The sequence below is a fragment of the Shimia aestuarii genome (genome assembly GCF_900114635.1).
Classification (GTDB): domain Bacteria; phylum Pseudomonadota; class Alphaproteobacteria; order Rhodobacterales; family Rhodobacteraceae; genus Shimia; species Shimia aestuarii.
This window is the reverse complement of sequence record NZ_FOTQ01000005.1, coordinates 1-53,871: the sequence shown is the minus strand read 5'-3', so window position 1 is coordinate 53,871 and position 53,871 is coordinate 1. Positions and strand designations below refer to the sequence as shown.

Below are 53,871 nucleotides of genomic sequence, written 5' to 3'. Positions count from 1 at the left end.
CACGACGGATGGGTGTTCCGGCGGGATGTCGTCGGCATGGACCACGGTCGCGCGCCTGTTTCCGGAATTTGCCGAAGCGCATGAAAACCAGCCCCCTTGGGAAGAGTGCTGTGTGATCCATGACCGCGCCTATCATCTCGGGGGGGTGTCGAGTGCACCTGAGGACAGCTATTTCGCTCGGCTGGCAGCGGATGAGGCGCTTGAAACCTGTGTTGCCGCGACAGCTAACAGGCGCGGCGACGATCTGAAGACGCTTTATGACCTGTCAGATGCGCAGGTCACCACCGCCTATGAGCTCATCGGCAAGGCCATGTTCGATGCAGTACGAGTTGGTGGCGCGCCCTGTTCGGGACTGTCATGGCGCTGGGGCTATGGGTGGCCGCAATGTTGGTGACTGCTCAGGCGCGGCCGTTGCGGTGAAACCAGCTTTCCAGCTTGGGGCGCAACCAGCCCCAGACGCCGGGGGCGCCACCGTTGATGGGTACGCCGACGCGATGGTCGAGTTGTTCGAGCGTCACGTTGTAATCAATCCAGGAACCACCGCCCAGTTCAAGATTGGTGATCGGTGTGGGCATCCGGTCAATCGCCTTGGCAAAGCGCGACTCTGGCGTTTCTTCTGCTTCAAATTCAACCCACAAGGATTTGAATTCATGCTGCAAATCATCCGGTAGGAGCCCAAAAAGACGCTCTGCCGCCGCCTCTTCTGCGGCGGCCTTGGCGGCATGGTCCACGTCGCCGTGGATCGGCGCATCGCCAGCGTCGATTTCGACGATGTCATGCAGCAGGAGCATCTTGAGCACGCGCGCGATGTCGACCGGCTCGGCGGAATGTTCGACCAGAACAAGTGCATAGAGCATGACGTGCCATGAATGCTCGGCCGAGTTTTCAAATCGCGAGTCATCCAGAAGGCGCGAGGCACGCAGCACGGCCTTGAGGTGGTCGGCTTCTTTCAGAAAGGCGATTTGGGCGTCGAGGCGGGCGCTCATTCAGCTGACCCGGCAGCTTCACGGGCTTCCTTGACCTTGCCGACAAGAAAGGCGCGGGCCTTTTCTTCGGCGAGACGGACTCGTACCTCGGTCAGGAAGGCCTCTTCCAATGATTGCGACGCGGCGGCCAGAACGGCGCCAACCTGAACGAACAGGCGGTCATCGCCCGTTATGCGCTGAGCTTTCAGCGTGTCCTCGGCGAGCTTGGCCGCCAGCGTCTCGATCGTGCCCATCAGCGCGTCGTTTCAGTCAGGCGGCGCTTTACGTAATTGGTCACGTTGCCCACCATCGCATCCATGTATTCCTCGGTTTCGAAGAAATGGCCTGCCCCTTCGATCTCGGTATGGGTGATGGTGATTCCCTTTTGCTCATGCAGCTTGTTCACAAGGGCATGCGTGTCTGCCGGGGGGGCGACACGGTCATTGGTGCCGTTAATCATCAGGCCCGAGCTGGGGCAGGGCGCAAGGAAAGAGAAGTCATACATGTTCGCAGGCGGTGCGACAGAAATGAACCCGGTGATTTCGGGGCGGCGCATCAGAAGCTGCATCCCGATCCACGCGCCGAATGAGAAGCCGGCAACCCAGCAATGCTTGGAGTTGTTGTTCATCGACTGCAGGTAATCGAGCGCCGACGCCGCATCGGAAAGCTCACCCACGCCCTGATCATACTCACCCTGGCTCCGGCCGACGCCTCGGAAGTTGAAGCGCAGCACGGTGAAGCCCATGTTGTAGAAGGCATAATGCAGGTTGTAGACCACCTTGTTATTCATCGTTCCGCCAAATTGGGGATGTGGATGAAGCACGATGGCGATCGGTGCGTCTTTTTCTTTTTGCGGGTGGTAGCGGCCTTCGAGGCGGCCTTCGGGTCCGGGAAAAATCACCTCTGGCATGGTGTGCTTCTTGTCTCCTGCAAAAGGTGCGATGCAATTCTTGACGAATTTGCTAAGCTACCTTAGAACGGTTCTAATCATTGATCCGGCGTTGCCACCGGCAAGGGCTTAAGGGACTTAAGCACCTGAGCGGCTGACGTCAATCTATTCGCTGGGGGTGCAGGATGAAACTGTCGACGAAAGGGCGCTATGCGGTCGTGGCTTTGGCCGATATTGCCTTGCAGCCACCAGAGGGGCTGGTGAGCCTGTCCGAGATCTCGAAACGTCAGGATATTTCGCTACCCTACCTCGAACAGCTTTTTGTCAAGCTACGCCGCGCCGGGCTGGTGGAATCGGTGCGCGGGCCGGGGGGCGGGTACCGGCTTGCCAAAAGCGCGTCCGACATTCGCGTGGTCGAAATTCTGACGGCGGTGGACGAAACCGTATCGGCGCTGCATACCGGGGCCGGCGCGAGCGGGGGCCTAAGCGGATCGCGCGCGCAATCAATGGCCAACCGGCTTTGGGAGGGTCTCTCGGCGCATGTCTACGTGTTTTTGCACCAGACGCGCCTTTCGGACGTAGTGAAAAACGACCTGGCCCCCTGTCCGGCAGTGCCAACCCTGTTTTCGGTGGTGGATGACGACACCTGATGCGCGTGTATCTCGATCATAATGCCACGGCGCCGCTGCGGCCCGAGGCGAAGGCCGCGATGATCGCCGCGATGGAGATTGTCGGCAATCCGTCGAGCGTGCATGCCGAAGGGCGGGCCGCCAAGGGGCTGATGGAGAAGGCACGGGCCGAGATTGCAGCGGCGTTCGGTGCGGATGGCGCGGATGTCGTCTTTACTTCGGGCGCGACCGAGGCCGCAGCGCTGGCCCTGCAGGGACGGGATTTGCACGCGGGCGATATTGAACATGACGCGGTGTCTGCTTGGGTCACGTCTGATTTGCCGGTTGATGGCAATGGGCAGGTTTCTGTGAAAGACCCGGCGAAGACGGCGCTGCAACTGGCCAATTCCGAGACCGGGATTGTTCAGACGCTCCCAGATGGGCTGTTGCTCAGCGACATGACGCAGGGCTTTGGCAAGCTGCCCGTGGCCTTCAACTGGTCCGGGGCGACCATGGCACTGGTTTCTGCGCACAAGCTTGGCGGGCCCAAGGGCATCGGCGCGCTGGTTGTCAAGCGGGGCACGGATATCCCCGCACAGCTTTTGGGCGGGGGGCAGGAAATGGGCCGCCGCGCGGGCACGGAAAACCTCATTGGCATGGCCGGATTTGCGGCAGCGGCCACGGCTGCGGCAAAAGATTTGGCCGATGGGGTGTGGGAACGGGTTGCCAATTTGCGCGATTTGCTTGAAGAGGCCCTTGCTGCAGAGGCAAAAGATACCATTTTTGTCGGGAAAGGCGAGAAACGCCTTCCCAACACCACCTGTATCGCCACACCCGGCTGGAAGGGCGAGACACAGGTTATGCAGATGGACCTTGCCGGTTTTGCGATTTCCGCAGGATCGGCCTGTTCATCGGGCAAAGTGCGCGCCAGCCGCGTGCTCAAGGCGATGGGCTATGACGATGCCACCGCCGCGAGCGCAATCCGGGTCTCTTTGGGGCCGGACACAACGGAACAGGACGTTTTGGGTTTTGCCGAAAGCTGGCTCACCCGGATGAGGAAACATCGCGACCGGACCCTCAAAGGGGCGGCGTGAACGCGAACGAACAGGAGAACACGATGGCCAGTCTGGACCAGACAGACGTCAAGGAAGGTGTCGATCAGGAAACCGTGGATGCCGTTCGCGAAGTCGGCGGCAAGTACAAGTACGGTTGGGAAACCGAGATCGAGATGGAATATGCCCCCAAGGGGCTGACCGAAGATATCGTGCGCCTGATTTCGGACAAGAACGATGAACCGGAATGGATGACCGAGTGGCGGCTCGAGGCCTATGCCCGCTGGCTGACCAAGGAAGAACCCGACTGGGCGATGCTGGATTACCCGGAAGTGAATTTCCAGGATCAGTATTATTATGCCCGCCCGAAAAGCATGGAAGAAAAACCCAAGTCGCTGGACGAGGTCGATCCCAAGCTGCTGGCAACCTATGAAAAGCTGGGCATCCCTCTGAAAGAACAGATGATCCTTGCCGGGGTCGAAGGCGCTGACGCGGCCCCAGCCGAGGGGCGCAAAGTGGCCGTGGACGCTGTTTTTGACTCGGTTTCGGTAGGCACCACCTTCCAAAAAGAGTTGAAAGAGGCGGGCGTGATTTTCTGCTCGATTTCCGAGGCGATCAGGGAGCATCCCGAGCTGGTCAAGAAATACCTAGGCTCGGTTGTGCCTGTGTCAGACAACTTCTACGCCACGCTGAACAGCGCCGTCTTCTCGGATGGTTCGTTTGTTTACGTGCCGCCGGGGGTGCGTTGCCCGATGGAATTGAGCACCTATTTCCGTATCAACGCGGAAAACACCGGTCAGTTCGAACGCACCCTGATCATTGCCGACAAGGGCAGCTATGTGTCCTACCTCGAAGGCTGTACTGCGCCGCAGCGTGACACCTCGCAGCTTCATGCCGCAGTGGTCGAGATCATCGTCGAGGAAGACGCCGAGGTGAAATATTCGACGGTTCAGAACTGGTATCCCGGCGACGAGAACGGCAAGGGCGGTATTTACAACTTTGTGACCAAGCGCGCCGATTGCCGGGGTGACCGCTCCAAGGTGATGTGGACGCAGGTGGAAACCGGGTCTGCGGTGACGTGGAAATACCCGTCCTGCATTCTGCGCGGCGATGACAGCCAGGGGGAGTTCTACTCGATCGCGATCACTAACAACCACCAGCAAGCCGATACCGGAACCAAGATGATCCATCTGGGCAAGAACACCAAGTCGCGGATCGTCTCAAAGGGCATCAGCGCGGGCGTTGCCCAGAACACCTATCGCGGTCTTGTGTCCATGCATCCCAAGGCGAAGAATTCGCGCAACTATACCCAGTGCGACAGCTTGCTGATCGGGGATAAATGCGGGGCGCATACGGTGCCTTACATCGAGGTCAAGAACAACTCGTCCCGCGTGGAACACGAGGCGACGACATCCAAGGTGGATGACGACCAGATGTTCTATTGCCGCCAGCGCGGCATGGACGAGGAAGAGGCCGTGGCGCTGATCGTGAACGGCTTTGCCAAGGAAGTTCTACAGGCGTTGCCGATGGAATTTGCCATGGAAGCACAACAGCTTGTGGCGATTTCTCTCGAAGGGTCGGTGGGCTGATATGGGCCGTGGTCTCGAAGCCTGGATCCCGATTGGCATGCCCGCCCTGGGCGGGCTGGCTGGCGTTATCTGGGTCAACGCGTTCAAGATGGACTTCATCAACCCCGTACTCGGGATTGGCGGCGGGATCGTGCTTGGCTGGATTGCCGGGCGGATCATTCTCAAGCTGATGCAAAGGCGGCGGTGATGGAAACGATCCAGCTTCTCATGCAGAAATCTGCCGGTGTCGGGGCGGGGATCGCCATTGGCACCGCCGTCGGTCTTTTGGTGCGTCGTCACCGCAAGGGCAACGACGAGGGGCTGATTGGCGGCTCGATTTTCGTGACCTCGGCGGTTTTCGGGATGGTTGCGATGGGCGTGATGATGCTGATCACCTATTTCGGAGGGTTCTGAGCCATGATCGTGACGACAACTCCGGGCATCGAAGGCCGCCGGATCACCAACTATCACGGCATTGTCGTGGGCGAAGCGATCATGGGTGCGAATGTGGTGCGCGATATCTTCGCCTCGATCACCGACATAGTAGGGGGGCGATCCGGCGCTTATGAAACCAAGTTGCAGGACGCGCGGGAAACTGCGCTCTCCGAGTTGGAAAGCCGCGCGGCGCAGAAGGGTGCCAATGCGGTTGTGGGTTTCGATTTGGATTACGAAGTGGTGGGTGACACGATGCTGATGGTTTCGGCCAGCGGCACGGCTGTCACCGTGGAATAACAGGCGGCGCGCGAACCGCCGGTCGAATGACGAAGGAAAAGAACATGTTGGAAATCAAGGGCCTGAAGGTCAAACTTGAAGAAGAAGACAAGCAGATCCTGAAAGGGGTCGACCTCACCGTGGAAGCCGGCAAGGTGCATGCCATCATGGGGCCGAACGGGTCGGGCAAATCGACCCTGTCTTATGTCCTTTCGGGGCGTGATGGCTATGAAGTGACCGGCGGCAGCGCCTCGCTTGAGGGCGAAGACCTGCTGGAGCTGGAAGCGGAAGAGCGTGCCGCACTGGGGCTGTTCCTGGCGTTCCAATATCCGGTGGAAATCCCCGGCGTGGGCAACATGACCTTCCTGCGCACCGCCGTGAACGCACAGCGCAAAGCGCGCGGACAGGAGGAAATGTCGGCGGCCGAGTTCCTCAAGGTGGTCCGCGCTAAGGCCAAGACGCTCAAGATCGATGCCGATATGCTCAAGCGCCCCGTGAACGTCGGCTTCTCGGGCGGCGAGAAAAAGCGCAACGAAATCCTGCAGATGGCGATGCTGGAACCCAAGATGTGCATCCTTGACGAGACCGACTCGGGTCTTGACGTGGACGCGATGAAGCTCGTTTCCGAGGGCGTCAACGCCCTGCGCGACGCGGGGCGTGGTTTCCTCGTGATCACCCACTATCAGCGTCTGCTCGATCACATCAAACCGGACGTCGTGCACATCATGGCAGATGGCCGTATCGTAAAAACGGGTGGGCCGGAGTTGGCGCTTGAAGTGGAACAGAACGGTTATGCCGACATTCTGGCCGAGGTGGCGTAATGGCGCTAGATGATCGCAAGACAAGCGCAACCGAAACCCGGCTGGCAGCGATGGTCATGCCGGACGTGGGATGCACCAAGGACGCCCGGGAGGCGGCTCTGGCGCGCGTGCGCGCGATGGGCCTGCCGCAGCGCCGGGACGAATACTGGAAATTCACTCGGCCTGACACGCTGATCCAGCCCGAAGCGCCCGAAGCGGCGTTGTTCGACGCAGGCGAAGAGCCCATGTTTTCCGACGTCGAGCGGTTGAAGATCGTCTTTGTCGACGGTGTGTTCAGCCCGGAAAAATCCGATGACCTTGCGCTGGAAGGGGTCCAGATCGACCGGCTGGAAGACGTCTGCTGCAAGGATGATCACTGGGCCGAAGACCTTTATGGCGCGCTGGAAGCGGACGGCCATGATCCGGTGCATCGCCCCCTGGCCGCGCTCAATACGGCTTATGCAGGCGACGGAGTCACCATTCGCGTGACCGGCAAGCCAAGCAAGCCGATCAGCCTGATTTACACCCATGAGGACGTGACGTCGGACGTGTTCCTACATCATGTTGTAAGGGTGGAAAGCGGTGCCGAGGCGACGATCCTCGAAAACGGCCCGGCGGCTGCACGGTTCAACAAGTGCATGGAGATCGACATTGCCGATGGCGGCACGCTGCATCACATACGTGCACAGGGGCGCGACCATGAACGTCGTGCGGTCACGCATCTCTTTGCCCGCCTTGGCACGGAGTCGGTTTTCAAAAGCTTTACACTGACCGTGAATGGCGTCCTGACCCGAAATGAAGCAGTTGTGACCCTGACCGGAGACGACGCGGTGGCCCATGTGGCCGGTGCGGCGCTTGGGGATGGGGACTTCCATCATGATGACACGGTCTTTGTCACCCATGACGCACTCAATTGTGAAAGCCGTCAGGTCTTTAAGAAGGTGCTGCGCAACGGGGCAACTGGTGTGTTCCAGGGCAAGATCCTTGTCAAACCCGGCGCGCAGAAAACCGATGGCTACCAGATCAGCCAGTCGCTCTTGCTGGATGATGACAGCCAGTTTCTCGCCAAGCCCGAGTTGGAAATCTATGCCGATGACGTGGCCTGTTCGCATGGCTCCACGTCGGGCGCCATTGACGAGGATGCGCTTTTTTACCTGCGGGCGCGGGGCGTTCCGCGTGACATCGCCACCGACCTTCTCACGCTGGCTTTCCTTGCCGAAGCCGTGGAAGAGATCGAAAGCGAAGAACTTCGCGACGAAATCATCGGTCGGCTCGAAGGCTGGCTGGAGCGTCGGCGCGGCTGATGTCTCTGACGCGTGACATGGTGGCGACCTATCGGGGGCCGCATCGCGTCGTGGCGCGGCTGCTGTCCATGGGGCAGCGTGAGGATCGTGCGCTGGCCATCCTCATGGCGGGTTGCGGGATCGTGTTCGTCGCGCAATGGCCACGCCTTGCGCGCGAGGCGCATCTTACGGGACAGGAATTGAACGCGCTTCTGGGCGGAACGCTTCTGGCGTGGCTTTTCATCGCGCCTTTGCTGCTCTATTTCATCGCCTTTCTGTCCCATATCTTTCTGCGCGCAGTCGGGCGCAAGCAAACCTCATACGGTGCCCGTCTGGCGCTCTTCTGGGCCTTGCTTGCAGCAGCGCCACTGATCCTGTTGCACGGCCTTGTGGCGGGGTTCATCGGTCCGGGAATCGGACTGAGCGTAGTTGGGCTGATCTGGTTGCTGGTGTTCCTGTGGTTCTGGATCTCGGGTCTGTTGCAGGCCGGAAAGGGTGCGGTATGAGCGCGTTTTTGCGTCAGCTTTTCATGCTCACCATCTATAATCCGCCACAGGCGGGGCAGGTGTTGGTGGCGCAGCAGGTCGATCGCGCGGCGGGCTGGCTGATCCTTGCGCTGGCGGTGATCCTCAATACGCTGGCCTATTTCCTTTCCATCACGCTGTTTCCGGTTCCGGCCGAGATCGCCCTGCCTCTGCTGACCTCACCTGTGTTGGTCTGCATGGTGCTGGGCTCGGTCACGGTGATCTTTGTCTTTGCCTTTTACTGGGTCGGACGCGCGATGGGCGGTCAGGCGCGGTTCGAAGACATCCTGCTCATGATGGGCTGGCTGCAATACATGCGGCTGGCAGTGCAGCTTGGAGCCCTGGTGCTGATGATCTTCCTGCCCGGTCTGGCCCAGATTTTTGTCATGGCCACGGGTCTTTATGGCGCGTGGATCGTGCTCAACTTTCTCAAGGTCGCACATGGTTTCGACACGATGGGCAAGGCCGTGATGATGCTGGTTTTCACGCTGGTCGGGATGACGGTGGGGCTGTCGCTCTTTCTCTCCCTGATCGGCGTCACTGCAATGGGATTCTCTTGATATGTATGACGTCGCCAAGATCCGTTCGGATTTTCCGATCCTGTCGCGCGAGGTGAACGGCAAGCCGCTGGTCTATCTCGATAACGGTGCATCGGCGCAGAAGCCGCAGGTGGTGATCGACGCAGTGACGCGGGCCTATTCGCATGAATATGCCAATGTGCACAGGGGGTTGCATTACCTTTCCAATCTCGCCACCGACCAATACGAGGCAGTGCGGGGCAAAATTGCGCGGTTCCTGGGCGCTGCAAGCGAAGACGAGATCGTCCTGAACTCGGGCACCACCGAGGGCATCAATATGGTGGCTTATGGCTGGGCCATGCCGCGCATGCAGGCGGGAGACGAGATTGTCCTTTCGGTGATGGAACATCACGCCAATATCGTGCCCTGGCATTTCCTGCGGGAACGGCAGGGCGTGGTGATCAAATGGGTGGACGTGGACGCCACCGGGGCGCTCGATCCGCAGGCCGTGCTGGATGCGATCACCCCCAAAACCAAACTTGTCGCGGTGACGCAGTGTTCCAACGTTCTGGGCACGATGGTTGACGTGAAGGCGATCACCCAAGGTGCCCATGCCAAGGGCGTTCCGGTGCTTGTGGATGGCTCGCAGGGGTCGGTGCATGCGCCGGTCAACGTGTCAGATATTGGTTGCGATTTCTACGCGATCACCGGGCACAAGCTTTATGGTCCCTCCGGCTCTGGCGCGATCTATGTCAAGTCCGAGCGCATGGCCGAGATGCGCCCGTTCCTCGGGGGTGGCGACATGATCAAGGAGGTTTCGAAGGAAGGCGTGATCTACAACGATCCGCCAATGAAGTTCGAGGCTGGCACGCCCGGCATTGTTCAGACCATCGGCTTTGGCGTGGCGCTGGATTACCTGATGGAACTGGGCATGGAAAACGTTGCCGCGCATGAAGCGGGATTGCGTGACTATGCGATGCAGAAATTCGCCGGGCTGAACTGGATGCAGGTTCAGGGTACGACACCCGACAAGGCGGCGATCTTCAGCTTCACTCTGGACGGGGCCGCGCATGCCCATGATATCTCGACGATTCTCGACAAGAAGGGCGTTGCCGTGCGGGCAGGGCACCATTGTGCAGGGCCGCTGATGGATCATCTCGGTGTCACGGCCACCTGTCGGGCGTCCTTTGGCCTTTATAACACCACCCAAGAGGTCGACGCGTTGATTGACGCGCTGGAACTGGCGCACGAGTTGTTCGCCTGATCGCGCATTTTTCCGATTGCGGCGGATTGCAGGGCTGGCTATACCCCGCTTCAGGCACCTGTAGCTCAGCTGGATAGAGCGCTGCCCTCCGAAGGCAGAGGCCAGAGGTTCGAATCCTCTCAGGTGCGCCACGACTTTATATAAATCAATGACTTACAGAATGAGGGTACACTTCGGGGTACACTCTCACAGCGGGTGTCGGTCATTTCTTGGCGCTCCTATGCGCCATCACACGTCAAACACCAACAAATACGAATGACGCTTTCGGGCGTGATGCTGCGTGTCCCACCGTGATGCTGGACTGCCGTTGCCGACCAGAATGAAGGTGTCACGCAGGTGTAGGTCCAGCACATAGCCATGCATCACCACACTGACCATCATGTCGTGCTGACGGCCATTGTGGACCATATCCTGACATTTGACCCACACTTGCCTTCCCGCGACGCGCGCGGCCTCTGACATGCCGTCAATATAAAGACGCTTCACATCATCCATGCCGCTGACCGTGTGAAGCTGATATTGGTCGCTGGTCGTGGCGGTTTTCCCGTTTGGTTTGTACGGTGGGTCCAGCACGACAATATCAAATTCCCCGTCAGCGTAGGGCAAGTCGGTGAAGTCATACGCGCGCCCCTCGGGCGCTGTGATCAGGTCCGATCCGGTGACGGTTACACCAGCGGGTGCTTTGTGCCAGAACGCACCTTTACCCCACGTCACGTCGGCTATGGTGGTGCCTGACGGCGCGTAGAGCCTGCACACCTCACGGATCAGGTTGGCATTGGTTCCGCGCACCACGGACTCGACCGGGGCGGTACGGACACGCTCACGCTTTCGGTACGCGGCCATACGGCAGCGGGTGCTGCAATATCGCGCGGTCTTGCGCTGGGGTGTGAAAGCGGTTTTGCAGGTCTGACATCGGATCATAGCGTAACGAATATCACGTGTGTGAGCGTTACGCTATCAAGTCGCCTTCCTGCGGGTGCCATAGCCAGCTTCCAGCGCGCGGGCAAAGGTTCCCTGTCCGCTGGCCATGGACTTGCTGAAATCGTTCTTCACGGCTTCCAGCGCCTGTCCGATGATCACGTGGCGTTCACCCTCGCGATCCTCAACCTGCACCTGCGCGCCCGTGTAATTGTGGATCACAACCGGGCTGGCACCGACACCCAGATCGCCGTTGCCATCACGACGCAAAGGCACGATGGCCTCGGGTCCGGCTTCACCCATCAGCCCCGCACCGCCCGACATGGGAAACAAGGTCGGACCGGACACGACACCGCCTTTGCCGAACCTCTGAACGCCTGCCAACCCTTGAATAATGGATTGCACAGTGTTGGTGGGGTTGCCGGGTACACCGCCAAAGGCTGACATCAGCGAATTCACGATGATCGCGCGCACCATGATCTTGGCCAGATCGTTGAGGACCGAGCGCGCAAAGTCTTTGAAAGCCAACTCGCCCGTCACCAGACCGTCCACAAAATCATCCAAGGCGCTGGACGCCACACCACCGAGGGCCACATCCAGCGACTGCCCGAACTGATCGGCCTGTTTCTGTGCGCGTTCCAGCGCGTCGATCACGCGCTGGACGTCATCGACGACATCACCGCCAGTGGCACCGCCACCGCCTGTGCTGGTGCCTGTGTCTGGGGCTGGTGGTCGGATAGTCTGGGGAAGATCGTATCGCCAGTCGCCGTATCCGCCGAAAGCATCCAGACCCATTGCCTTTTCAGCCTCGGATGCCGCCCGGATCAGACCTGCATATTCGTATGCGATCCCGAGGCGCTTGGAGAGTTCGTCGGTGATTGCTTTTTCACCTTTCCAGATTTCATCCAAGCGCCCCGCAATTGATCCGTAGATTCCGAAAAAGCCGTTCAGCAACCCTTCGCGGGCTTCGAGCAGATCGTTGACGGCGCGGGCTTCCTCTTCGGCATTGAACTGCGCGGCAAGGTCCGCTTCGGCCTGTCGGATGGTGCGTAAAATCTCAATCCGCTCCGAGTTAAGTCGCAGCGTGTTCGTAGTGGTGCGTTCCTGCGCTTCGTTGATCCGCAGGCGCTCTTGTTCTGCGGCGATGATTTCGCGCAGGTTCTGGACTTCCCTGCTGTCGCCGGACCGCAGGCGTTCTGTCTCGCGCACAAGGTCCGCCGTGGCCTTCTCGGCGGCTTCCAGCTTTTTGCGCAACTCGTCGGCTTCCTCAGAAGACTTGCCCAATTTCCCGGCGAACGCGGCGAGAAGACCTGTCGCGACCGTGAAGCCGATCCCCCACGGCCCCGCCATGAAGCTGGCCATCTGGTTGGCCTGTTGACCGAAGGCGAGAAGGGCATTCTGGCCACCGCCTACTTGAACGAGGAAATCACCGAACTGAACCCCGGCCTGCTGAGCAAAGCGACCGTTGTTGCGCAGTGAGCGATTTGTGTTTGCCGCGACCGTTTGGAACTTCTTGCCCGCCGCCTGCGCGCGATCAAATTGCTGGGCGAGGTCCGCGACTTCCTTCTCTGCTTTTTGCAGATCGCGCAGCATCTTCGCGGCGTCGACGGAAAGCACCATTTCGTGACGCGTTTGAACTTGATTAACCATAGAAATTCCTCCTGTTCGGGCCGCGCGACGGGCTTCGGCCAAGCGGGGCAAAGGTCAGGATCGGCATGGCGATGTTCCCACCTTTCTCGCGCTGATGTTCCGGGTTCGCGCCGATAGTGAGCCGGATGGATGCCCGCTCGGTGTATTTGAATTGCCGCAGCGCTTTCCAGACCGTGTAAAACGGCTCGTGGATGCGTTCGATCTTGCCGCTGTAGGGTCTGACGTTAATGATCTGAACGATGTCGATCCGGTCGGCGTAGCGATCCAGTTCGCTGGGTTGGACTTCGGTATCGCCGTTGATCAGGACAACAAACCCGCCGATGTATTGCCCTGTCTCGCGGAAATACCGAGCCTGCTCGGTCAGCATGAGATACGCGGCCTGTACCGCTTCGATGATCGCCTGAACGCCCGGACCTTGGACGTAGGTGATATTGCCGCCCAAACGGACATTTGTCACCTTTCGGTTGGGCGATCCGTCCACGAGCGTCACCACCGGATCACCCGGCTGGAACACCTCACCCTGTGCTTGGTAATACTGGACGCCCTGCGCCGCCGTCTGCATGTGAAAGGTCCGCATGGAGCGCACCAGATCAGGCACAATTTGCGCTTTGAGTGCCGATCTGGCGCGCTTCCTCCCGAGGTCGATGGGTGGGTGTTTCAGCGGCTTGAACGGGTCGATCTTTCGGACGCCCCTGAAGGGTTTGTATGGCAGGTCATCTTTTAGGAGCGGGATCATTGCAGGACGCGCTCCCCAAATGACAGGATGCGCCGCAAGAGTTCTTCTCCATCGCCCATCTGGACGCCTTCGATGTGATGTGCCAGCGCCGTCGGATCGGGGAAGGGATCGGACCGCACGAGCCGCCACACGTCCCGGCATAGGGCCGTCACGTGACGCGCGAATGCTTCGTCATCCTCAGCGCACCAGCACAGGCGCAGGGCTATGCCAATCTCATCCTGCAGCACTGTCCGAATCAACCAATTCGAGAATGGTGAGCCTGCGCTGGTTCAGATCACGCATGGTCTCGCTGACGTCAGCGCGGGGGTTCTTCTGCATCGCCGCGCCGTCGAGTAGCGCCTGTCTGATCAGGTCGAGTAGCAGACTGTTGACGGTTTCCAGATCGGGATTCATGTCAGCGCTCCTTTCAACAGTTTGGCCAACGCCGTCGGACCATTTGTCTCGGCGTAGACCTTTGCCGCGCCGATGTATTGCCCAGCATCGGCAGGGGTGGCCTTGCGGCCTTCAGGCGCGACCCAGACCGTTGCCTGCGGGGGCAGGTTCAGGTCAACGAGATACGCGCCGATGGCGGCGTTCAAAGCGCCGGGGTGGGTCAGTGTGGCGCGGTGTGCGCCGTTGATGCTGACGCGGGCCGTGATGGGGCTGTCGTGGTCGATTGAGATGATCATTTACCAATCCACCGATGTGAGCGTGGCCACGGTATCAGGACGCCCGAAACCCCACGATGCAGGTTGCACGAACCGCAGCGCGACTTCCCATGTCTGGAAGAGTGACCGGACTGGGGTGCCGCTGTCGTTCGCGGGATCGCCGCTCATGGTCAACACCGCTTGGTTCGACATGTCGATTTCGGGAATGTCGATCCCCATAAACAACGAGTCCGCATCCATCGCGATGACCTGATCAGCGGGGGCATTGTCGGCAATGACCAGCGGGACGCCAGCAAGGGTGCCACGTTCCAGTTCAGCCTGATACGGACGGATGCCCGTTCCGGGTGCCGTGGTCAATGACAGGGACGCCACGCGCAGCGGGTTGATGATGAACACGGGGCGACGGGCGCGGATGCCGATGAGGTGCCCGAGTAGCCATTTGAGGTCTACTTGGACGCTATCAACATCATTGCCCGCACTCACCTGCGACGCGGCTCCATTCAGGATACCAGCGGGACGGACGCCTGCGACGGGGACGTTGGCGTCGAGAAAAAATCCGTCGAGCGCTCGGGCGCTGTCGTCAATGATACCTTGCTGAACAACGTCCACGATCTGGGGACGCGATACGCGCCGAATTTCTTCCGACAAGGTGGCGATGACGCCCAACGAATAACGGGTGAGCGTGACCGATCCGAACATGCCCGCCTTGACCGGGATTTCCGTCCCTTCCTCTTTCCACGCGGCGGGAAGGGTGTCGCGCAGGCGGCGGGGATACGACATCGCGTTGTGGCCACGGAAATTCATTTCCCGCGCGCCAGCCCCGAGAAGCTGGGGGATAACCGCGCTCGGTGCGCGGTCCACAAAGTCCGGTCCCAGTCCTGTGGTGGTGAGTTCCTGCGCCCATCCTGCGACGTTGGTATAGGCCGGATCAGTTGCGGCTTTCTGCGCGTAACGACGCACCAGTCGCCATTCGTCCCCCGGTCGAACCTGCTTGATAAAGTCAGCGGGGTCGGTGCCATCCAGACGCCGGACAATCTCAGCAGAGACCGCCAGAGCGATGGTTCCCAGCGCCGTGGGAGCCTTCACCGCTGGCTTGGCCTGCGCGGGTGCCTTCAGGCTGGCTTCGAGCCGCTGGGGACGATCCAACATGCGCCGCACGGTCGCCAATTCGGCCTCAACGGCAGGCAAGCGCGCCGCCGCCGCTTCGGCGTTTTTCAGTTCCTCATGGGCAAGGTCCAGCGCGCGTTCGGCGCGCATTCGGTCGCGCTCTGTTGCAACCTTCTGTCGCAAAATCGGGTTTTCGATTTCGCCGATCACGGCGGTGGAATCTTTGGGCATTGTTCAGTCTCCTGTGATCACGGCGCGCAGGGCGCTCCGAATGCGGTTTTGTCCGGTGATGGACTTTTCTTCGGCCACGGAGCGCCAGACGCGCCGGGTAAAGGATGCGGCTTCTCGCTTGGCATCCACGACCGAACATCCGGCGGCGAGAAGCTTGGCTTTTGCCAGTGTGTAATCGGCGCGGATCGCGGCGCGCAGTTTGTGATCATTTCGCATGTCGGGTCTCCGTTGCTCGTTTGGCCATGGCGCTCAGATCATCCAGTGTGAATTCATCGGCCTGTTTTTCGAGCGCTGCCTCGGCATCGGCCTGCGCGTGTTCCAGCGTCTTTTCCAAGGTTGCAACGCGGTCGCGAAGAGGCTTCACGTGTTTGACGATCAATTGACCCATCGCTTGCGCGATGACCTGCATTTGCGCTTGGGTCAGGACGGGTTCGGCCTCTTTCCGGCGATAGGGGTTGCGGTACTCACTCATGCACGGGCCTTTCGAGATGCGTTCGCTGCGGCCATGTATTTTTGGCGCAGGTCTTTGATGTCGGGATGTTGTGGATCGAAGTCACACGCGGGCAATGCGCCCAGCAATTCGCCGTGAAGCGCCGTTGCGTCCAGATCGGCCTCGGCATCCGTCAGGCGCTTCTCGGCGCGATCTGCGGCGTCTCGGGCGCGATCTGCGGCGCGTTCCAGCTTTTCGATCAGAACAGGATTGGTGCAACCCAACGCCAGACACCGCTTTGCCGCCCCGATGACGGGCGACGGGTGGAAAGCGCCGGGTTGCTTGAAGCGCAGGATATGGACTGCGGCCTCAAATTCTTCGGCAAGGGAGAGGGTATCTTCGACGGCCTGCTCTGCGGCTTTCAAGCGGTCGGTGAATATGGATGTGATTTTTTGTCTGGTCTCGGTCGCGCCTTCGCGGCCTGCTTGTTCGGCCTTGCTTGCCGCTGCGAGTTCTCGCCGGACATATCCAGTGGATTTGATCAGCTTGCGGGCCAATGTCGGCGCGGTGCGGACGGTCAGTGTCATATCTCGGTCCCATGGTTCGGGTGGTTTGACGAGACCGAGCGGATCAGCAGAGGGAACTTCTTCGCACCCGGCCCGTCCTGCGCAGGGTGCATGATGTAGGTGATTCGATCAAGACTTAGTGGTTAGCTATAATATCTACCGCTATATCTTGTATGACATCCGGGTCGATCCCGATCATCGCGGCGACGGGCGGGCCGCTGGTTTGGAGCCAATGTACCGCCGCGCGATCACCACCACGCGCGGCCTTTATTTGCGCCGCCAGTGCTGCGCTCCACAGGCGGGCGCAAGCTTTGGCGTCAATGTGATTCATACGCTTCCTTCCATCTTTCAAAAATGTCCTTGGAAGATCGCGCGGTGGTGAAGGCGATGGTGGTTTCCAGACACGTGATCTGATGTGTGTAGAAATCCAGCCGCTCGTAGACCGTCGGTGCGCCGACATGGCGCGCGATCATCCTTCGCGCATGTTGGATCGCCGCTGCTGCGCGTTCTTCTGCGATGAGTCTGGATAATTCTGTTTCCATCAGATTCAGTCCAAGCAATCCGCGTCGGGGCGCGCGGGGAATGGGGTGCTATATTACCCCACGCAAGCAAGAGACCGTCAAGTCATTTTGCCCGTTCGTTTTTGAGATTCACTCCCCCGTGCGGTTCCGCACCCCAAAGCTTCGGTTACGACCCACCCGCCCCCCGTCGAGCCGATCCCGCTCTGACCTCGGTCTGGTGCTTGGCTGGTGTCGGGGTGGTGCCGGGGTGGTGCTGGTTGTCGAGATGGATATGGGGAGCCGGGGCTAGGGACTTACACTATACCCCTCTTCGGTCCGCCCTCGTGGTTGTGTCGGGGATAGCGGGTCGCGCTATAGCCAGTGTTGATCAGGGGTTGGGTTATAGAGGTTTTTCCAGTCGAGAGTAGAACACAACACCCTTTTCCTAATAGACCATATTGTAAAATTTACTGTCGGTAGAACAGACCTTGTTCTACTTATATAGTACTAAATTGTATAGGTATTAGTAATGCTAAGTCATTGATTTATATGGATACTGAATCCACAGAGAGTCTTTAGTGTGTTCTACTTTTCTGTTCTACTAACTTATAGGTTTTTCGCTATAGGGAGTAGAACAGCCTGTTCTACCATTCTGTTCTACTCCCCTGATTTGCTATAGGCTTTGGCGTACAAACACAAGCTGGCCCTTGTACGGTTCGCGGGTGTATTGCCTGTCCGCATAAACCCAACCGAGATTGCGAAGTTCTGCACCAACTTCTTTCTCGACTTTGGAATTGCGCTTCCCGTGTTCCAGCAACCCCAAGGCGTGACAACACATCTTTACCGTCACCTCAAATTTGTCCGACAAGAACAGGGACAATTCGTGCTTCCATTCATCAATCGGGACGCGTTGTTGCTGGATCGTCCGCGCGTAGGCTTCCACCTCCGGCATCAGGTGCCACCGTTCCTTGGCCACGTATGCCGCATAGGCTTCGGCCCAAATCTGGTCGCGATCCCGTTTTAACCCTGCGACATCCATCGAATTGATGGACCGCGCGATCCACAGGCGGCGCTCACCTTCCGCGTCCTTCAGGTAATCGCCCCGGTTGGTCGATCCACAGAACACCGCGCGCCGTGGTCGGGTGACTTCGTTGCGTCCGTAACTGGGGCGGAATTGTTCGACCCGGCGTGTGAGGAATCGTCGCATGTCTTCGACTTCCGACTTCAACACGTTGGTCAATTCGGACATTTCGATGATCCACTTGCCCGCCATGTATTCGCTGGCATCCTTGTGGTGGAAATCTGGCAGGGCATCCCCGAACCAGTCCTCAGTCGGGCAGAGCGCCCGGAACAAGCTGGATTTACCCTTGCCTTGCGCCCCTTCCAGCACGAGCGCGTGATCGACCTGACATCCGGGGTCCATCGCCCGCGCGACGGCACTGATCAACCACTTGCGCGCGATCTGTGTGAGATAGGTCATCATCGCGTCGTCGGTGCTTTTGTCGACACCAGCATAGGTGAACAGCCAATTGTCGATTCGAGATACGCCGTCCCAGTGCAAAGCGCGCAGATAATCCTGCACTGGCTCAAATGTGTTCTTGCGGCATACAATATCAACGGCGTCGATCACATTGCCCTTGGCGATCCGGGGGAAGACGTACCGCTGGAACCAGTGGAAGGTCGAGATGTAATCGTGATCTTCCAAGAAGCGCGGCACCTTTTTGTTATTGTCCCCCGGCATCGGATGCAGGACCACCGGACGCTCGTTGAAGGCGTCATAGGCAAAGCACTCGTTCCAGATCGCCTCGTTGCGGATGTAGGCGGCGACATTGGCCGAATTCGCAACCGGGAGACCCTTGTCATCCAGCACCAAATCGACCCATTCGCCCTCGGGGATTGAAACAACACCCGGCGGCATCGTCGCCTTCTCTGGCATCCCGGCGGCAAAGGCACCGTTCAGGGTGCGTGTGAATGCGGCCTCTGGTGTGTCCAACGAGCGCAGCGCCGCGTTCCGGTCGCCATTGTGTTCGTGATGCAAAAACAGGTCGAAAGCGTCCCCGTGCTGACACCCTTTGCCCGCCATGCCGACACCTGCCATGGACGCGCCGAAATAGGTCCATCGACCGTCCTCTGAGGTGTAGAGGGCAAAGCTGCCCGACTCGCTGTGTGGTGCCTTCCAGCGCCCCATGCGGCCCTGTTCGTAACCATAGCGTTCCAGAACATCTTCTAGCCTGTGTTGGGCGTTCCAGTCATCAATCGGCAAGGTCTCGCCCGCTGCCCGTCGACGTTCCAACTCGGCCCGCTTTTGCTCATGGATCGCATCGGCCTTACGGCGCGCTTCTGCGGCTTCGGCCCGGTTCGCCTCGCGCCGGACAATGACCGGATGATCGTCGGTCAGCACGACGGCGTGACCATTGGTGATCTGGTGCTGATAAAAAGCGCCACGGTTGGGCAGGTAAATGAGTTGTGCGGTACGTCGCAGGGCGCGATCTGCTTTGATGCCGTGGTCTTCATCCAAGATGTCGTAGACCGCATCAATCGTGTCGCCGTAATCCGCGCCGATGATCGGGTGCGCCAGATAGACGAACGCCCGCGACTTCGGCTTCTCCATCGTGGCGCTACTGGATGTGAATTGCACCAGATACGCGCCGGGGAAGATCGACAGGATCGCATCACGCGCTCTTTCCAATGAGGGTGGGTCCACATCGAAGTCGAAGGGGATCATCCAGAAGACGCCGTGGGTGTTCTGGTGGTGGTGGGTCCGTGCGTCCTTCGAGTGGATCGAACTCGGGATCACCCAGCGGGCCGATGCTTTGTCCACACTAGGTGGATTGACCACCATATCCACGATCTGCGCCCCGGTGATCGTGTCGTAGGCGAGACCCTTCATCGGGGAATTGTTCGGGGTTCCGTTGCTCAACAGATCGGCGCGGCTATCGTACTGCCCGAGACCCGAACACATTGGCATGTTCCAAGCATTGCATGATGCGTCGATTGTGGGTAGGTTCATTTCAGTCATACCTTTTCATTCGTGGTTGGATGAAAACAAAAGAACCCGCCGAGTAGTCAGGCTCGGCGGGTTTTCCTTTTGGCGCGCAATTCCTTTACGTGGACCTGCACCGACACGTCAGGCAGGCGCTTGCGCCGCTTGGTCAATGAGCCAGTGTTCACACCATAGGCACGGCACAGTTCGCGCTGTGACGGCCACGTGCGCCCGAAAGCTTTGACAGGTTTGGAGACAGGCAAGGATCACACTCCATGTCTTTTGTTGTGTGATTCCTTGCCCTCAATCTCACATGGACGCGGGCTTGAGTCTAGCACAGGTCGATGTACCAGTGGCCTTTGTCTATGAACTCGTATTCCACACTCCCATATTTCGCGCGCCACACGTCGGGCCGTGTGGTTTGGAACATGTGTGACATGTAGAACAGGTTTGGCCCCCAATATCGCGCGATGGTGTCGCCACGATCCCGAAGTGCAACAAACAGGTTCGGATCAATGTAGTCGCCCGTGATGATGCACATGTGGCTTGCCCACGGGTCGTCTTCGGGAGAGACAAGGCAATATCCTTCACCCACATGAACAGTGCGTGACTCAAGCGGAAGGATTAGTTCGTTCGGGCCGTTGCAGTTTACGAACATCACGCCGGACGACATGTCGTCCGTACCGATCAGGTATACTTCCCCGTCCTTTTCGGTGTCGATGTGATTGATTGGAAGGTGCCAGCCGGGAAGGGCAGTGAGTCCATGGCTTCGGATGATGTCAGGGATATTCATTCCACACCCCCGATCACGGTCAGCGCGGCCTGCAACGCTTCGAAGAATTCGCCACGTTCTAGGCGTCGCCAGATCACCACAAGATTGCGAAACATAGCAGTGGTCAGGGAAGAACCGCGCCATTCTTCCAGCAACTTCACTTCTGCCACGGGTCCATTCGGCAGGCGTGTCACCTTATCACCAGTGTATTGCACCGGGATAATGGTCTCGTACTTGCGCGCCTTGGTCCGGTTGATGACGGCCCGCGCGTGAAGCGTGGCCCGCTCGGTCTGATCTTCGCGCAAAAGGCCCGCGATCACCGCGATGTCCCAAAGATACGCGGATGTGAGAGTCAGACCGTTTCGGGCCTCAAAGCGCCCCGATACTCGGGCCGCTTCGGCAAGGATGTATTCCGGCAAACCATGTTTCATGGTGACGGGGGCATAGAGCCAGCCATTGTGTTCAATCATACCGCACCCCCTTCGCTTTGGCGGCAAGCGCCTCTTCCAGATTGTCGTAGGTTCCAAGCGCCCAAGACGCTGTTCCGGTATCCACATCCAACAGGACGAACTCCCGATAGTCGTCCAAAACATACAGCCCGAGTCCGGCATCCAACACCATGGGGGACCAACTCCCGTCATTGTTGCGTTCCCAAGCAACAATGGACTGAGTCATCAGCCCCCCATCACTATATACATGAATGGCTTTGAAGGGGCGGGTCGCGGGGATCGTCGGTTTTGGACTCAACAACGTCCGCAACACTTCTGCGGCAAGTGGTCCCTCACCATATAACGACTTCACCTCTGCGACGATTTTCCGTTGTTCTGCACATCGGCAGCAGAAACCATCCATCACCCGAGGTTGCAGCGTTTCGTCGCACACCTTGCAGTATTTTATCTCGCTCATGACTTCACCTCTTCGTCCTGAACGATTTCGCCAAGTTCCGGGTGGACTTCGGGATAGTACCGGACCGACTTGCCAAACTTCTTGAACGGCGGGCCTTTTCCTTCCTTGCGCCACTTCTTCAGCGCCCGGTCCGTGACGCCCAGTTCCCGTGCTTTTTCAAGCGTCGTCAGCATACGCATTGTTTCACTCCTATCGTGATTGATAGGGAATTGTATCGCTTCGTGGGGAACGATTCGTCAATAGTTACAATGGGTTAGCTATAGGACTTAATCCTATAGGTTAATGGTGGATTGCAAGAATTCTTCCCATTTACAAAGCAGTAGCAGGCGGCGCTCCGACAAAGTTGACCTCGCGTAAGCTGCCCGCGCGGCCCGACTGGAATGCGCCAAAGTCGCGTCGATGATGTCTTCCCCAACGTGATGTTCGTCGCGCAAATAGTCCGTCAAAACCGAGCGCCAGCCGTGCACAGTCGTGTCGGGCGCGATGGATTTCTGAAGCTTCAGGATCGCCATGTCGGACAAGGGTCCGCCGCTGCGCGACGGGAACACGACATCGCCCCCCATGCTGGCCCAGTGATCAACGATGGCGCGGGCGACCGGGGTCAGGGGGTAGTGATGCGCCACATCTGATTTCATGGCCTCGGGCGGGGCAATGATCACGCCGTCCTTGATCCACTCGGGGCGCAATTGCCGGATCGTCCCGGCCCGCGCGCCTGTCAGGATCGTTACGGCGAGAATTGCGGATGCCGTGGTGTTCTTGGCGAGAATATCCTGAAACACACGGGGCGCGTCGGCACGATCCACGGCGGCATGATGATCTTTGGATCGCTTCGGCCAAGGCAATGCGGATCGCAACGCCGGGGCAGGGTTGGGGACAGTGATGCCCAGTGCATCGGCCTGCTTGAAGACGATACTGATCCGACCGACGACCTTGCGCGCCGTCTCGGTCTTGGTGCGCACCAGAGGCGCAAGGTGGTCCATCAGGACAGGTGTCGTCAGTTCGCTGATGGGGCGGTGCCAGAGCGCGCCCATGTGGCTCTCTAGGCTGGTGAGCCATTGATCTTTCTTGCTGCCCTTCATACGGGCGCTGCGGGCCGCGTAGGCCGCATGGGCCAGATAGCTGAACAGGTGGGTCTCGTCGGACTTGCCGCGTATCTGTGCAGGTGTCTCGCCGTCAAACAGGCGTTGTCGTATTCGCACCCAACGATCACGGGCAAGGGGCAAGGGTGTTTCGCGCAGGGGACCGAGACCGAACTTGTGGGTCTTGCCTTCGATCTTCGTTCGTCCGATCCATGAGCGAGACCCAGCGGGGGAGACCTTCAGATACAGGCCACGGACGCCGTGAACACCTGAGTCGGCATGAAGCCCAGCGGGCAGGGTGGTGAGGTTTCGATTCGTTAAAGCCATGTAGACGGGGTACACCTCGGGGTACACCCAACGCAAGGGCATAACGGTGCATGGTGGTGCGTGGTAGGGGCTAACAGATTGAATTGTCAGGCATAAAATCCCCACTATGCACCGTGGCGCACCGCGTTCAAACGCTTCTCAGGTGCGCCATTTTCCCTCATTTGAAGCAAGAGCGTTGTGGCTGGCCATTGGTCCGGTCCTTGGCCTATGGTCGCCTCAGATCCAAGGACCCGCCCATGCTGAATTTCTACAAACGTATCTGGCTCCATACCGGTAAGGCGCAAATTCTGCTAATCGTTCTGTCGTTGGCCGTCGCCGCGCTTGCCGCTGCGCCCCTTCGTTTTCAAAAAGACATCATCAACAGCCTTGGCCCCGATCTCGACGTCGAGACCCTGACGCTGCTGTGCCTGGGTTATCTCGGCGTCATCGTGATTTCGAACATCTTCAAGTTCCTGTTGAACTATCGCAGCTCGATTCTGGGCGAGGCGACAATTCGCATGATCCGCCAGCGCATCTATGGCGCGCGTCATCAGGAAGTGGTGCCTGAACAGCTTGACGACATGGGCACGCTGACAACGATCATAGCCGCCGAATCCGAAGAGGTGGGTCGGTTTGCCGGAACCGCGATTGCAAATCCGCTGCTTCAGGTCGGCACGCTTGTTTCGGTCATCAGCTACATTGCCAGTACGCAGCCCTATCTGGGCCTGTTTCTTGTGGCAATTGTCGTGCCGCAGGCGGTGATCGTCCTATTGCTGCAGGAAAAAGTGAATCGCAGGGTCAAGGAACGCACGTTGATCCTTCGGGGGGCCACATCGGCAATTTCGGAAGAGGATATTGCGCAGATCAAAGAAGCACAGCAGGCAGTAATGGATGATTTTGACAAAATCTATTCGACCCGGCGAGGAATTTTCCGTCTCAAGCTGTCGATGAAGTTCGCCATGAACCTGCTGAACGGCATTGGTTTGGTGGGTATTCTGATGATCGGGGGATTGCTGATGATGGAAGGGCGCAGCGATATCGGGACGGTTGTCGCCTCGATCGCGGCGCTTGAACGGATCAGCGATCCATGGCGCCAACTGCTCAACTTCTACAAGGAGCTGAGCGCTGTGCGGGTCAAGTTCGACCTGATCCTTGGCGCCCAAGCCGTGTCAGACAAATGAAAAGGCGCCCTGTGGGCGCCCTGACAGAGAGTATTTCGGTGATAGGGTGGTCGCTTAGCGACCCCAGGTGCGGACCGGGCCGCAATCCATATGCACGAAGTTCGATCCGGAATACCGTCCGACGCCACCGGCACGACAGGCGCTGGCCGCCTTGGCCACTTGGTTCACCGAACGCGAACCGAGACGCAGGTCGGCGGCCTGGCCCTTCATGTGCAATGAATTCTTGGCAACACCGCGCGAGCGCGAGCGCAGCATGGCGTTGGTGGCCGGGCTGCGGTAGCCCGAAAGCAGCATGTAGGGTTCGTTGACATCGAGAAGGTTGTGCGCGGCGGCCATGATGTCGATGGTACGGATATCCATGGTCTTGACGTCATTGGTGCGCCAGTCCCGCATGAAAGCGTTGATTTCCTTGACCGCGTCCTTGATGTAGTTGCCTTCCACCCAATAAATCGTATCGAGCCGTTCCCCCGTGCGGCCGGAATACATCCGGATGCGTCGGATGTCGCCGCCGCCACGCAGGAAACCTGCTGCATTCGAGAAGGTGGGGGCTGCTGCCACTGTTGTGGCGGCAAAGGCGGCCAACAGGCCACGTCTGGTCATGCTCAAAGAGCTATGTTGAGTCATAGTATAAGCGCCTGTCCCGTCGCTACCTGCCACCGCGATGTTACGCGGCAATGTCTTCATCCCCAGATGTGCGCGTTTTATGGCATATTCCGATTCGTGCACCAAGCGTTCATTTCCGCGCACTTGGGCATATCAACAGAATTCGGCAAAAATTTGCTTAATAGGCGAAGGATGTGGTTCCGGTGCCGCGCCCAGATTGCAACACTTGGCGTGGGCTTTTTGTTCTGGCGATCTTGTGATTGGACTGGGGGAAAAGTAGTTTCAAAGATGTTTGCACAAATTATGTTCCCGCACGAGGAAAACTCCATGTTTCACGCGCTTCGGCCCCGTTTTACATTTTTGGTCGCCGGTCTGTTTCTCAGCCTGTCAGTATTTACTGCAGAGCCCGCTCAGGCGTTCACGGCCTTTAAGCAGGCGATCGCCGAAGCTGCCTCACGCGATGCGGATGTGGCCACGTTTTACCGCGGAAACAAATATGCGCCGGTCTGGACTGGACCGGGTGAGTTGGACCAGGCGCGGCGCAAGGCGCTGATCGCGGCGCTGGTGCGGGTCGAGGATCATGGGCTGCCAGCCGCGCGTTATGATGTGGACAGGCTCGTGGCACAGATGGCCAATGCCCGGACAGCGCGTGATCTGGGGCTTGTCGAAGTGGCGCTGACGCGGGCGTTTCTGAAATATGGGCGGGATGTCTCCTCGGGCATGCTGGTGCCGTCGCAGATTGACGATGGGATCGTGCGCGAGGTCGAACGGCGCGACCGTGTTGACATGATCAAAGGATTTGCCGCCAGCGCCGAACCCAAACGTTTCCTTAAGGAGCTTGCCCCGATTTCGCCGGAATACCTGCGGCTGCAAAAAGAACGCCTGCGTCTGGAGCGGCTGATGGCTCAGGGTGGCTGGGGGCCGAAAGTGCCGTCGAGCAAGCTTGAACCGGGTGACAATGGGCCGAAAGTGATTGCCCTGCGCAATCGTCTGATCGCGATGGGGTTCATGGAACGCAGCGCAACGGCAACCTATGACCGTGCGCTGGAAAAGGCGGTGCAGGCCTTCCAGATCGCACACGGTCTTGAGGTTGATGGCGTCGCGGGGCAGGGCACCATCGACGAGATCAACAAATCCCCGGATGCGCGTTTGAAATCCGTGCTGGTGGCCATGGAGCGGGAACGCTGGATTGGCCGCGCCAACCAGGGGCGTGAGATCATCGTCAACCTGACCGACTTCACAGCCAAGGTATACGATGATGGCAAGCTGACGTTCCGCACCCGTTCGGTGGTGGGCAAGAACCAGTCGGATCGTCGCAGCCCCGAGTTTTCGGACACGATGGAGCACATGATCATCAATCCGACATGGAACGTCCCGCGCTCGATCGCGACCAAGGAATACCTGCCGATGATGCAGCGTAATCCGAACGCGGCAGGGCATTTGCGGCTGATCGACTCGCGCGGGCGCACGGTGAACCGGGACAATATTGACTTCAGCCAGTACAATACCCGCAACTTCCCGTTCGACATGAAGCAGGCACCTGGCAACCGGAATGCGCTTGGTCTGGTCAAGTTCATGTTCCCGAACAAGCACAACATCTACCTGCACGACACGCCGGCCAAGAACCTCTTCGCGCGCGAAGTTCGTGCCTACAGCCATGGCTGCATCCGCCTGCACCAGCCGTTCGAGTTCGCCTACACGCTTCTTTCCAAGCAGGTCGAGAACCCAAAGGAATATTTCCATCAGCGACTCAAGACCAACCGGGAAACACAGGTCGACCTCGAAACGCAAATCCCCGTGCATATCATCTATCGCACCGCCTATACCGAGCCCAAGGGACCGGTTCAGTATCGCCGCGACGTCTATGGGCGTGACGCCAAGATCTGGGCGGCACTGGCCAATGAAGGGGTGGTGTTGCGCGGCCATCAAGGCTAAACACGCCCCGGAATGATGACCGGGGGACGCATGGCATACACGGTTCGCGACATCGCATCCGCCTTGGATGCCGAAGCGTTTGGGCAGACGGATATCGTTGTAGAGCGTGTGTCGGAACCGGCTATGGCAGGTCCGGACGATCTAGCACTTCTGACCAATCCGAAATTTGTTGAAGGTCTTGCCAAGGGGCGGGCGCGCGTAGCGCTTCTCTGGCCCGGTGCGGACTGGCAGGCGCTGGGTCTTGAAGCGGCCATTGTTGCGCCGCGTGGGCGGTTTGCCATGGGTGCGCTGACGGCCATGATGGACGCCGGCCAGGATTTTCCGGCAGGTATCCATCCGAGCGCGGTGATTGACCCCACAGCCATTATTGGCGCGGAGGTGACCGTATGCCCCTTTGCAGTGATCGGTCCGCGCGCGCGCATCGGTGCCAAGAGCGTGATCGGCCCGCATTGCCATATCGGCGCGGACGCCGTGATCGGACCGGATGCCTATCTGCGGGATCATGTCTCGGTCGGGGCGCGGGTCACGATCGGAGCGCGGTTTCGTGCGCAACCGGGCGCGCGGATCGGCGCGGATGGCATGTCCTTCGTGACGCCGGAAGAATCCGGTGTCGAGAAAGTGCGCGAGACGCTGGGGGACCAGGGAGAGGTCAAAAGTCAGAGCTGGGCGCGTATTCATTCGCTGGGCGCCGTGACCATTGGCGACGACGTCGAAATCGGCGCCAACACATGTATCGACTATGGCACAGTTCGGGATACGCGGATCGGCAACGGCACCAAGATCGATAACCTAGTGCATATTGCGCATAACGTGGTGGTCGGGAATGACTGCCTGTTTGCCGGACAGGTCGGGATTGCCGGGTCGACCACCGTGGGCAACAACGTGGTCCTTGGCGGACAGGTCGGCATCACCGACAATACCCGGATCGGCGACAACGTGATCGCGGGGGGCGCGTCCAAGATCATGACCAAGGTTCCCACGGGGCAGGTCGTGCTGGGATACCCTGCGGTCAAGATGGACACGCATCTGGATATGTACAAAGGATTGCGCAGATTGCCGCGGTTGGCCAAACAGGTGGCCGCGCTTCAAAAAGCTGTTTCAAAAAGCGGGTCCAATGACTAAATCAAGCCGCAGATCGGGCAAAAGGAACACGTCATGAGCGTCAAGGACAAGGTTATCGAAATCATCGCGGAACAGGCCGTGCTGGAACCTTCGGACGTGAAACTGGACAACACGCTGGAAGATCTCGGGATCGACAGCCTTGGTCTTGTGGAAAGCATTTTTGCCATCGAAGAAGCGTTCGACATCTCGGTACCGTTCAATGCAAATGAACCCACGGAAAGCGATTTTGATATTTCTTCCGTGGCCAGCATCATTGCCGGGATCGAAAAACTGATTGCCGAGCAATCGTGAACGGGAATATCGCATGAAACGGGTCGTCATCACCGGGGCGGGTACAATCAACGCGCTGGGGCAAAACGTGACCGAAACGCTTGCAGCCATGCGCGAAGGCCGCTGTGGCATTGGTGAACTCGAGATGCGCGACGTCGACCGGCTCGCCGTCAAGATCGGGGCTCAGGTCAAGGGGTTCGAAGGGGAACATATCTTCAACCGTCAACAAATGGCGCTGTTTGATCGCTTTACCCAATTCACCCTTGTGGCCGCGCGCGAAGCCATGGCGCAGTCGGGCCTGAGTTTTTCCGGTGAATTGTCCGCCAAGTCCGGTGTCGTGCTTGGCAACTCGGGCGGTGGCATGCAGACGCTCGACGAGAATTACCGCACAGTCTACGAGGACGGCAAGAACCGGGTGCATCCCTTTGTTGTTCCGAAACTTATGAACAACGCCGCCGCAAGCCATGTCAGCATGGAGTTCAATCTCAAGGGGCCCAGCTTTACCGTGGCCTCCGCCTGCGCAAGCTCCAATCACGCCATGGCCCAGGCGTTTCAGATGGTCAGGTCTGGCACGGCTCCGGTCATGATCACCGGCGGGGCCGAATCGATGCTGTGCTTTGGCGGGGTCAAAGCGTGGGAAGGTCTGCGCGTGATGTCCAAGGACGCTTGCCGCCCGTTTTCGGCCAATCGCAACGGTATGGTTCAGGGCGAGGGCGCCGGGGTGTTTGTGTTCGAAGAGATGGAACACGCCCGCAAACGCGGCGCCGAAATCCTTGCCGAAGTGATCGGCTTCGCGATGAGTTCGGATGCGGCGGATATCGTGATGCCCTCAAAGCAAGGCGCGGCGCGGGCCATTTCCGGCGCGTTGCAGGATGCTGGGGTGAACCGGGACGAGGTCGGATATATCAACGCTCATGGCACCGGGACAGCCGCCAATGACAAGACCGAATGTAGCGCCGTGGCCGATGTGTTCGGACCGCATGCAGATCGTTTGATGATCTCGTCGACCAAGTCCATGCACGGACATCTGATCGGCGGCACAGGGGCTGTCGAGCTTCTGGCCTGTATCATGGCGGTGCGGGACGGGGTGATTGCGCCCACAATTGGCTACGAGGAACCCGATCCTGAATGCGCTCTGGACGTCGTGCCGAACGAGGCCCGCGACGCGGATGTGGATGTTGCGCTCTCCAATGCCTTTGCCTTTGGCGGCCTGAACGCGGTGTTGGCGCTGCGCCGGATCTGAGGCTATTGGAATGTTTCAAATGAAAAGGCCGCCCGGTCCGGGGCGGCCTTTGTGCTTTTGGCATTTGCCTTGGGCAAGTTATTCCTGCACCGGGTTCGCGCTGTCATAGGTCTTGGTGAAGCCGTTCAGCGACATGTTCACGGTCACGACCTGCGCTGGCGCGGCGGCTGGGACGATGGCAATCTTGGCAACACTTCCCGACTTGAATGCATCGACATCTTCCTGTGTCAGGCCGATGCGGGCAAAACAGCCGACCGGGTTGCAGAATGCATAAGGGTAGCGTTTGGCATTTTCGCCATCGACCGCCACGGTGAGCTGCCCCGTCAGCAGGGTTTCAAGCGGCACAACAAAGGTGCCCCCACCAATCGCTTCACCAGCGGGTGTCTTGAGCTTGTAAAGCGTCACCTCGGCCACGGCATTGCCGGCGTTGTCCTTGAGCAACTGATACATGCGGCAGGGGCGGGGTTCCGGGCCGGATTTCGCGCATTGCAGCGACCAGTCGCCGATCTGCTCCACAGTGATGTCTTCGGCATCCGACGGTGCCGGCGCGGCTTCGACTTTCTGTCCCATGGCAAGCGAGCCATCGGACAACGAGCCGACGCCCTGAGCCAGAACGGGGGCAGCCAGAAGAGAGATTGCGGCGGCACCGAGAAGAAGTTTGAGCTTGGGCATGAGGATTCCCGTGTGGTTGATTGAATCTGTCTTCGCTTAGCACGCCCGGATGCGAATGTCAGGGTAAAGCCTGGGGTATTGTATGGCGTTCTGGCGGTTTTCCGCGCGCAGGTGCCAGCCATTACGAGCCAATGAAAAAGGGGCCCGAGGGCCCCTTTTCCGGTATTTTCACTCCCCGTCGGACTGGCCGACTTATTCATTGACGAATAGCTACGCAGAATCACGGAGAGCGTCAACCGGAAAACTGTGTTCCTTCCTGATTTTCCACGAAAAAACGGCCATGCCCTTGGCACGGCCCAGTCTGACAGGGAGGAAGTCATTCCAGAACATGGAAGACATGGTCCCGGAATGCAGAACAGGCTGGCAGAGAATGGTTAAGAATGTATTTTGAATGCGTGACGATGCAATTGACGTGAGGACTGGTGGCGATGGACGGAAAGATCTTCGTTGGGGGTGGCGGCGAAAACTATGCTGAAAAACAGGGACTTACGCTCAAGTATGCCAACCGGCACGGTTTGATTGCGGGCGCCACGGGCACCGGTAAGACCGTGACACTGCAGATACTGGCAGAAGGTTTTTCTGCGGCTGGGGTGCCGGTGTTCCTGTCCGATGTGAAGGGCGATCTCTCGGGGCTGGCCGCGGCCGGTCGGGAAGATTTCAAGCTGCATACCGCCTTTCAGGAACGCGCCGTCAAGATCGGCTTTGACGACTATGTGTATGAGGCATTCCCGGTCACCTTCTGGGATCTTTTCGGGGAACAGGGGCATCCGGTGCGCACCACGGTGGCCGAGATGGGACCGCTTCTTCTTGCGCGGTTGATGGAACTCACAGAGGCGCAGGAAGGTATTCTGAACATTGCGTTCCGTCTTGCCGATGAACAGGGGCTGCCGCTTCTCGACCTCAAGGATTTGCAGGCCCTGCTGGTCTGGGTTGGTGAGAACCGGGCAGAGCTGGCGCTTCGCTATGGAAATGTGTCGGTCAACTCGATCGGCGCCATCCAGCGCCGTCTTCTGGTTCTGGAAAACCAGGGTGGCGCCAAGCTTTTTGGCGAACCGGCGCTGGACCTTGGCGACATCATGCGGACCGACCTTGATGGACGGGGTCGGATCAACATCCTGGCGGCGGACAAGCTGATGGGGTCGCCTCGGCTCTATGCGACCTTCCTGTTATGGCTTTTGTCAGAGCTCTTCGAAGAACTGCCTGAGGTCGGTGACCCCGACAAACCCAAGCTTGTCTTCTTCTTTGACGAGGCGCACCTGCTGTTTGAAGATGCACCCAAGGCGCTGGTCGACAAGGTTGAACAGGTGGCACGGCTCATCCGCTCCAAGGGGGTGGGCGTGTATTTCGTCACCCAGAACCCGGACGACATTCCCGAAGATATTCTCGGTCAGCTCGGCAACCGGGTGCAGCATGCGCTGCGCGCGTTCACGGCGCGGGACCGGCAGGCGCTGCGTGCGGCTGCCGAGACCTATCGGGACAACCCGTGTTTCGAAACCGAGGAAGCGATCCGCGAGGTCGGTGTCGGGGAGGCAGTCACGTCGATGCTGATGAAGAAAGGCGTGCCCGGCATTGTGGAACGGACCCTTGTCCGCCCGCCCTCATCGCAGCTGGGCCCGCTTGACGTGAACACGCGAAAACAGGCGATCGACTGCTCGCCGGTGTCGGGCAAATACGAAAAGCTGGTGGATCGCAGATCCGCCTACGAAATCCTGCGCGAACGAGCCGACAAGGCGGCAGCGGAAGCCGAGAAGGCAGAGGCGCGGGAAGAGGAGATGGACGCGGCCCATCGCGAATTCAACGCGGCACGGCGATACTCGGGCAAGCGGGTAAGCCGGTCATCGTCGCGGACTTTGCGGGTGCGGGCGGATGATACATACGGCGAAGCGTTGACCAAGATGGTGGTCAAGGAACTCTCCGGCACCACGGGACGGCGTATCGTGCGCGGCATCCTGGGCGGGTTGTTCAAGGGACGGTGATCCATTGGAGCGCCTTACAGGCGCACAGGATATGCACGCCCAAGGGGCGCGCGGGATGGGGCGCTGCCCCGTCTCAGCAAGCTGAGACTCCCCGGGATATTTTCTGGCAAAAGGAAGAAGGGCGCCCGGTTTGTGGGGCGCCCTTTTGATTTTCTTAGCGCTCGGGGATGAGGCCGCGCGGGCTGAACCGCAGGACCAGCAGGAGGATCACCCCCATGGTCAGGAGCCGCATATGGGCCGCACTGTCGATCAGGTGCTGCCGCAGGCCCGAGTCCTCGGCCATGCCGCTCGTGATCAGCTGCATCAGCCAAAGTCCGATCGGTTCGACCTGCACCCAGAGGAACCAGATCAGGAAGCCGCCCAGAACCGCGCCCAGATTGTTGCCCGAGCCGCCGACGATCACCATTACCCAGATGAGGAAGGTATAGCGCAGAGGCTGGTAGGTGCCCGGCGTGAGCTGACCATCAAGGGTGGTCATCATCGCCCCGGCGATCCCGCAGACTGCGGAGCCAAGCACGAAGATATGCAGATGGCGGCGGGTGACGTCCTTACCCATGGCTTCGGCGGCGACCTCGTTGTCGCGGATGGCGCGCATCATCCGCCCCCAGGGTGATTTCAGCGCGGCCTGCGCCATCAGGAAGATAACCAGCAGCACAATGGAGAACAGCACCGAATAGCCCAGTTTCACATAGAGGGTCGAGGCGGTGACGGGATCCAGACCCAGACCCTGTGCCCGCTCGACAAACGTGGCTGATTGCTGAAGGTCGATTTCGTAGGGCAGGGGCCGTGGCAGGCCGACAACGTTCTTCACGCCGCGCGCCAGCCAGTCTTCGTTCTTCATCACGGCAATGATGATTTCCGCAATCCCCAGCGTGGCAATCGCAAGATAGTCCGAGCGCAGGCCGAGCGCCGTCTTGCCGATCAGCCAGGCACCGCCTGCCGCGAGCAAACCGCCCACAGGCCAGGCCAGAAGCACCGGCAGGCCAAGCCCGCCAAGAAAGCCCGTGGCCGCCGGGTCGATCGCTTCAACAGCGGCGACACCGGGATCGAAGATCGCGCGGTAGATGAAGAAGCCGCCCAGCAGGATGCCAATCATGACAATACTGCGCAGTCGCCCCGGCGCGAGGTTCTGATAGGCCATGACGGCGGCAACGATTGTGCCCGCGCCGGCCAGCAGTCCGATGACCACGCGCGTGCCACCTGCCGCCCAGGCCTCGCCCACCGGGTCAACCGAGGTGAGGACGACGGCCAGACCGCCGAGCGCAACAAAGCCCATCACACCAACATTGAACAGGCCCGCAAAGCCCCATTGCAGGTTCACCCCCAGCGCCATGATGGCCGAGATCAGCCCCATGTTGAGGATCAACAGGGCCGAGTTCCAGCTTTGCATGATCCCGGTGATCAGGATCAGCACGCCAATGATCGCAAACAGCGCGGTGTTTTTCACTGTATCGCTCATACCGATTTCCCCTTGAACAGGCCGGTGGGCTTGAAGAGCAGCACCACGATCAGGATTACGAAGCTGACCGCGAACTTGTAATCCGTGCTCAGCAGTTGCACGAGGCCGGAAGGCTCGAGGCTCTCGGGCATCAGGTAGACCAGCACCTTTTTCCACGCATAGGTGATTGTGACCTCGGAAAAGGCAATCACGAAGCCGCCGGCGATCGCGCCAAGCGGGCTGCCGAGTCCGCCCACGATGGCGCTGGCAAAGATCGGCAGTAGAAGCTGGAAATAGACGAAGGGTTTGAACGTCTTGTCGAGCCCATAGAGCACACCCGCCGTGGTGGCCAGCGCGGCCACGATCAGCCACGTGTACATGACGACACGCTCGGGGTTGATGCCTGACAGCAGGGCCAGATCCTCGTTATCGGAATAGGCGCGCATCGATTTACCAGTGCGGGTTCGGTTCAGGAACCAGAACAGCAGCGCAACGCAGATCACCGCGACGACCACGGTGATGCCCTGTGTCGTCTTGATGGCCAGCCCCTCACGCAGCCCGGTCATGGCCTTGAATTCGCGGACCGAGATGATGAAGCGCTCGCCATCGGCGAATTTCTGGTCATTGGGGCCGATGATAAAGCGCACGAGTCCGTTCATGATGAACATGACGCCCATGGACACGATGACGAGGATCACCGGCTTGGCCTTTTGTTCGCGGTAGAAGCGATAGACGACCCGGTCCGTGAACAGGACAAGTGCCATGGTGCCAAGAATGGCAATGGGCAGGGCCAGTAGCGCCGTGGGCAGGGGGCCAAAGCTCACGCCCATCGACTGGAACCACCAAGTCACCAGAACGGCGATCATCGCGCCAAAGGCCATGGTGTCGCCATGGGCAAAGTTCGAGAACCGCAGGATGCCATAGATCAGTGTGACCCCCAGAGCGCCCAGCGCCAGCTGGCTGCCATAGGCGACCGCGGGGATGATCACGAAGTTGGAAAGCGCCACGATGGCGTTGAGGAAGTCCATTTGTCAGCCCCCCAGGAACGATTTGCGGACTTCTTCGTCCGCCAGAAGGTCTTTGCCCGTACCCGAATAGGCATTGGCACCCTGTACAAGGACATAGCCCTTGTCGGCAATTTCGAGCGCCTGGCGGGCGTTCTGTTCCACCATCAGGATCGGGATGCCGGTGCGCGAGACTTCGATGATGCGGTCAAAGAGTTCGTCCATGACGATTGGCGACACGCCCGCCGTGGGTTCATCGAGCATCAGCACTTTGGGTTTGGTCATCAGCGCGCGGCCCACGGCGACCTGCTGACGCTGACCGCCGGAGAGTTCCCCGGCTGCTTGGTGGCGTTTTTCGTGCAGGATCGGGAATAGGTCATAGACCTGTTCCATGGTTTCCGTGAAATCGTCGCGCCGGATGAAGGCGCCCATTTCAAGGTTCTCTTCCACCGTCATCGAGCCAAAGATGTTGTTGGTCTGCGGCACAAAGCCCATACCCTTGACCACGCGGTCCTGCGGCGAGAGGTTGGTGATGTCTTCGCCATCAAGCCGCACCGACCCCTGACGCAGGTCCAGCATGCCGAAGACAGCTTTCATTGCGGTGGATTTGCCGGCGCCGTTCGGGCCAACAATCACCGCGATTTCGCCGGGATCAACGGAAACGGTGCAGTCATGCAGGATGTCCGGGCCATTCTTGCCATAGCCGCCGGTCATGCTGTCGCCGATCAGGAATGCGTTTTGGGTGTGCATTTCCTTGCCCGTGCCAACAGAGGGGCGCAACTCGCCGCCGCCCTTGGCATTCGTGATCGAGGCGTCCTTGTTGCCCCGGTCGCCATATTCGCCGTTGCTCATGCCCCCACCTTGTCCTTGTTCTTGAGACCCGTGCCGAGATAGGCCTCGATCACCTGTTCGTTGGCCTTGATCTCGTCCAGTGTGCCTTCGGCGAGAACCTTGCCCTCGGCCATGCAGATGACCGGGTCGCAGAGGCGGCCGATGAAATCCATGTCGTGTTCGATCACGACAAAGGTATAGTTGCGTTCCTTGTTCAGACGGATGATCGCATCCCCGATCGTGTTGAGCAGGGTGCGGTTCACGCCAGCTCCGACCTCGTCAAGGAAGACGATCTTGGCGTCCACCATCATCGTGCGCCCCAGTTCGAGCAGCTTTTTCTGACCGCCCGAAACCTGACCGGCCTTGTGGTCGGCCAGATGTTCGATGGTCAGGAATTCAAGCACCTCGTCCGCCTTGGCCCGCAGCGCGCGTTCCTCGTCTGCGATGCGCTTGCGCCCGAACCATGTATTCCAGAGGGTTTCGCCCGATTGGCCACCCGGCACCATCATCAGGTTTTCCCGGCACGACATGGACGAGAATTCATGCGCGATCTGGAAGGTGCGCAGCAGCCCCTTGTGGAACAATTCGTGCGGCGGCAATCCGGTGATGTCCTCACCATCCATCGTTACCTTGCCCGATGTCGGTTCGAGAACCCCCGCAATCACGTTGAAAAGAGTGGTTTTTCCGGCGCCGTTAGGGCCAATCAAACCAGTGATGGAGCCCGGCTCAATGCGCAGGGTCGCCCCGTCGACGGCCCGAAACCCGCCGAAATGCTTGTGAACGTCTTCGACGACGATCATGACTGTCACCCCCCCGTCATGTATGTTTTGGTCGCGATTCTGGCCGCGCCTTATATATGGAAAAGCAGCCCGGACAAGCCGGGCTGCCTCATTTTTTCAGCTTATCACAAAATCAGCGATATTGCGCCGTGGTGATCTTGCCGCCTTCGATGACGATCTCGCGATAGCCACCGGCAGCTTCGCCGCCACCGATCAGCTCAACAGCGGTTGCGCCGACATAGTCGATCTCACCACCTGCGGCGAGGATCTCGAGACCCTTGGCCAGTTCACCGGTACCGATCTTTTCGCCCGGCGCGTTGGCCACGTCCATGATCTTGCCTGCATAGGCGCTCGGATCGCTCGAACCGGCGGCCTGCATGGCCAGCATGATCAGGGCAGCCGCGTCATAGCTTTCGCCGATGTAGGGGCCCGAGGAATCATAGGCGTCCGAAGTGATCGCCTTGACGATCATATCGGTGTTGGCCGCTTCGCCACCAGGAACGGTGCCAACCGAGCCTTCGATTTCGTCGCCAAAGGTGGTTTCAAGTGCGGCGCCGATCATGCCGTCCGGCAGGGCGAACATGTCAAATGCGCCGGTGTCCAGTGCGGCACGGATGATACCAGGGCCACCCTGGTCGACGTAACCCGCCACGATCAGCACATCACCACCCGCCGAAGCCAGCGCGCCAACTTCTGCCGAATAGTCCGCTTTGCCGTCTTCATGCGAGGTCATCGCGGTAACTTCACCACCTGCTGCTTTGAACGCGCCGGCGATGCTGTCGGCAAGACCCTTGCCATAGTCGTTGTTGGTGTAGGTGATAGCCGCCGACTTGATGCCCTTGTCCATCAACACGTCCGCCAGAACCTGACCCTGACGGGCGTCCGAAGGCGAGGTGCGGAAGAAGAGGCCGTTATCCTCGGCATCCGACAGCGCGGGCGAGGTTGCAGATGGCGAAATCATCACCACGCCGTTAGGCACTGCGACGTTGGCCAGAATGGCGCCGGTGACACCGGAACAGTCGGCACCGACGATGCCCTTTACCCCGTCCGAGGTGATCAGGCGTTCGGCAGCGGCGGTTGCAGCACCGGAATCAACACAGGTCGAGTCGCCCCGGATCGGGGTCACGGTTGCGCCGCCCAGAAGTTTGCCCGAATCCGACACTTCTTTCATGGCCAGTTCGCCACCGGCAGCCATGGCGGGGGTCAGCGATTCAATCGGGCCGGTAAAGCCCATGATCACGCCCAGTTTGATCTCTTCCGCCGAGGCAACCCCGGTCAAAAGAGCGCTTGCGGCAGTCGCCAGAAGCAGTTTTTTCATTGTTTGTCTCCCAAGTTGGTCTTTTTTCCGATGGTGAGCCTAAGCGCGGATATTTGAAAAGAAAAGGGGCATCTGACCATAATTTGATCACCTGAACGACACCGGTTCCTGCGTGGCTATGGTAAGGTGAAACCCCGATATCATAGACGGAGAAACCCCATGTTACTGCGCGCGCTCGTCGCTTTCTTTCTGCTTGCCCTGACTTCATTGGCACAGGCGCAATCCATTGAAACCTCGGTAGGTGCGTTACGGGTAGAGACTATGGCAAAGGGTCTCAAAACACCCTGGGGGTTTGCCTTTCTACCTGATGGCGGCGTGCTGATCACTGAACGGGGCGGCAACATGAAACGCCTGACGCCAGATGGACAGGTGACAGCCATTTCGGGCGTGCCCAAGGTGCATGCGCAGGGGCAGGGCGGGTTGCTGGATGTGCTCGTTCCCCGTGATTTCGCGCAAACGCGGCATGTCTTTCTGAGCTACGCCAAGAAACAGCGTGGCGGTTCCGGCACCGCCGTCGCCCGTGCGCGCCTCTCGGAGGATGGGCACCGCCTGACGGATTTGACCGTCATTTTCGAAATGACCCCGGGCAGCAGCGGTGGACGCCATTTTGGCAGCCGCATTGTCGAGGCGCGGGATGGGACTCTGTTCGTCACCATTGGAGAGCGGGGCGATCGCCCATCGGCACAGGACCTGTCGTGCCACAATGGCAGCATTGTCCGCATCACCAAATCGGGCGCGGCCCCTGCGGACAATCCTTTTGCGGCTACGACGGGTGCGCGACCTGAAATATGGTCCTACGGGCATCGCAATCCGCAGGGCGCTGCGCTGGATGCGCAGGGGCGGCTTTGGGCCGTGGAGCATGGCGCCAAGGGCGGGGACGAGATCAACCGCATTCGCAGGGGGGCCAACTACGGCTGGCCGGTCATCGCCTTTGGGCGTCACTACACCGGAGGCGCGATTGGCGAAGGCACCGCCAAGCCGGGCATGGAGCAGCCCGCATTCTACTGGGACCCGTCGATTGCGCCTTCAGGCATGGCCATCTACTCGGGCAAGCTCTGGCCCGAATGGCGCGGCCATATCCTTGTTGGAAGTCTCAAATTCGACCATATCGCGCGCCTGTCAGGGACGCCGCTGAAACAGCGTGAAACGATCCGATCCGCCCGCACCAAGCGTGTGCGGGACATTCGCGAAGCTCCGGATGGAACCTTATGGTTCCTGTCCGAAGACCAAGGCGCACTTTACCGCATGAGCCCGGGCGGCTAACCTCTTTTCAGAACGTCCCTTTCATCTTTGCCCATAGGATTTTTCATGCTTCGAATGTTGGCTCTGGCCCTTTCCCTGTCCCTTTGTTTGACGACCCCGAGCGCGGCACAAACCAACCAACGCACGTTGTTCAATGAAAGAGTGGCCCAGTTCAACGAACTGATAATGGGCGGGAAGCTAGGAACGGCGCTGTCACATGTCCGCTCCGAGCTTGAGCTGGACGAGGAAGAGATCGCTGCTCTCAATGAAAACCTGCAAAACTTGTACGAAGGGGATTTCGTCGGTCACGCCACGGTGCGTTCGGAAACGCTCAAAGGCGGGTTTCGTCAGGAAATGATAGGTTACTGGACGGAAAAGGGCGAATATTTCTATGTCTATTTCCTGCTGCACACCCGTGAAACCGGGGGCAACCGGGATGTGCTCGAATTCCGATATGGAACCGATTTCAACGAACTATACGCCCTGTTCTGATCATTCCGTCCGTTTGGCGACGGAAAGGAGCCACGATGTCCCGATCCCATCTTGCCCTTGTGTGCGGCCTGCTTGCGCCACTGGCCGCCCAGGCTCAGGAATCGGTGTTCACCGACTATGCCGACTATGCCCGTTACGTCGACGCGCGCGTCATGAATCGCGATTTTGTGCCCTTGGTCAAACGACTGGGCGGCAACAGCAAATATACCGACGCCGAACTGAACGCGATCAACGTGCAGTTGATGAATGCTATGCAGCGTGATTTCACCAATGTGGCGGTGATCAAGAGCGTCGATCTTGGCAACGGGTTCCGGCAAGAAGCGCGTGTCTATTGGCACGACCGGTTGGGCTATACCTATTTCTATGCGTTTCTGCACGACCGCGGCGACAGCCTCGTGGTGCTGCGCTTTGACCTCAATACAAATTCGAACACGATCTTCGAGAAGTTCTGATCAGATGGACAGCCGCGCAGCGTGGCTGCCGCGCTCGCGATAGGGCGTGGTGTCGTAATGCGCGCGATAGCACTTCGAGAAATGACTGGGCGAGGCAAAGCCACAGGCCAGCGCCACGTTGATCACGCTCATATCGGTCTGCATCAACAGGTTCCGCGCCTTTTGCAGGCGCAACTCCATGTAGTACCGCTTGGGTGAGCGGTTCAGGTAACGCCGGAACAGACGCTCCAGCTGACGCGTGGACAGCCCGACCTCCTTGGCCAGCAAAGAGGGGCTGATTGGTTCCTCGATGTTGGTTTCCATCATCTGGATGACCATGCTCAGCTTGGGGTGACGCACGCCGATGCGGGTCGGCACGCTCAGGCGCTGACTGTCCTGATCGGTACGAATCGAACTGTAGATCTGTTGATCTGCCACCCAGTTGGCCACGTCTTCGCCAAGGTCGTCGGCGATGATCTGCAGGAAAAGGTCGATGGACGATGTGCCCCCGGCGGTGGTCAGTCGATTTCCGTCGATCGCGAAGACTGCCTTGGACAGAAAGACCTCTTCGAACTCTTCAGCAAAACTGTCCTGATTTTCCCAGTGAATCGTCGCCTTCTTGCCATCCAGCAAACCGGCCTTGGCCATTATATACCCGGCCGTGCACAAACCCGCGATCCGCGACCCTTTACGTGCTTCGCGCCGAAGCCAGTTCAGCAGTTTTTTGGTCGCGGCTTTCTGGATGTCGATTCCGCCACACAGCACGATCGTGTCGTCCCGATGCAATTCCTCAAGATCACCGTCAAGCTTGAACGTGGTCCGTGTCGAACAGCTGATCGTATCGCCGCCTTCACCGACCAGTTTCCACGTATAGTAATCCCGCCCAAGATTGCGGTTGGCCAGACGCAGGCAATCCAGCGCCGAGGCAAAGGACAACAGCGTAAAATCTTGAAGAAGGACGAACACGAAACGCCGGGTTCCGGTCTGCGAAGATACGTCTGGGCGGGGTGCCTTGAGGGCCATGGCTGCCTATCCTGAGTCCCCGTCTTTGACGGTCTGCTTGTGGTCTTCTAATGGACATCGACTTTAGCGCCAAACACACAGGGCGCGTCAAGGGCGCATATTTCAACTGTGGCGCTTGCTCAAGAGCTTTTGTATAAGGCGGGCTCAACCTGTCCAACCGGAGTAAAGACAATGGCAGAATGGCAAAAATCTGACTGGCGCAACAAGCCGCGCGTTCAGATGCCTGACTATACGGATACCGAGGCCCTGCACGCCGTCGAGGCGCAGCTCGCAAGCTATCCGCCGCTGGTCTTTGCCGGAGAAGCGCGGTCGCTCAAGGCGAAACTGGGGGCCGCATCTCGCGGTGAAGCCTTTATGCTGCAAGGCGGCGACTGTGCCGAAAGCTTTGAACAGTTCTCGGCCGACGCGATCCGTGACACGTTCAAGGTGATGCTGCAGATGGCAATGGTGCTGACCTATGGCGCCAAGGTGCCTGTGGTCAAGGTGGGCCGCATGGCCGGCCAGTTCGCCAAGCCCCGCTCGGCGCCGACCGAGGTGGTCGATGGTGTCGAATTGCCCAGTTATCGCGGTGACATCATCAACGAGCTGGATTTCACCCCCGAGGCCCGCATTCCCGATCCCAAGAAAATGCTTCAGGCTTATACGCAGGCCGCTGCAACGCTGAACCTGTTGCGGGCATTTTCGACCGGGGGCTATGCCGATGTGCACCAGGTCCACGCCTGGACGTTAGGGTTCACCGAAAGCGAAAGGGCCGCGGATTACCGCGACATGGCCAACCGCATCAGCGACACGCTTGATTTCATGCGCGCTGCGGGCGTGAGCAGCAGCACGTCGAGCGCCCTGCGCACAGTGGATTTCTACACAAGCCACGAGTCACTCCTGCTGGAATACGAAGAGGCGCTGACACGCCTCGATTCGACGTCCGGGAAATGGTTGGCCGGATCGGGCCACATGATCTGGATCGGCGACCGTACCCGCCAGCCGGACGGAGCGCATGTCGAATTCGCGCGCGGCGTTCTGAACCCGATCGGCCTGAAATGCGGCCCCACCACAACGGCGGACGACCTCAAGGTTCTGATGGAGAAGCTCAACCCGGAGAACGAAGCCGGGCGTCTGACCCTGATCGCGCGTTTCGGTGCCGGATCCGTGGGCGAACACCTTCCGCGCCTGATCAAGGCCGTTCAGGAAGAAGGCGCCAATGTTCTCTGGACCTGTGACCCGATGCACGGCAACACGATCAAATCGGCCACGGGCTACAAGACCCGCCCGTTCGACAGCGTGCTGCGCGAGGTGCGAGAGTTCTTTGGTGTGCACAAGGCCGAAGGCACCGTGCCGGGCGGGGTGCATTTCGAGATGACCGGCCAGGACGTCACCGAATGCACCGGGGGCGTGCGGGCCGTGACCGAAGAGAACCTGTCGGATCGCTACCACACAGCGTGCGATCCGCGTCTCAATGCGTCGCAATCGCTCGAACTGGCCTTCCTTGTTGCCGAGGAACTGTCCAATCTGCGCGAAACCCGCGCGGCCGAAGCGGTCTGATCCGGGCTGCAAGCAGCTGTTAAAAAAGAAAAAGGCGGGGTGCCATGTCCAGTGGGCCCCGCCTTTCCTTTGGACGAATGGGTTCTCCTATTCGTCCGTCAACTCTTTTCCACCACCAGCCGGAGATGCGCGTGCCGTGTCGGCACGGTGTTCGCGGTGATATATTCGGCCTGCGGTGCGCGCGACGTGATCCGGTGCTTTTCCTCACCCCCGTTGATCCTGCGCAGGAAACTGCCCTGGAGGTGGAAACTGCGCGGCGCCCGCCCCGGGCGCCCGTCATGCACCAGCACACCCAGAACCCGTGTCACGGTGCCGTCATCACCGCGCAGCGGCAACAACAACATTTGCGCATCCAGCGCCGGTTTGCCAAAGCTGCCGTCGGCGCGGAAATGCAGATTGGCCCTGGCCGGTCCGGAAAACACGTCCTCTAGTGTTCGGCGAAACGCCTCTCGCGTGTCCGATGAAACCAGTGCGGAAACCGGCATGCCCTGCATTTCCATACCCATCAGGTCAGTCAGCGTCTGTCCCGCAACGCGGATGCGCGCCATCCCCGGCGCAATCCGCTCCAGAATGAAAGCATGTTTGAGCGCGCGTTGAATGCCTCGCGGATCGATATCGGCGCGATAGGGCACCTTGTTGTCGTTTCGCAAAGCCTCCCAATAGGCGCTGACCTCGCTCAGCACCGGATGGTTGCGCAAATCCGTTACGTTCGATTTCCTGCCACGCAAAAACGCCATTTCTCTCACCCCAGGCCAATGATGACGGCCCCGGAACCACACCTCAACTCACGGTGCTTAACCTTTGGCCCATCTTTCTTACCACTTCGTTAATATGGCCAATTTTCTCCAAAATGGGATAAAAACCGTTGCGAATGGTTAACTGCCCTTGCGGACTGGTTGCTCCGGACAGGCGAATGGCATTAGGTGCAACCAAGGAAAACGCAAGGAGACAGGTGTGCTGCAATCAATGACGGGCTTTGCTGCGCTCAAGGGCAGCCTTGGTGCCCATAGCTGGACTTGGGATATTCGCTCCGTGAATGCCAAGGGGCTGGACCTGCGCCTGCGGATGCCGGACTGGATCGAAGGTTTGGAGCCGGCGGTGCGTGGCGCGCTTGGCAAATCAATGTCGCGCGGCTCGGTCAGCCTTGGTCTGCGGGTGCAGCGCGAGGAATCAGAAGGCACGCTGACACTCAACCGGGCGCAACTTTCAAACGTGCTTGCCGCCTTGCACGAGGCCGAAACGCTGGCCGCCGAGCAGGGAATCGCACTTTCCGCGTCGCGCAGCGCCGACATTCTCAACGTGCGCGGTGTTCTGGAAACCGCCACGGATCAGGACGACAGCAATCCCCTGCGCGAGGCGCTCATGGCCCAGTTGCCAGACCTGATCGAAGCGTTTCTTGACATGCGCCGCGCCGAAGGGACGGCGTTGGAAACCGTGTTGCGCACCCAGCTCGACGAGATTGAACGCCTGACCGCAGACGCCACCGTGGCGGCCGAAGCCCGCCGAGCGGAAACCGCCGAAGCCCTGCGGGCCAACCTCGCGCGGGTTCTGGAAAATGCGGATGGCGTTGACGAGGCCCGCGTGGCCCAGGAACTGGCGATGATCGCGGTCAAGGCCGACGTGACCGAGGAACTGGATCGCTTGCGTGCCCATGTCGACGCGGCGCGGGATCTGCTGTCCAAGGGCAGCCCCGTCGGACGCAAGCTCGATTTCCTCATGCAGGAGTTCAACCGCGAGGCCAACACGCTCTGTTCCAAGGCGCAATCCGTCGCGCTGACCCGGATCGGGCTGGATCTCAAGACGGTGATCGACCAAATGCGCGAACAGGTTCAAAACGTGGAATAATGACATGACCCCAAGACGCGGCCTTCTCATCATCCTGTCTTCTCCTTCGGGGGCTGGCAAATCGACCCTCTCCAAACGCCTGCGCGCTTGGGACCCGACCATCCGGTTTTCGGTTTCGGCCACAACCCGCAAGCCCCGCCCAGGTGAGGTCGATGGGCAGGATTACCACTTCATGTCCGAAGAACATTTCAAACGCGACGTGGCCGCAGGGGACATGCTGGAACATGCCCATGTCTTTGGAAACTTCTACGGCTCGCCCAAGGGGCCGGTGAAACAGGCAATCGACGCCGGTCAGGACCTTCTGTTCGATATCGACTGGCAGGGCGCCCAACAGGTGCGCAACTCGGATCTTGGCCAGCACACCCTGTCGATTTTCCTTCTGCCGCCCTCGATCACCGAACTGCACCGCCGTCTGGTCAGCCGTGGACAGGACAGCGACGAGGTGATCGCCAAGCGGATGCAGAAAAGCTGGGACGAGATCAGCCACTGGGGCAGCTATGACCACGTGCTGATCAACGATGACCTGGACGCCACCGAACGCGACCTGATTTCCATCGTTACCGCCACCCGACTGCGCCGCATCCAGCAACCCGCGCTCGTGGATCACGTGCGCAAGCTTCAAGCCGAATTCGAGGAGATGCAATAATGCCGATTTACGAACTGGACGGGGTGCGCCCCAAGATCGCTGAAAGTGCCTGGATTGCGCCGGATGCCAATATCATCGGCAATGTCGTGATCGAAGAGGGGGCCTCGGTCTGGTTTGGTTGCACGCTGCGTGGCGATAACGAGCAAATCGTGATCGGCAAGGGTACGAACGTGCAGGAAAACACCGTCATGCACACCGATCTCGGTTTTCCGCTCCTGATCGGCGAAAACTGCACGATTGGGCACAAGGTCATGCTGCACGGTTGCACGATTGCCGATAATTCGCTGATCGGCATGGGAGCCACTGTTCTGAACGGTGCCCGGATCGGTACAAACTGCCTGATTGGGGCAGGGGCCCTTATCACCGAAGGCAAGGAAATTCCCGAGGGATCGCTTGTCATGGGCGCGCCTGGCAAGGTGGTGCGTACGCTGGATGAGAAGGCGCTCAAGGGGCTGGAATTTTCGGCGCTGCACTACCAAGACAATGCGCGTCGCTTCAAAATGGGGTTGAAGGAAGTGTGATTCACACGAAGAGGTGATGGTAACAGTTTGAAAAACATGTGGAAATAGCCTGTCATCAAACTGTTACATCTACACTGTTGGGTCAGTCCGTCGATTCGCTGGTTGCAACCCTGATGGAAAACACGCTGATGGCCGAACACTTTGACCTGTCTTACCTGGAGGCGATTCCGCTGCCCGCGATTTTCGTGGGTCAGGACGCACGGGTAGCGGGGGCCAACGAACGGGCGGTTTCGCTGCAGCCCCAGGCGCGCAAGGACCTGCCCTTCATCCTCGTATTTCGCCAACCGGCGCTGAACTCTGCGGTTGAAACCTGTCTGGAGACACGGACGCGTCAGAGGGCGGTTTATTTTCACAATGAAGGGCCGCAGGAACACCGTTTCAACGTCACCTGTGCGCCGGTACAGGGCACTTTCGGGCGGGGGGCGGTGATCTGCTTTCGCGATGTGACCGAGCTGCGACAGCTCGACCAGATGCGCCGCGATTTTGTCGCCAATGTGAGTCACGAACTGCGCACACCGCTGACCGCGATCCTTGGCTTCATCGAAACCCTGCAGGGTCCTGCACGCAACGATCCTCAGGCGCAAGAGCGGTTCCTCAGCACCATGGCCGACGAGGCCAGCCGCATGAACCGGCTCGTCGGAGACCTGTTGTCGCTCAGCAAGGTCGAGGAAGTCTCGCGCATGCGCCCTACGGATGCGGTGAATCTTGGGGATCTCGTGCGCTCTGTCGTGCGTAACCTGATGCCGCTGGCCACGGATGCCGGCTCAACGCTCGATTTTCTTGCACCGGGCGGGGCGATGATCGTGCCGGGCGATTCCGATCAGCTCATGCAAGTGGTGACGAACCTGATCGAGAACGCGCTGAAATATGGCGGGCAGGGCACCCATGTGACGATCCGGCTGGACGAAGTCGAACGAGACCGCAGCCTGCGCGGCCCGGCCATCTGTCTTTCCGTGAAGGACAATGGCCCGGGAATCGATCCGGTGCATATTCCGCGCCTGACCGAGCGATTCTATCGTATCGATTCCCACCGTTCGCGGGAAATGGGTGGCACCGGCCTTGGCCTTGCGATCGTAAAGCACATCATCAACCGCCATCGCGGTCGCATGGCCATTGAAAGCGCGCCCGGAGAGGGAAGCACTTTCCGGGTTTTTCTCCCAAAACTCTGAGTTTTTTCGACCTCGACGGCAACCGTCATAAAACCGTTACGTTCGTGTCACAAAAGCTTTGCCAGCGCGTCCTAATTCACGCTCCGAGACTGATCTTCTGACAGTCAGAGACAAATGGAGTAATTTACATGTCCGTCAAACTGACCGCATCCGCCCTGGCAATTGCTGCCGTCGCCGCCACCTCTGCCGCCGCGCGTGACCAGGTTCAGGTGGCCGGGTCGTCGACCGTTCTGCCTTATGCGTCGATCGTTGCCGAAGCCTTTGGTGAAAACTTTGACTTCCCGACCCCGGTTGTTGAATCGGGCGGGTCCTCGGCAGGTCTCAAGCGCTTCTGCGAAGGTGTGGGTGAGAACACCATCGACGTGGCCAACGCCTCGCGCAAGATCAAGGACAAGGAAATCAAGGCCTGCGCCGAAAACGGCGTGACCGACATCATCGAAGTGCGCATCGGCTATGACGGCATCGTCTTTGCCAGCGACATCAACGGCAACGGCTTCGAATTCACCCCGACCGACTGGTTCCTGGCCCTGTCGGACAAGGTCATGGTTGATGGTGAGCTGGTTGCCAACCCGAACAAAACCTGGGCCGACGTGAATGCCAACTTCCCCGCCCAGCCGATCCAAGCATTCATTCCGGGCACCAAGCACGGCACCCGCGAAGTGTTTGAAGACAAGGTGATCCTCGCAGGCTGCGAAGCCACCGGCGCGTTCGAACACCTGCTGGCCCATGCCGAAGGCGACACCGACAAGGCCAAGAAGAAAGCCGCCGAGAAAGCCTGTATCTCGCTGCGCACCGATGGCGTGTCGGTGGACATCGACGGTGACTATACCGAAACGCTGGCACGCATCGAAAGCAACAAGGACGGCATCGGCGTCTTTGGTCTGGCCTTTTACGAGAACAACACCGACAAGCTGCAGGTTGCGACCATGTCGGGCATCGTTCCCTCGACCGAGTCGATCGCAACCGGCGAATACCCGGTGTCGCGCCCGCTCTACTTCTACGTCAAAAAAGCCCATATCGGTGTGATCCCCGGCCTGAAAGAATACGCTGAATTCTTCATCGCCGACGAGATCGCAGGCCCCGACGGCCCGCTGGCCGAATACGGTCTGGTTTCGGATCCCGAGCTGGCCGACACCCAGTCCGCCGTTGCGGACGAAGCCATCATGGGCTCCAACATGTAATCGACCTTTCGGGCGGCGCATCCACGTGCGCCGCCCGTTCCATTCCAAACGCATAGGCTTTCCTCCATGCCTGTTTCCTGGCTTGTCCTGATCATCCTCGCCCTTGCAGTGGCGGGGTATTTTGTTGGACGCTCGCGCGCTCTGAGCTCTGTTCAGGGAGACGGGCGCAACCTGCATTCGCTGCCCGTCTATTATGGCGCCAATGTCGCGATCAGCGTTCTGGCGCCCGCGCTTGGTGTTCTGGTGCTGTGGTTGCTGGCCCAGCCGATGCTGATCGAACGGTCCGTATCCGGCCTTTTGCCCGCCGAACTGATCCCAGAAGGATCGAACCTGAACCTCGTCATGGCCGACGTGCGCCGCGTGGCCGATGGTCTGGATGCAGCTGTCGGGCAGGGCGCGCTCTCCAATAACGAGGCTAATGCATTGCGGGCCGAGGATACGGATATCCGGGCGCTTCTGGGGGAGGTCGGCGTAGCGCTGGGGCAGGAGGTTCGCCCCGAAGTGCTGAACGCCGCACAGAGCTATCGCAGCCTGTCTCATACCGGCAATCTGGCCATGACCATCGTGGTGATCACGCTTGGGCTGGTTGGCTTTGTCCTCTCGGTACGCAACAGCCACGGGGCCTATCGCGCCCGCAACGTGGTCGAACGCGCGGTTCTGATCCTCTTGATGTCAGCGGCCTCGCTGGCGATCCTGACCACTGTCGGCATTGTTCTGTCGATGCTGTTTGAATCGATCAACTTCTTCCGGCTGCATTCCGCGGCCGACTTTTTCTTTGGAGACACATGGGCGCCCAACTTCCGCGGCGACTCGGACCTGTCGATCCTGCCACTCTTGTGGGGCACGCTCTATATCTCGTTCATCGCGCTGCTGGTGGCCGTGCCCGTGGGCCTCTTTGCCGCGATCTATCTGTCGGAATATGCCGGCCCAAAAACCCGCGCCATTGCCAAGCCGCTCCTGGAAATCCTCGCCGGGATCCCGACCATCGTTTACGGTCTTTTTGCGCTGCTGACCGTTGGGCCCATGCTGGTCAACCTGTTTGGCCAGAACGGTGCATTGGGTGTCGACTGGATGTCGGGTGCGACCTCGGTCCTGACCGCCGGGGCGGTGATGGGCATCATGCTCATTCCCTTTGTCAGCTCGCTTTCTGACGACATCATCAACGCTGTACCGCAATCCATGCGTGACGGCTCGCTGGGTCTTGGCGCAACGCCGTCGGAAACCATCCGCCAGGTGGTGATCCCAGCCGCCTTGCCGGGCATCGTCGGTGCCATCCTGCTTGCTGCCAGCCGTGCGATTGGTGAGACCATGATCGTGGTCATGGGGGCAGGGGCCATTGCCAAGTTCTCGCTCAACCCGTTTGAGTCGATGACAACCATCACCACCCGGATCGTCAGCCAGCTGACCGGCGACGGCGATTTCGCCAGCCCCGAAACCCTCGTGGCCTTTGCCCTTGGCTTGACGCTCTTTGTCCTGACCCTTGGCCTCAACGTGCTCGCGCTCTTCATCGTGCGCAAATACCGGGAGCAATACGAATGAGTGACGCCTCTATGCCCACCGCCACGCCCCATGGCTCGATCCACGAACAGGATGCGCGTACCAAGCGGCGCAACGCCGCCGAAAGCCGGTTCAAGGCCTATGGCATCATCGCCATTGGCATTGGCCTGCTGATGCTGCTCGCGCTGGTCTACACGATCCTGTCCAAAGGTGTTGGCGCGTTTCAACAAAGCTTTATCACGATGCAGGTCGAGCTTCTGGAAAGCAAACTCGACAAGACCGGCGAACGCGACATCGAAAAGATCAAGAAGGTCACCACGTTCGGCTATGCGCCGCTGATCAAGACCGCCTTTGAAAAGACCACGGCCGAGAATGGCATCGAAACGGCGCTCAAGTCCAAGGACATGGCCAAGATGCTGTCGAAATCGGCAGCGGCCCAGCTGCGCGACTATGTGATCGCGAATCCCGAGAAGATCGGGGAAACCATCGAGTTCCGCTTTCTCGCCAACAGCCGCATCGATGGTTACCTCAAGGGGCGCGTGACCCGTGACAGCATCGCCAACGACAAGAACGTCACCCCGGCGCAGCTTGATTTCGCGGATCAACTCATCGCCGCGGGCGTATTGAAAAAGACCTTCAACATCGATTTCATCATTGGCGCCGACGCCTCTGACCAACGCCCCGAAGCCGCTGGCATGGGGGTGGCGATGATGGGGTCGCTGTTCATGATGCTCGTGGTCCTCGCGCTCGCGCTGCCAATTGGCGTTGCCGCCTCGATCTATCTCGAAGAGTTTGCACCCAAGAACTGGATCACCGACATTATCGAGGTCAATATCTCGAACCTCGCCGCCGTGCCGTCGATCGTGTTTGGTATCCTTGGCCTTGCGGTGTTCATCAACTACATGCACCTGCCGCAATCCGCACCGCTTGTGGGCGGGCTTGTGCTGACGCTGATGACCCTGCCGACCATCATCATCTCGACGCGCGCCTCGCTTAAATCGGTGCCGCCGTCGATCCGGGATGCGGCGCTGGGGGTAGGGGCCTCCAAGATGCAATCCGTGTTCCACCACGTCCTCCCGCTGGCCGCGCCCGGGATCCTGACCGGCACCATCATCGGTCTGGCGCAGGCGCTTGGTGAAACCGCGCCGCTGCTCCTGATCGGTATGATCGGTTTCATCGCCTCCAACATGCCCGAAACCATCGGCGAAGGGCTGTTGTCGCCAAACTCCGCAATGCCGGCCCAGATCTATGAATGGGCCAAACGCGCCGACCCGGCCTTTTACGAACGCGCCTGGGGCGGAATTATCATCCTCTTGATCTTCCTGATCTCGATGAACACTCTTGCAGTCATCCTGCGCCGGCGGTTCGAGCGCCGCTGGTAAGCAAAGGAACCCGACAAATGTTTGACGCACCCACACCAGGGGACACCATGGTCCAGACCGACACTAAAATCTCCGCCCGCAACGTTCAGGTCTACTATGGCGATACCCATGCCATCAAAGACGTGAACGTGGATATCGAGGCCAAATCCGTGACCGCCTTCATCGGGCCGTCCGGTTGTGGCAAGTCGACTTTTCTGCGTTGTATCAACCGGATGAACGACACAATTGATGTATGCCGCGTTGAGGGTGACATCCTTTTGGACGGCGAAGACATCTATGACAAGAAGGTCGATCCGGTCCAGTTGCGCGCCAAGGTGGGCATGGTATTCCAGAAACCCAACCCTTTTCCAAAGTCGATCTACGACAACGTGGCCTATGGTCCGCGTATCCACGGCCTTGCCAAATCCAAGGCCGATCTTGACGAAATCGTCGAGAAATCCCTGCGCCGCGGCGCCATTTGGGACGAGGTCAAGGATCGCCTGCAAGCGCCCGGCACAGGTCTGTCGGGTGGGCAGCAACAACGCCTTTGCATTGCCCGCGCCGTGGCCACCGAACCCGAAGTTCTGCTGATGGACGAACCCTGTTCTGCGCTCGACCCGATCGCGACCGCGCAGGTGGAAGAGCTGATCGACGAGCTGCGCAACCAGTATTCGGTGGTAATCGTGACCCACTCGATGCAACAGGCCGCGCGCGTCAGCCAGAAAACCGCGTTTTTCCACCTTGGGAACCTTGTTGAATACGGCGACACCTCGCAGATTTTCACCAACCCCAAGGATGAGCGGACCGAAAGCTACATCACGGGCCGTATCGGCTAAGGAGCGAGACGAGATGAACGAAGAACAACATATTGTCTCGGGGTTTGACCGGGATCTTGAGGCCATTCAGGCCAAGGTGATGAAAATGGGCGGGCTGGTCGAAGCGGCCATTCTGGACGCCTCGAAATCGCTGAAGAACCGCGACGAAGAACTGGCCGAGCAGGTCCGCAATGCCGATCAGGCGATTGACGAACTGGAAGACCAGATCAATGCCGATTGTGCTCAGGTTCTCGCACTGCGCGCGCCCACGGCAGTGGACCTCCGTGTCGTGCTATCTGTGATGAAAATCGCCGCGAACCTCGAACGCATTGGCGACTATGCCAAGAACATGGCCAAGCGAACCTCGGTTCTGGTGCATATGACTCCAGTCGAAGGCGCGCGTGGCGGACTGCGGCGCATGGCCCGCGAAGTGCAGCTGATGCTCAAGGACGTACTGGACGCCTATATCCAGCGTGATGCGGAACTGGCGCGTGATGTACTCGAGCGGGACCGCGACATTGACCAGATGTACAACGCCCTGTTCCGTGAGTTCCTGACCTTCATGATGGAAGATCCGCGCTATATTTCGCCCTGCATGCACCTGCATTTCATCGCCAAGAACACCGAGCGGATGGGCGACCATGTGACCTCGATCGCAGAGCAAGTGATTTATCTCGTGACGGGGCAGATGCCGGAAGACACACGCCCCAAGGCAACCCGCATCGAGGCGGAATAATCTAACACGACGGAGCACTTTCGCCATGGTCAAAGATCATCCCACCGTCCTTGTCGTCGAAGACGAACCCGCACAGCGAGACGTGTTGACCTACAACCTGCAGGCCGATGGCTTTGAGGTGCAAACCGCCGCCGACGGCGACGAAGCGCTCTTGATGGTTGAAGAAGTCAATCCCGACATCATCGTGCTCGACTGGATGCTGCCTGGCACTTCCGGCATCGAAATATGCCGCCGCCTCAAGACTCGTGCGGCTACAATGGCGATTCCGATCATCATGCTTTCCGCGCGCAGCGAAGAGGTGGACCGGGTGAGGGGGCTGGAAACCGGCGCCGACGATTATGTGGTGAAACCCTATTCGGTGATGGAACTCATGGCGCGGGTGCGCAACCAGTTGCGACGGGTGCGTCCTGCGGCCACCGGGCAAAGGCTTGAGTTTGATGACATCGTGCTGGATGCGGAAACCCACCGTGTCACGCGTCAGGACAAGCCGCTAAAACTCGGACCGACCGAGTTCCGTCTCCTGACGACGTTCATGGAAAAACCCGGTCGCGTGTGGAGCCGCGAACAACTTCTGGACCGTGTCTGGGGCAGGGACATCTATGTCGACAGCCGTACCGTCGACGTGCATATCGGGCGTCTGCGCAAGGCGTTGTGCGTGCATGGTGGCGAGGATCCGTTGCGCACGGTGCGCGGCGCTGGATATGCGCTTGGTTAAGAATCCCGGCGACTATGTGAAATTGTGGAACAGATAGTCGCAGGCGGAGAAGGACTCTTGTATTCTCTTACGCTGGATTTGATGACCCTTAGGATTCCCAGTTGCGATACAGGTTAAGTTCTGCCTGTAGGGGATTGTATTAAAGCCATAAAATGTGAGCGATAGTTGAACTGCGACTCCTATTGCCTTCGAGGGTAGGGAGATCGGCCGAGTTCCACCATCATCTTTTCCCTGAAGACCTCCGCTGGCGTTTTCCACCCGAGGCATTTTCGGGGCGTGTTGTTGAGCCGGTCGCAGATCTGTTTCAGTTCGTGGTCTGAGACGGCCGTGATGTCGTGTTTTCGGGGCAGCCATCTTCGAACCCGGCGATTGGTGTTCTCGACAGTGCCTTTCTGCCAAGGCGAGGAGGGGTCACAGAACCACGTCTGCGTTCCGATCTCGGCCTGAAGGTGCGGCCAGCTGACGAACTCGGTGCCGCGGTCGAAGGTGATAGATTTGCGCGCCAGGTGGGGCAGGTCACGCACCGCTTTCATAATCTTGCCCATGACGGGTTTGGTTCGTTTGTTCGGGTTCTTCAGCAGCACCGTGAACCGGCTGACCCGCTCGACCAGCGATGTGACGTTCGATTGCCCAAGGCTCTGTTTGAACAGCATCAAATCGCCTTCCCAGTGGCCGAACTGGCGGCGATGGGCAACATCATCCGGACGGAACAGGATGCTGACATCGCGGTCAAACTTGGGCGCCTGGCGTTCCCTGGCACGGCGGGGACGGCGATACTTGCGGTGGTTTGGCAGATACCACCACAGCTCCTGCGCCATGCCTTCCTTGGAATAGATGTACCGGTAGATCGTTTCCTGACAGACGCGCAGCCTTGCGCCTTCATAGATCATTCGGTTGCCGATCTGTTCAGGCGTCCACCCATGCTTGAGCCGTTCCACAACTCTTTTGAGCAATTGCGGATAGCGGATCAGCTTGCGCTGCCGCGCACGCCGATCGGCTGCCATCAGATGGGCGGCAGCACCATAGTAGCCGTCACACTTAGGCATGCATTCATCGCTGAAAAAGTTCCGCTTGATCTCGCGGTGGATCGTGGCTTTCGAGCGCTTCAGCACACGCGCCATCTCGCGAACAGGGACCTTAGCATGTCGCCAGCGTTCGATTCTGCGGCGTTCCTCAATGCTCAGTTGCGTGTAAACAGCTCCCATGGCACAATCTCCTCATTAGATAACTCATTGTTTTCTAATAGGAGTCGCACTTGAAGGTAGCGCGCACC

Annotated in this window: 63 protein-coding genes and 1 tRNA gene (1 of these 64 only partly in view); 33 read left to right on the top strand and 31 right to left on the bottom strand. The window is 59.3% G+C overall.

Annotation, left to right across the window (positions count from 1 at the left end; translation table 11 throughout):
- Positions 1-394 carry the 3' portion of a hypothetical protein gene (locus BMZ35_RS12785; RefSeq protein WP_242654786.1) on the top strand. 158 nt of this gene lie to the left of the window's left edge, so 394 of the gene's 552 nt are visible here — the last part of the coding sequence; its start codon lies off the left edge, out of view; it ends in the stop codon at positions 392-394.
- Positions 395-398: 4 nt separating this feature from the next.
- Here the strand turns inward: BMZ35_RS12785 and BMZ35_RS12780 are convergent, their stop codons facing one another.
- From BMZ35_RS12780 to BMZ35_RS12770, 3 genes are read right to left on the bottom strand one after another with little or no spacing between them, the layout of a single operon-like run.
- A complete protein-coding gene (locus BMZ35_RS12780; RefSeq protein WP_093094251.1) occupies positions 399-986 on the bottom strand; it encodes an HD domain-containing protein in 588 nt (195 codons plus the stop codon).
- Positions 983-1,219: a hypothetical protein gene (locus tag BMZ35_RS12775; RefSeq protein WP_093094250.1), complete on the bottom strand. Its 237-nt coding sequence runs from the start codon at positions 1,217-1,219 to the stop codon at positions 983-985. Before BMZ35_RS12775 ends, BMZ35_RS12780 begins: the two co-directional genes overlap by 4 nt.
- Complete coding sequence (locus BMZ35_RS12770; RefSeq protein WP_093094249.1) at positions 1,219-1,875, bottom strand: alpha/beta hydrolase; 657 nt, start codon at positions 1,873-1,875, stop codon at positions 1,219-1,221. The genes BMZ35_RS12775 and BMZ35_RS12770 overlap by 1 nt, the downstream gene beginning before the upstream one ends.
- A 164-nt stretch (positions 1,876-2,039) precedes the next feature.
- Here BMZ35_RS12770 and iscR point away from each other — a divergent pair, with 164 nt between their 5' ends.
- The 12 genes from iscR to BMZ35_RS12710 all read left to right on the top strand — a co-directional run bounded on the left by iscR (position 2,040) and on the right by BMZ35_RS12710 (position 10,313).
- Positions 2,040-2,504, top strand: a complete 465-nt coding sequence (gene iscR / locus BMZ35_RS12765) for a Fe-S cluster assembly transcriptional regulator IscR (protein ID WP_093094248.1) — start codon at positions 2,040-2,042, stop codon at positions 2,502-2,504.
- Complete coding sequence (locus tag BMZ35_RS12760; protein WP_093094247.1) at positions 2,501-3,556, top strand: cysteine desulfurase family protein; 1,056 nt, start codon at positions 2,501-2,503, stop codon at positions 3,554-3,556. The genes iscR and BMZ35_RS12760 overlap by 4 nt, the downstream gene beginning before the upstream one ends.
- Positions 3,557-3,579: 23 nt before the next feature.
- A complete protein-coding gene (gene sufB, locus BMZ35_RS12755) occupies positions 3,580-5,103 on the top strand; it encodes a Fe-S cluster assembly protein SufB (RefSeq protein ID WP_093094461.1) in 1,524 nt (507 codons plus the stop codon).
- A gap of 1 nt (position 5,104) precedes the next feature.
- The gene (locus BMZ35_RS12750) at positions 5,105-5,290 is read left to right on the top strand and encodes a hypothetical protein (protein ID WP_093094246.1); all 186 of its coding nucleotides are present in this window, start codon (positions 5,105-5,107) and stop codon (positions 5,288-5,290) included.
- On the top strand, positions 5,290-5,496 hold the full coding sequence (locus tag BMZ35_RS12745; RefSeq protein ID WP_093094245.1) for a hypothetical protein: 207 nt from the start codon (positions 5,290-5,292) through the stop codon (positions 5,494-5,496). Before BMZ35_RS12750 ends, BMZ35_RS12745 begins: the two co-directional genes overlap by 1 nt.
- 3 nt (positions 5,497-5,499) lie before the next feature.
- Positions 5,500-5,814 (top strand): heavy metal-binding domain-containing protein, encoded by a 315-nt coding sequence (locus BMZ35_RS12740; protein ID WP_093094244.1) that lies wholly within the window; start codon positions 5,500-5,502, stop codon positions 5,812-5,814.
- A gap of 44 nt (positions 5,815-5,858) precedes the next feature.
- Positions 5,859-6,614: a Fe-S cluster assembly ATPase SufC gene (gene sufC, locus BMZ35_RS12735; RefSeq protein ID WP_093094243.1), complete on the top strand. Its 756-nt coding sequence runs from the start codon at positions 5,859-5,861 to the stop codon at positions 6,612-6,614.
- Positions 6,614-7,897: a Fe-S cluster assembly protein SufD gene (gene sufD, locus BMZ35_RS12730; protein WP_093094242.1), complete on the top strand. Its 1,284-nt coding sequence runs from the start codon at positions 6,614-6,616 to the stop codon at positions 7,895-7,897. Before sufC ends, sufD begins: the two co-directional genes overlap by 1 nt.
- Entirely contained in the window at positions 7,897-8,382 is a 486-nt protein-coding gene (locus tag BMZ35_RS12725; protein WP_093094241.1) for a YIP1 family protein, read from the top strand. Before sufD ends, BMZ35_RS12725 begins: the two co-directional genes overlap by 1 nt.
- Entirely contained in the window at positions 8,379-8,960 is a 582-nt protein-coding gene (locus tag BMZ35_RS12720; protein WP_093094240.1) for a Yip1 family protein, read from the top strand. The genes BMZ35_RS12725 and BMZ35_RS12720 overlap by 4 nt, the downstream gene beginning before the upstream one ends.
- Before the next feature lies 1 nt (position 8,961).
- A complete protein-coding gene (locus BMZ35_RS12715) occupies positions 8,962-10,182 on the top strand; it encodes a cysteine desulfurase (protein WP_093094239.1) in 1,221 nt (406 codons plus the stop codon).
- A 54-nt stretch (positions 10,183-10,236) separates the two neighbouring features.
- A tRNA-Arg gene (locus BMZ35_RS12710) sits at positions 10,237-10,313 on the top strand.
- Positions 10,314-10,410: 97 nt separating this feature from the next.
- Here the strand turns inward: BMZ35_RS12710 and BMZ35_RS12705 are convergent.
- From BMZ35_RS12705 to BMZ35_RS12630, 18 genes are all read right to left on the bottom strand, one after another.
- The gene (locus BMZ35_RS12705) at positions 10,411-11,025 is read right to left on the bottom strand and encodes a class I SAM-dependent methyltransferase (protein ID WP_093094238.1); all 615 of its coding nucleotides are present in this window, start codon (positions 11,023-11,025) and stop codon (positions 10,411-10,413) included.
- A gap of 114 nt (positions 11,026-11,139) precedes the next feature.
- Positions 11,140-12,750, bottom strand: a complete 1,611-nt coding sequence (locus tag BMZ35_RS21310; protein WP_093094237.1) for a phage tail tape measure protein — start codon at positions 12,748-12,750, stop codon at positions 11,140-11,142.
- Complete coding sequence (locus BMZ35_RS12695; protein WP_131814374.1) at positions 12,743-13,327, bottom strand: hypothetical protein; 585 nt, start codon at positions 13,325-13,327, stop codon at positions 12,743-12,745. Before BMZ35_RS12695 ends, BMZ35_RS21310 begins: the two co-directional genes overlap by 8 nt.
- Before the next feature lie 155 nt (positions 13,328-13,482).
- Positions 13,483-13,725, bottom strand: coding sequence for a hypothetical protein (locus tag BMZ35_RS12690; protein WP_165610076.1), 243 nt, complete (start codon positions 13,723-13,725; stop codon positions 13,483-13,485).
- Positions 13,700-13,879 (bottom strand): hypothetical protein, encoded by a 180-nt coding sequence (locus BMZ35_RS12685; RefSeq protein ID WP_093094234.1) that lies wholly within the window; start codon positions 13,877-13,879, stop codon positions 13,700-13,702. Before BMZ35_RS12685 ends, BMZ35_RS12690 begins: the two co-directional genes overlap by 26 nt.
- Positions 13,876-14,154, bottom strand: coding sequence for a hypothetical protein (locus tag BMZ35_RS12680; protein ID WP_093094233.1), 279 nt, complete (start codon positions 14,152-14,154; stop codon positions 13,876-13,878). The genes BMZ35_RS12685 and BMZ35_RS12680 overlap by 4 nt, the downstream gene beginning before the upstream one ends.
- Complete coding sequence (locus BMZ35_RS12675) at positions 14,155-15,471, bottom strand: phage major capsid protein (protein ID WP_093094232.1); 1,317 nt, start codon at positions 15,469-15,471, stop codon at positions 14,155-14,157. It lies immediately after the preceding gene.
- A 3-nt stretch (positions 15,472-15,474) separates the two neighbouring features.
- Positions 15,475-15,687 carry a hypothetical protein gene (locus BMZ35_RS12670; protein ID WP_093094231.1) on the bottom strand — a complete coding sequence of 71 codons (213 nt, stop codon included), beginning with the start codon at positions 15,685-15,687 and terminating at the stop codon, positions 15,475-15,477.
- Positions 15,677-15,943 carry a hypothetical protein gene (locus BMZ35_RS12665; RefSeq protein ID WP_093094230.1) on the bottom strand — a complete coding sequence of 89 codons (267 nt, stop codon included), beginning with the start codon at positions 15,941-15,943 and terminating at the stop codon, positions 15,677-15,679. The genes BMZ35_RS12670 and BMZ35_RS12665 overlap by 11 nt, the downstream gene beginning before the upstream one ends.
- Positions 15,940-16,488: a hypothetical protein gene (locus tag BMZ35_RS12660; protein ID WP_093094229.1), complete on the bottom strand. Its 549-nt coding sequence runs from the start codon at positions 16,486-16,488 to the stop codon at positions 15,940-15,942. Before BMZ35_RS12660 ends, BMZ35_RS12665 begins: the two co-directional genes overlap by 4 nt.
- A 115-nt stretch (positions 16,489-16,603) precedes the next feature.
- A complete protein-coding gene (locus BMZ35_RS20940; RefSeq protein WP_093094228.1) occupies positions 16,604-16,798 on the bottom strand; it encodes a hypothetical protein in 195 nt (64 codons plus the stop codon).
- Positions 16,785-17,009, bottom strand: coding sequence for a hypothetical protein (locus tag BMZ35_RS20780; RefSeq protein ID WP_131814373.1), 225 nt, complete (start codon positions 17,007-17,009; stop codon positions 16,785-16,787). The genes BMZ35_RS20940 and BMZ35_RS20780 overlap by 14 nt, the downstream gene beginning before the upstream one ends.
- 631 nt (positions 17,010-17,640) lie before the next feature.
- Positions 17,641-19,977, bottom strand: coding sequence for a virulence-associated E family protein (locus BMZ35_RS12650; RefSeq protein ID WP_165610075.1), 2,337 nt, complete (start codon positions 19,975-19,977; stop codon positions 17,641-17,643).
- A gap of 304 nt (positions 19,978-20,281) precedes the next feature.
- Positions 20,282-20,743, bottom strand: a complete 462-nt coding sequence (locus BMZ35_RS12645) for a hypothetical protein (RefSeq protein WP_093094226.1) — start codon at positions 20,741-20,743, stop codon at positions 20,282-20,284.
- Positions 20,740-21,192, bottom strand: coding sequence for a hypothetical protein (locus tag BMZ35_RS12640; RefSeq protein WP_093094225.1), 453 nt, complete (start codon positions 21,190-21,192; stop codon positions 20,740-20,742). The genes BMZ35_RS12645 and BMZ35_RS12640 overlap by 4 nt, the downstream gene beginning before the upstream one ends.
- Positions 21,185-21,628, bottom strand: a complete 444-nt coding sequence (locus BMZ35_RS12635; protein ID WP_093094224.1) for a hypothetical protein — start codon at positions 21,626-21,628, stop codon at positions 21,185-21,187. The genes BMZ35_RS12640 and BMZ35_RS12635 overlap by 8 nt, the downstream gene beginning before the upstream one ends.
- Positions 21,625-21,807: a MerR family transcriptional regulator gene (locus BMZ35_RS20775; protein WP_131814372.1), complete on the bottom strand. Its 183-nt coding sequence runs from the start codon at positions 21,805-21,807 to the stop codon at positions 21,625-21,627. Before BMZ35_RS20775 ends, BMZ35_RS12635 begins: the two co-directional genes overlap by 4 nt.
- A 93-nt stretch (positions 21,808-21,900) precedes the next feature.
- Positions 21,901-23,034 (bottom strand): tyrosine-type recombinase/integrase, encoded by a 1,134-nt coding sequence (locus BMZ35_RS12630; protein WP_165610074.1) that lies wholly within the window; start codon positions 23,032-23,034, stop codon positions 21,901-21,903.
- A 236-nt stretch (positions 23,035-23,270) separates the two neighbouring features.
- Between BMZ35_RS12630 and BMZ35_RS12625 the strand changes: the two genes are divergently transcribed.
- Positions 23,271-24,194, top strand: coding sequence for an ABC transporter transmembrane domain-containing protein (locus BMZ35_RS12625; protein ID WP_093094222.1), 924 nt, complete (start codon positions 23,271-23,273; stop codon positions 24,192-24,194).
- Positions 24,195-24,248: 54 nt separating this feature from the next.
- On the opposite strand, the gene mepK is transcribed toward BMZ35_RS12625, so the two are convergent.
- Complete coding sequence (gene mepK / locus BMZ35_RS12620) at positions 24,249-24,794, bottom strand: peptidoglycan L,D-endopeptidase MepK (RefSeq protein WP_242654784.1); 546 nt, start codon at positions 24,792-24,794, stop codon at positions 24,249-24,251.
- A gap of 330 nt (positions 24,795-25,124) precedes the next feature.
- On the opposite strand from mepK, the gene BMZ35_RS12615 reads away from it, so the two are divergent.
- From BMZ35_RS12615 to BMZ35_RS12600, 4 genes are read left to right on the top strand one after another with little or no spacing between them, the layout of a single operon-like run.
- Positions 25,125-26,732, top strand: a complete 1,608-nt coding sequence (locus BMZ35_RS12615; protein WP_207502968.1) for a L,D-transpeptidase family protein — start codon at positions 25,125-25,127, stop codon at positions 26,730-26,732.
- Between the two features lie 30 nt (positions 26,733-26,762).
- The gene (locus BMZ35_RS12610) at positions 26,763-27,854 is read left to right on the top strand and encodes a UDP-3-O-(3-hydroxymyristoyl)glucosamine N-acyltransferase (RefSeq protein ID WP_093094458.1); all 1,092 of its coding nucleotides are present in this window, start codon (positions 26,763-26,765) and stop codon (positions 27,852-27,854) included.
- 33 nt (positions 27,855-27,887) lie between these two features.
- A complete protein-coding gene (locus BMZ35_RS12605; protein WP_093094221.1) occupies positions 27,888-28,145 on the top strand; it encodes an acyl carrier protein in 258 nt (85 codons plus the stop codon).
- Positions 28,146-28,158: 13 nt separating this feature from the next.
- Positions 28,159-29,367, top strand: coding sequence for a beta-ketoacyl-[acyl-carrier-protein] synthase family protein (locus BMZ35_RS12600; protein ID WP_093094220.1), 1,209 nt, complete (start codon positions 28,159-28,161; stop codon positions 29,365-29,367).
- A gap of 78 nt (positions 29,368-29,445) precedes the next feature.
- On the opposite strand, the gene BMZ35_RS12595 is transcribed toward BMZ35_RS12600, so the two are convergent.
- Positions 29,446-30,039: an invasion associated locus B family protein gene (locus BMZ35_RS12595; protein WP_093094219.1), complete on the bottom strand. Its 594-nt coding sequence runs from the start codon at positions 30,037-30,039 to the stop codon at positions 29,446-29,448.
- Positions 30,040-30,467: 428 nt separating this feature from the next.
- Between BMZ35_RS12595 and BMZ35_RS12590 the strand changes: the two genes are divergently transcribed.
- Entirely contained in the window at positions 30,468-32,015 is a 1,548-nt protein-coding gene (locus BMZ35_RS12590) for a helicase HerA-like domain-containing protein (RefSeq protein WP_093094218.1), read from the top strand.
- Positions 32,016-32,169: 154 nt separating this feature from the next.
- On the opposite strand, the gene BMZ35_RS12585 is transcribed toward BMZ35_RS12590, so the two are convergent.
- The 5 genes from BMZ35_RS12585 to BMZ35_RS12565 all read right to left on the bottom strand — a co-directional run bounded on the left by BMZ35_RS12585 (position 32,170) and on the right by BMZ35_RS12565 (position 37,385).
- Positions 32,170-33,474 carry a branched-chain amino acid ABC transporter permease gene (locus BMZ35_RS12585; protein WP_093094217.1) on the bottom strand — a complete coding sequence of 435 codons (1,305 nt, stop codon included), beginning with the start codon at positions 33,472-33,474 and terminating at the stop codon, positions 32,170-32,172.
- Positions 33,471-34,481 carry a branched-chain amino acid ABC transporter permease gene (locus tag BMZ35_RS12580; RefSeq protein ID WP_093094216.1) on the bottom strand — a complete coding sequence of 337 codons (1,011 nt, stop codon included), beginning with the start codon at positions 34,479-34,481 and terminating at the stop codon, positions 33,471-33,473. Before BMZ35_RS12580 ends, BMZ35_RS12585 begins: the two co-directional genes overlap by 4 nt.
- Before the next feature lie 3 nt (positions 34,482-34,484).
- Positions 34,485-35,309 (bottom strand): ABC transporter ATP-binding protein, encoded by an 825-nt coding sequence (locus BMZ35_RS12575; RefSeq protein ID WP_093094215.1) that lies wholly within the window; start codon positions 35,307-35,309, stop codon positions 34,485-34,487.
- Positions 35,306-36,088 carry an ABC transporter ATP-binding protein gene (locus BMZ35_RS12570; RefSeq protein ID WP_093094214.1) on the bottom strand — a complete coding sequence of 261 codons (783 nt, stop codon included), beginning with the start codon at positions 36,086-36,088 and terminating at the stop codon, positions 35,306-35,308. The genes BMZ35_RS12575 and BMZ35_RS12570 overlap by 4 nt, the downstream gene beginning before the upstream one ends.
- A gap of 112 nt (positions 36,089-36,200) precedes the next feature.
- Complete coding sequence (locus BMZ35_RS12565; protein WP_093094213.1) at positions 36,201-37,385, bottom strand: ABC transporter substrate-binding protein; 1,185 nt, start codon at positions 37,383-37,385, stop codon at positions 36,201-36,203.
- Between the two features lie 159 nt (positions 37,386-37,544).
- On the opposite strand from BMZ35_RS12565, the gene BMZ35_RS12560 reads away from it, so the two are divergent.
- From BMZ35_RS12560 to BMZ35_RS12550, 3 genes are all read left to right on the top strand, one after another.
- Positions 37,545-38,648, top strand: coding sequence for a PQQ-dependent sugar dehydrogenase (locus BMZ35_RS12560; RefSeq protein WP_093094212.1), 1,104 nt, complete (start codon positions 37,545-37,547; stop codon positions 38,646-38,648).
- 165 nt (positions 38,649-38,813) lie between these two features.
- Entirely contained in the window at positions 38,814-39,119 is a 306-nt protein-coding gene (locus tag BMZ35_RS12555; protein WP_131814371.1) for a hypothetical protein, read from the top strand.
- Positions 39,120-39,154: 35 nt separating this feature from the next.
- Positions 39,155-39,571, top strand: coding sequence for a hypothetical protein (locus BMZ35_RS12550; RefSeq protein ID WP_093094210.1), 417 nt, complete (start codon positions 39,155-39,157; stop codon positions 39,569-39,571).
- Here BMZ35_RS12550 and BMZ35_RS12545 read toward each other — a convergent pair whose 3' ends face one another.
- Entirely contained in the window at positions 39,572-40,573 is a 1,002-nt protein-coding gene (locus BMZ35_RS12545; protein ID WP_093094209.1) for a GlxA family transcriptional regulator, read from the bottom strand.
- Positions 40,574-40,744: 171 nt separating this feature from the next.
- On the opposite strand from BMZ35_RS12545, the gene BMZ35_RS12540 reads away from it, so the two are divergent.
- The gene (locus tag BMZ35_RS12540; protein WP_093094208.1) at positions 40,745-42,112 is read left to right on the top strand and encodes a class II 3-deoxy-7-phosphoheptulonate synthase; all 1,368 of its coding nucleotides are present in this window, start codon (positions 40,745-40,747) and stop codon (positions 42,110-42,112) included.
- A 98-nt stretch (positions 42,113-42,210) separates the two neighbouring features.
- Here the strand turns inward: BMZ35_RS12540 and BMZ35_RS12535 are convergent, their stop codons facing one another.
- The gene (locus BMZ35_RS12535) at positions 42,211-42,849 is read right to left on the bottom strand and encodes a PAS domain-containing protein (protein ID WP_093094207.1); all 639 of its coding nucleotides are present in this window, start codon (positions 42,847-42,849) and stop codon (positions 42,211-42,213) included.
- Between the two features lie 217 nt (positions 42,850-43,066).
- On the opposite strand from BMZ35_RS12535, the gene BMZ35_RS12530 reads away from it, so the two are divergent.
- From BMZ35_RS12530 to phoB, 10 genes are all read left to right on the top strand, one after another.
- Positions 43,067-43,957, top strand: a complete 891-nt coding sequence (locus BMZ35_RS12530; RefSeq protein WP_242654782.1) for a YicC/YloC family endoribonuclease — start codon at positions 43,067-43,069, stop codon at positions 43,955-43,957.
- 4 nt (positions 43,958-43,961) lie between these two features.
- Entirely contained in the window at positions 43,962-44,603 is a 642-nt protein-coding gene (gene gmk, locus BMZ35_RS12525) for a guanylate kinase (protein ID WP_093094205.1), read from the top strand.
- Entirely contained in the window at positions 44,603-45,124 is a 522-nt protein-coding gene (locus BMZ35_RS12520; protein WP_093094204.1) for a gamma carbonic anhydrase family protein, read from the top strand. Before gmk ends, BMZ35_RS12520 begins: the two co-directional genes overlap by 1 nt.
- Positions 45,125-45,237: 113 nt before the next feature.
- Positions 45,238-46,293: an ATP-binding protein gene (locus tag BMZ35_RS12515; protein WP_093094457.1), complete on the top strand. Its 1,056-nt coding sequence runs from the start codon at positions 45,238-45,240 to the stop codon at positions 46,291-46,293.
- Positions 46,294-46,421: 128 nt separating this feature from the next.
- Entirely contained in the window at positions 46,422-47,474 is a 1,053-nt protein-coding gene (locus BMZ35_RS12510) for a substrate-binding domain-containing protein (protein WP_093094203.1), read from the top strand.
- Positions 47,475-47,540: 66 nt separating this feature from the next.
- Complete coding sequence (gene pstC, locus BMZ35_RS12505) at positions 47,541-49,013, top strand: phosphate ABC transporter permease subunit PstC (RefSeq protein ID WP_093094202.1); 1,473 nt, start codon at positions 47,541-47,543, stop codon at positions 49,011-49,013.
- On the top strand, positions 49,010-50,353 hold the full coding sequence (pstA, locus tag BMZ35_RS12500; RefSeq protein ID WP_093094201.1) for a phosphate ABC transporter permease PstA: 1,344 nt from the start codon (positions 49,010-49,012) through the stop codon (positions 50,351-50,353). The genes pstC and pstA overlap by 4 nt, the downstream gene beginning before the upstream one ends.
- A 17-nt stretch (positions 50,354-50,370) precedes the next feature.
- The gene (gene pstB, locus BMZ35_RS12495) at positions 50,371-51,168 is read left to right on the top strand and encodes a phosphate ABC transporter ATP-binding protein PstB (RefSeq protein ID WP_093094200.1); all 798 of its coding nucleotides are present in this window, start codon (positions 50,371-50,373) and stop codon (positions 51,166-51,168) included.
- A gap of 13 nt (positions 51,169-51,181) precedes the next feature.
- On the top strand, positions 51,182-51,883 hold the full coding sequence (gene phoU / locus BMZ35_RS12490) for a phosphate signaling complex protein PhoU (RefSeq protein ID WP_093094199.1): 702 nt from the start codon (positions 51,182-51,184) through the stop codon (positions 51,881-51,883).
- Between the two features lie 25 nt (positions 51,884-51,908).
- Entirely contained in the window at positions 51,909-52,598 is a 690-nt protein-coding gene (gene phoB, locus BMZ35_RS12485; protein WP_093094198.1) for a phosphate regulon transcriptional regulator PhoB, read from the top strand.
- A gap of 179 nt (positions 52,599-52,777) precedes the next feature.
- On the opposite strand, the gene BMZ35_RS12480 is transcribed toward phoB, so the two are convergent.
- A complete protein-coding gene (locus BMZ35_RS12480; RefSeq protein WP_093094197.1) occupies positions 52,778-53,803 on the bottom strand; it encodes an IS30 family transposase in 1,026 nt (341 codons plus the stop codon).
- Between the last annotated feature and the right edge of the window lie 68 nt (positions 53,804-53,871).

Excerpts from the sequence above, each read along its gene's own strand:
- BMZ35_RS21310 (WP_093094237.1), bottom strand. The coding sequence starts at position 12,750 with ATGGTTAATCAAGTTCAAACGCGTCACGAAATGGTGCTTTCCGTCGAC.
- BMZ35_RS12590 (WP_093094218.1), top strand. The coding sequence starts at position 30,468 with ATGGACGGAAAGATCTTCGTTGGGGGTGGCGGCGAAAACTATGCTGAA.
- BMZ35_RS12635 (WP_093094224.1), bottom strand. The coding sequence starts at position 21,628 with ATGAGCGAGATAAAATACTGCAAGGTGTGCGACGAAACGCTGCAACCT.
- BMZ35_RS12720 (WP_093094240.1), top strand. The coding sequence starts at position 8,379 with ATGAGCGCGTTTTTGCGTCAGCTTTTCATGCTCACCATCTATAATCCG.
- BMZ35_RS12660 (WP_093094229.1), bottom strand. The coding sequence starts at position 16,488 with ATGACACTGACCGTCCGCACCGCGCCGACATTGGCCCGCAAGCTGATC.
- BMZ35_RS12585 (WP_093094217.1), bottom strand. The coding sequence starts at position 33,474 with ATGAGCGATACAGTGAAAAACACCGCGCTGTTTGCGATCATTGGCGTG.
- BMZ35_RS12545 (WP_093094209.1), bottom strand. The coding sequence starts at position 40,573 with ATGGCCCTCAAGGCACCCCGCCCAGACGTATCTTCGCAGACCGGAACC.
- BMZ35_RS12510 (WP_093094203.1), top strand. The coding sequence starts at position 46,422 with ATGTCCGTCAAACTGACCGCATCCGCCCTGGCAATTGCTGCCGTCGCC.
- BMZ35_RS12670 (WP_093094231.1), bottom strand. The coding sequence starts at position 15,687 with ATGCGAAATGATCACAAACTGCGCGCCGCGATCCGCGCCGATTACACA.
- BMZ35_RS12780 (WP_093094251.1), bottom strand. The coding sequence starts at position 986 with ATGAGCGCCCGCCTCGACGCCCAAATCGCCTTTCTGAAAGAAGCCGAC.
- BMZ35_RS12640 (WP_093094225.1), bottom strand. The coding sequence starts at position 21,192 with ATGATTGAACACAATGGCTGGCTCTATGCCCCCGTCACCATGAAACAT.
- sufD (WP_093094242.1), top strand. The coding sequence starts at position 6,614 with ATGGCGCTAGATGATCGCAAGACAAGCGCAACCGAAACCCGGCTGGCA.
- pstC (WP_093094202.1), top strand. The coding sequence starts at position 47,541 with ATGCCTGTTTCCTGGCTTGTCCTGATCATCCTCGCCCTTGCAGTGGCG.
- BMZ35_RS12570 (WP_093094214.1), bottom strand. The coding sequence starts at position 36,088 with ATGATCGTCGTCGAAGACGTTCACAAGCATTTCGGCGGGTTTCGGGCC.
- BMZ35_RS12610 (WP_093094458.1), top strand. The coding sequence starts at position 26,763 with ATGGCATACACGGTTCGCGACATCGCATCCGCCTTGGATGCCGAAGCG.
- pstB (WP_093094200.1), top strand. The coding sequence starts at position 50,371 with ATGTTTGACGCACCCACACCAGGGGACACCATGGTCCAGACCGACACT.
- BMZ35_RS12750 (WP_093094246.1), top strand. The coding sequence starts at position 5,105 with ATGGGCCGTGGTCTCGAAGCCTGGATCCCGATTGGCATGCCCGCCCTG.
- BMZ35_RS12575 (WP_093094215.1), bottom strand. The coding sequence starts at position 35,309 with ATGAGCAACGGCGAATATGGCGACCGGGGCAACAAGGACGCCTCGATC.
- BMZ35_RS12550 (WP_093094210.1), top strand. The coding sequence starts at position 39,155 with ATGTCCCGATCCCATCTTGCCCTTGTGTGCGGCCTGCTTGCGCCACTG.
- BMZ35_RS20775 (WP_131814372.1), bottom strand. The coding sequence starts at position 21,807 with ATGCGTATGCTGACGACGCTTGAAAAAGCACGGGAACTGGGCGTCACG.
- BMZ35_RS12555 (WP_131814371.1), top strand. The coding sequence starts at position 38,814 with ATGGGCGGGAAGCTAGGAACGGCGCTGTCACATGTCCGCTCCGAGCTT.
- BMZ35_RS12520 (WP_093094204.1), top strand. The coding sequence starts at position 44,603 with ATGCCGATTTACGAACTGGACGGGGTGCGCCCCAAGATCGCTGAAAGT.
- BMZ35_RS12560 (WP_093094212.1), top strand. The coding sequence starts at position 37,545 with ATGTTACTGCGCGCGCTCGTCGCTTTCTTTCTGCTTGCCCTGACTTCA.
- BMZ35_RS12695 (WP_131814374.1), bottom strand. The coding sequence starts at position 13,327 with ATGCGGACCTTTCACATGCAGACGGCGGCGCAGGGCGTCCAGTATTAC.
- BMZ35_RS12600 (WP_093094220.1), top strand. The coding sequence starts at position 28,159 with ATGAAACGGGTCGTCATCACCGGGGCGGGTACAATCAACGCGCTGGGG.
- BMZ35_RS12580 (WP_093094216.1), bottom strand. The coding sequence starts at position 34,481 with ATGGACTTCCTCAACGCCATCGTGGCGCTTTCCAACTTCGTGATCATC.
- BMZ35_RS12615 (WP_207502968.1), top strand. The coding sequence starts at position 25,125 with ATGTTTCACGCGCTTCGGCCCCGTTTTACATTTTTGGTCGCCGGTCTG.
- sufB (WP_093094461.1), top strand. The coding sequence starts at position 3,580 with ATGGCCAGTCTGGACCAGACAGACGTCAAGGAAGGTGTCGATCAGGAA.
- BMZ35_RS12480 (WP_093094197.1), bottom strand. The coding sequence starts at position 53,803 with ATGGGAGCTGTTTACACGCAACTGAGCATTGAGGAACGCCGCAGAATC.
- BMZ35_RS12540 (WP_093094208.1), top strand. The coding sequence starts at position 40,745 with ATGGCAGAATGGCAAAAATCTGACTGGCGCAACAAGCCGCGCGTTCAG.
- BMZ35_RS12650 (WP_165610075.1), bottom strand. The coding sequence starts at position 19,977 with ATGAACCTACCCACAATCGACGCATCATGCAATGCTTGGAACATGCCA.
- phoU (WP_093094199.1), top strand. The coding sequence starts at position 51,182 with ATGAACGAAGAACAACATATTGTCTCGGGGTTTGACCGGGATCTTGAG.
- BMZ35_RS12630 (WP_165610074.1), bottom strand. The coding sequence starts at position 23,034 with ATGGCTTTAACGAATCGAAACCTCACCACCCTGCCCGCTGGGCTTCAT.
- BMZ35_RS12725 (WP_093094241.1), top strand. The coding sequence starts at position 7,897 with ATGTCTCTGACGCGTGACATGGTGGCGACCTATCGGGGGCCGCATCGC.
- pstA (WP_093094201.1), top strand. The coding sequence starts at position 49,010 with ATGAGTGACGCCTCTATGCCCACCGCCACGCCCCATGGCTCGATCCAC.
- BMZ35_RS12675 (WP_093094232.1), bottom strand. The coding sequence starts at position 15,471 with ATGCCCAAAGATTCCACCGCCGTGATCGGCGAAATCGAAAACCCGATT.
- BMZ35_RS12770 (WP_093094249.1), bottom strand. The coding sequence starts at position 1,875 with ATGCCAGAGGTGATTTTTCCCGGACCCGAAGGCCGCCTCGAAGGCCGC.
- mepK (WP_242654784.1), bottom strand. The coding sequence starts at position 24,794 with ATGACCAGACGTGGCCTGTTGGCCGCCTTTGCCGCCACAACAGTGGCA.
- BMZ35_RS12665 (WP_093094230.1), bottom strand. The coding sequence starts at position 15,943 with ATGAGTGAGTACCGCAACCCCTATCGCCGGAAAGAGGCCGAACCCGTC.
- BMZ35_RS12680 (WP_093094233.1), bottom strand. The coding sequence starts at position 14,154 with ATGATCATCTCAATCGACCACGACAGCCCCATCACGGCCCGCGTCAGC.
- BMZ35_RS12715 (WP_093094239.1), top strand. The coding sequence starts at position 8,962 with ATGTATGACGTCGCCAAGATCCGTTCGGATTTTCCGATCCTGTCGCGC.
- BMZ35_RS20940 (WP_093094228.1), bottom strand. The coding sequence starts at position 16,798 with ATGAATCACATTGACGCCAAAGCTTGCGCCCGCCTGTGGAGCGCAGCA.
- BMZ35_RS12605 (WP_093094221.1), top strand. The coding sequence starts at position 27,888 with ATGAGCGTCAAGGACAAGGTTATCGAAATCATCGCGGAACAGGCCGTG.
- BMZ35_RS12645 (WP_093094226.1), bottom strand. The coding sequence starts at position 20,743 with ATGAATATCCCTGACATCATCCGAAGCCATGGACTCACTGCCCTTCCC.
- BMZ35_RS12625 (WP_093094222.1), top strand. The coding sequence starts at position 23,271 with ATGCTGAATTTCTACAAACGTATCTGGCTCCATACCGGTAAGGCGCAA.
- phoB (WP_093094198.1), top strand. The coding sequence starts at position 51,909 with ATGGTCAAAGATCATCCCACCGTCCTTGTCGTCGAAGACGAACCCGCA.
- sufC (WP_093094243.1), top strand. The coding sequence starts at position 5,859 with ATGTTGGAAATCAAGGGCCTGAAGGTCAAACTTGAAGAAGAAGACAAG.
- BMZ35_RS20780 (WP_131814373.1), bottom strand. The coding sequence starts at position 17,009 with ATGGAAACAGAATTATCCAGACTCATCGCAGAAGAACGCGCAGCAGCG.
- BMZ35_RS12740 (WP_093094244.1), top strand. The coding sequence starts at position 5,500 with ATGATCGTGACGACAACTCCGGGCATCGAAGGCCGCCGGATCACCAAC.
- BMZ35_RS12565 (WP_093094213.1), bottom strand. The coding sequence starts at position 37,385 with ATGAAAAAACTGCTTCTGGCGACTGCCGCAAGCGCTCTTTTGACCGGG.
- iscR (WP_093094248.1), top strand. The coding sequence starts at position 2,040 with ATGAAACTGTCGACGAAAGGGCGCTATGCGGTCGTGGCTTTGGCCGAT.
- BMZ35_RS12685 (WP_093094234.1), bottom strand. The coding sequence starts at position 13,879 with ATGAATCCCGATCTGGAAACCGTCAACAGTCTGCTACTCGACCTGATC.
- BMZ35_RS12705 (WP_093094238.1), bottom strand. The coding sequence starts at position 11,025 with ATGGCCGCGTACCGAAAGCGTGAGCGTGTCCGTACCGCCCCGGTCGAG.
- BMZ35_RS12775 (WP_093094250.1), bottom strand. The coding sequence starts at position 1,219 with ATGGGCACGATCGAGACGCTGGCGGCCAAGCTCGCCGAGGACACGCTG.
- BMZ35_RS12595 (WP_093094219.1), bottom strand. The coding sequence starts at position 30,039 with ATGCCCAAGCTCAAACTTCTTCTCGGTGCCGCCGCAATCTCTCTTCTG.
- BMZ35_RS12535 (WP_093094207.1), bottom strand. The coding sequence starts at position 42,849 with ATGGCGTTTTTGCGTGGCAGGAAATCGAACGTAACGGATTTGCGCAAC.
- BMZ35_RS12515 (WP_093094457.1), top strand. The coding sequence starts at position 45,238 with ATGGAAAACACGCTGATGGCCGAACACTTTGACCTGTCTTACCTGGAG.
- gmk (WP_093094205.1), top strand. The coding sequence starts at position 43,962 with ATGACCCCAAGACGCGGCCTTCTCATCATCCTGTCTTCTCCTTCGGGG.
- BMZ35_RS12745 (WP_093094245.1), top strand. The coding sequence starts at position 5,290 with ATGGAAACGATCCAGCTTCTCATGCAGAAATCTGCCGGTGTCGGGGCG.